Annotated in this window: 50 protein-coding genes and 4 tRNA genes (2 of these 54 running past the window's edge); 20 read left to right on the forward strand and 34 right to left on the reverse strand. The window is 45.1% G+C overall.

Translation table 11 applies throughout. The features are described from left to right. The 12 genes from argS to ACWQAU_RS05785 all read right to left on the reverse strand — a co-directional run. Window positions 1–1,224 carry the 5' portion of an arginine--tRNA ligase gene (gene argS / locus ACWQAU_RS05730; protein ID WP_003643128.1) on the reverse strand. 465 nt of this gene lie to the left of the window's left edge, so the window shows 1,224 of its 1,689 coding nt (coding positions 1–1,224); the start codon lies at window positions 1,222–1,224; its stop codon lies beyond the left edge, outside the window. A 271-nt stretch (window positions 1,225–1,495) separates the two neighbouring features. Continuing rightward, entirely contained in the window at window positions 1,496–1,942 is a 447-nt protein-coding gene (locus tag ACWQAU_RS05735; protein ID WP_013355456.1) for a GNAT family N-acetyltransferase, read from the reverse strand. A gap of 124 nt (window positions 1,943–2,066) precedes the next feature. Beyond that, window positions 2,067–2,141 (reverse strand) — tRNA-Asp (locus tag ACWQAU_RS05740). Between the two features lie 56 nt (window positions 2,142–2,197). Then, window positions 2,198–2,268 (reverse strand) — tRNA-Gly (locus tag ACWQAU_RS05745). A 62-nt stretch (window positions 2,269–2,330) separates the two neighbouring features. Next, window positions 2,331–2,576 (reverse strand): hypothetical protein, encoded by a 246-nt coding sequence (locus tag ACWQAU_RS05750; protein WP_003643130.1) that lies wholly within the window; start codon window positions 2,574–2,576, stop codon window positions 2,331–2,333. 126 nt (window positions 2,577–2,702) lie between these two features. Next, entirely contained in the window at window positions 2,703–4,094 is a 1,392-nt protein-coding gene (locus tag ACWQAU_RS05755; RefSeq protein ID WP_003643131.1) for an MATE family efflux transporter, read from the reverse strand. Between the two features lie 275 nt (window positions 4,095–4,369). Next, window positions 4,370–6,145 (reverse strand): SLC13 family permease, encoded by a 1,776-nt coding sequence (locus tag ACWQAU_RS05760; protein WP_013355455.1) that lies wholly within the window; start codon window positions 6,143–6,145, stop codon window positions 4,370–4,372. A 505-nt stretch (window positions 6,146–6,650) separates the two neighbouring features. Next, window positions 6,651–8,390, reverse strand: a complete 1,740-nt coding sequence (locus tag ACWQAU_RS05765) for an aryl-sulfate sulfotransferase (RefSeq protein ID WP_013355454.1) — start codon at window positions 8,388–8,390, stop codon at window positions 6,651–6,653. Window positions 8,391–8,610: 220 nt separating this feature from the next. After that, window positions 8,611–9,567, reverse strand: coding sequence for a DHH family phosphoesterase (locus tag ACWQAU_RS05770; protein ID WP_027822072.1), 957 nt, complete (start codon window positions 9,565–9,567; stop codon window positions 8,611–8,613). After that, window positions 9,557–10,180 (reverse strand): adenylyl-sulfate kinase, encoded by a 624-nt coding sequence (gene cysC, locus ACWQAU_RS05775; protein WP_013355452.1) that lies wholly within the window; start codon window positions 10,178–10,180, stop codon window positions 9,557–9,559. The genes ACWQAU_RS05770 and cysC overlap by 11 nt, the downstream gene beginning before the upstream one ends. A gap of 2 nt (window positions 10,181–10,182) precedes the next feature. Further along, window positions 10,183–11,358: a sulfate adenylyltransferase gene (sat, locus tag ACWQAU_RS05780; RefSeq protein ID WP_013355451.1), complete on the reverse strand. Its 1,176-nt coding sequence runs from the start codon at window positions 11,356–11,358 to the stop codon at window positions 10,183–10,185. Beyond that, on the reverse strand, window positions 11,336–12,973 hold the full coding sequence (locus tag ACWQAU_RS05785; protein ID WP_003643138.1) for a sulfotransferase family protein: 1,638 nt from the start codon (window positions 12,971–12,973) through the stop codon (window positions 11,336–11,338). The genes sat and ACWQAU_RS05785 overlap by 23 nt, the downstream gene beginning before the upstream one ends. An 888-nt stretch (window positions 12,974–13,861) precedes the next feature. On the opposite strand from ACWQAU_RS05785, the gene metE reads away from it, so the two are divergent. From metE to ACWQAU_RS05800, 3 genes are all read left to right on the forward strand, one after another. Further along, window positions 13,862–16,168: a 5-methyltetrahydropteroyltriglutamate--homocysteine S-methyltransferase gene (gene metE, locus ACWQAU_RS05790; protein WP_027822074.1), complete on the forward strand. Its 2,307-nt coding sequence runs from the start codon at window positions 13,862–13,864 to the stop codon at window positions 16,166–16,168. Between the two features lie 13 nt (window positions 16,169–16,181). Continuing rightward, entirely contained in the window at window positions 16,182–18,038 is a 1,857-nt protein-coding gene (locus ACWQAU_RS05795) for a bifunctional homocysteine S-methyltransferase/methylenetetrahydrofolate reductase (protein WP_021356308.1), read from the forward strand. 72 nt (window positions 18,039–18,110) lie between these two features. Beyond that, window positions 18,111–18,470 (forward strand): YisL family protein, encoded by a 360-nt coding sequence (locus ACWQAU_RS05800; RefSeq protein ID WP_003645248.1) that lies wholly within the window; start codon window positions 18,111–18,113, stop codon window positions 18,468–18,470. Window positions 18,471–18,569: 99 nt separating this feature from the next. Here the strand turns inward: ACWQAU_RS05800 and ACWQAU_RS05805 are convergent, their stop codons facing one another. Beyond that, window positions 18,570–19,091: a GtrA family protein gene (locus ACWQAU_RS05805; RefSeq protein ID WP_003643142.1), complete on the reverse strand. Its 522-nt coding sequence runs from the start codon at window positions 19,089–19,091 to the stop codon at window positions 18,570–18,572. Window positions 19,092–19,196: 105 nt separating this feature from the next. On the opposite strand from ACWQAU_RS05805, the gene ACWQAU_RS05810 reads away from it, so the two are divergent. The 4 genes from ACWQAU_RS05810 to ACWQAU_RS05825 all read left to right on the forward strand — a co-directional run bounded on the left by ACWQAU_RS05810 (window position 19,197) and on the right by ACWQAU_RS05825 (window position 21,594). Beyond that, window positions 19,197–20,210 (forward strand): hypothetical protein, encoded by a 1,014-nt coding sequence (locus tag ACWQAU_RS05810; RefSeq protein ID WP_003643143.1) that lies wholly within the window; start codon window positions 19,197–19,199, stop codon window positions 20,208–20,210. Window positions 20,211–20,374: 164 nt separating this feature from the next. Further along, entirely contained in the window at window positions 20,375–20,800 is a 426-nt protein-coding gene (locus tag ACWQAU_RS05815) for a hypothetical protein (protein WP_003643145.1), read from the forward strand. Window positions 20,801–21,049: 249 nt separating this feature from the next. Further along, window positions 21,050–21,133: transfer RNA gene (locus ACWQAU_RS05820), tRNA-Leu, on the forward strand. A 388-nt stretch (window positions 21,134–21,521) separates the two neighbouring features. Further along, window positions 21,522–21,594, forward strand: a tRNA-His gene (locus ACWQAU_RS05825). 55 nt (window positions 21,595–21,649) lie between these two features. On the opposite strand, the gene ACWQAU_RS05830 is transcribed toward ACWQAU_RS05825, so the two are convergent. Both ACWQAU_RS05830 and ACWQAU_RS05835 read right to left on the reverse strand, forming a co-directional pair. Further along, the gene (locus tag ACWQAU_RS05830; RefSeq protein WP_031275309.1) at window positions 21,650–23,917 is read right to left on the reverse strand and encodes an ATP-binding cassette domain-containing protein; all 2,268 of its coding nucleotides are present in this window, start codon (window positions 23,915–23,917) and stop codon (window positions 21,650–21,652) included. Between the two features lie 64 nt (window positions 23,918–23,981). Further along, entirely contained in the window at window positions 23,982–24,269 is a 288-nt protein-coding gene (locus ACWQAU_RS05835; protein ID WP_003643147.1) for a hypothetical protein, read from the reverse strand. Between the two features lie 114 nt (window positions 24,270–24,383). Between ACWQAU_RS05835 and ACWQAU_RS05840 the strand changes: the two genes are divergently transcribed. The 3 genes from ACWQAU_RS05840 (at window position 24,384) to ACWQAU_RS05850 (ending at window position 26,847) form a co-directional block, all read left to right on the forward strand. Continuing rightward, a complete protein-coding gene (locus ACWQAU_RS05840; RefSeq protein WP_003643148.1) occupies window positions 24,384–24,896 on the forward strand; it encodes a hypothetical protein in 513 nt (170 codons plus the stop codon). Window positions 24,897–25,012: 116 nt separating this feature from the next. Continuing rightward, window positions 25,013–25,489, forward strand: a complete 477-nt coding sequence (locus ACWQAU_RS05845) for a MarR family winged helix-turn-helix transcriptional regulator (RefSeq protein ID WP_162551026.1) — start codon at window positions 25,013–25,015, stop codon at window positions 25,487–25,489. 671 nt (window positions 25,490–26,160) lie between these two features. Further along, window positions 26,161–26,847 carry a CPBP family intramembrane glutamic endopeptidase gene (locus tag ACWQAU_RS05850; protein ID WP_033608140.1) on the forward strand — a complete coding sequence of 229 codons (687 nt, stop codon included), beginning with the start codon at window positions 26,161–26,163 and terminating at the stop codon, window positions 26,845–26,847. Between the two features lie 38 nt (window positions 26,848–26,885). On the opposite strand, the gene ACWQAU_RS05855 is transcribed toward ACWQAU_RS05850, so the two are convergent. From ACWQAU_RS05855 to ACWQAU_RS05895, 9 genes are all read right to left on the reverse strand, one after another. Next, window positions 26,886–27,257, reverse strand: coding sequence for a hypothetical protein (locus ACWQAU_RS05855; RefSeq protein ID WP_003643152.1), 372 nt, complete (start codon window positions 27,255–27,257; stop codon window positions 26,886–26,888). Window positions 27,258–27,467: 210 nt separating this feature from the next. Then, window positions 27,468–27,806 (reverse strand): membrane protein, encoded by a 339-nt coding sequence (locus tag ACWQAU_RS05860; RefSeq protein ID WP_003644251.1) that lies wholly within the window; start codon window positions 27,804–27,806, stop codon window positions 27,468–27,470. A gap of 167 nt (window positions 27,807–27,973) precedes the next feature. Next, window positions 27,974–28,741 carry a LytR/AlgR family response regulator transcription factor gene (locus ACWQAU_RS05865; RefSeq protein WP_003645252.1) on the reverse strand — a complete coding sequence of 256 codons (768 nt, stop codon included), beginning with the start codon at window positions 28,739–28,741 and terminating at the stop codon, window positions 27,974–27,976. A gap of 5 nt (window positions 28,742–28,746) precedes the next feature. After that, window positions 28,747–29,961: a sensor histidine kinase gene (locus tag ACWQAU_RS05870; protein WP_226661846.1), complete on the reverse strand. Its 1,215-nt coding sequence runs from the start codon at window positions 29,959–29,961 to the stop codon at window positions 28,747–28,749. A gap of 336 nt (window positions 29,962–30,297) precedes the next feature. Continuing rightward, entirely contained in the window at window positions 30,298–30,906 is a 609-nt protein-coding gene (locus ACWQAU_RS05875) for a hypothetical protein (protein WP_003643156.1), read from the reverse strand. A gap of 129 nt (window positions 30,907–31,035) precedes the next feature. Beyond that, the gene (locus ACWQAU_RS05880; protein WP_027822076.1) at window positions 31,036–31,857 is read right to left on the reverse strand and encodes a Cof-type HAD-IIB family hydrolase; all 822 of its coding nucleotides are present in this window, start codon (window positions 31,855–31,857) and stop codon (window positions 31,036–31,038) included. A gap of 413 nt (window positions 31,858–32,270) precedes the next feature. Beyond that, window positions 32,271–33,209, reverse strand: coding sequence for an EamA family transporter (locus ACWQAU_RS05885; protein ID WP_021356303.1), 939 nt, complete (start codon window positions 33,207–33,209; stop codon window positions 32,271–32,273). 15 nt (window positions 33,210–33,224) lie between these two features. Then, window positions 33,225–33,866, reverse strand: coding sequence for an NAD(P)-dependent oxidoreductase (locus ACWQAU_RS05890; protein WP_027822077.1), 642 nt, complete (start codon window positions 33,864–33,866; stop codon window positions 33,225–33,227). After that, window positions 33,863–34,255, reverse strand: a complete 393-nt coding sequence (locus ACWQAU_RS05895; RefSeq protein ID WP_021356301.1) for a MerR family transcriptional regulator — start codon at window positions 34,253–34,255, stop codon at window positions 33,863–33,865. Before ACWQAU_RS05895 ends, ACWQAU_RS05890 begins: the two co-directional genes overlap by 4 nt. A gap of 330 nt (window positions 34,256–34,585) precedes the next feature. On the opposite strand from ACWQAU_RS05895, the gene msrA reads away from it, so the two are divergent. From msrA to ACWQAU_RS05940, 9 genes are all read left to right on the forward strand, one after another. Further along, a complete protein-coding gene (gene msrA / locus ACWQAU_RS05900; protein WP_027822078.1) occupies window positions 34,586–35,389 on the forward strand; it encodes a peptide-methionine (S)-S-oxide reductase MsrA in 804 nt (267 codons plus the stop codon). Window positions 35,390–35,491: 102 nt separating this feature from the next. Continuing rightward, window positions 35,492–35,707, forward strand: a complete 216-nt coding sequence (locus ACWQAU_RS05905; RefSeq protein WP_003644243.1) for a hypothetical protein — start codon at window positions 35,492–35,494, stop codon at window positions 35,705–35,707. Window positions 35,708–35,952: 245 nt separating this feature from the next. Continuing rightward, window positions 35,953–36,939 (forward strand): LytTR family transcriptional regulator DNA-binding domain-containing protein, encoded by a 987-nt coding sequence (locus ACWQAU_RS05910; RefSeq protein ID WP_021356300.1) that lies wholly within the window; start codon window positions 35,953–35,955, stop codon window positions 36,937–36,939. 150 nt (window positions 36,940–37,089) lie between these two features. Next, entirely contained in the window at window positions 37,090–37,947 is an 858-nt protein-coding gene (locus ACWQAU_RS05915) for an ABC transporter ATP-binding protein (protein ID WP_027822079.1), read from the forward strand. Next, the gene (locus ACWQAU_RS05920) at window positions 37,944–38,681 is read left to right on the forward strand and encodes an ABC transporter permease (RefSeq protein ID WP_027822080.1); all 738 of its coding nucleotides are present in this window, start codon (window positions 37,944–37,946) and stop codon (window positions 38,679–38,681) included. Before ACWQAU_RS05915 ends, ACWQAU_RS05920 begins: the two co-directional genes overlap by 4 nt. 20 nt (window positions 38,682–38,701) lie before the next feature. Next, a complete protein-coding gene (locus ACWQAU_RS05925; protein ID WP_003643166.1) occupies window positions 38,702–38,869 on the forward strand; it encodes a hypothetical protein in 168 nt (55 codons plus the stop codon). 398 nt (window positions 38,870–39,267) lie between these two features. Next, on the forward strand, window positions 39,268–42,219 hold the full coding sequence (locus tag ACWQAU_RS05930) for a YhgE/Pip domain-containing protein (RefSeq protein WP_015380142.1): 2,952 nt from the start codon (window positions 39,268–39,270) through the stop codon (window positions 42,217–42,219). A 503-nt stretch (window positions 42,220–42,722) separates the two neighbouring features. Next, complete coding sequence (gene mscL, locus ACWQAU_RS05935) at window positions 42,723–43,103, forward strand: large-conductance mechanosensitive channel protein MscL (protein WP_003643168.1); 381 nt, start codon at window positions 42,723–42,725, stop codon at window positions 43,101–43,103. A gap of 104 nt (window positions 43,104–43,207) precedes the next feature. Next, window positions 43,208–43,855, forward strand: a complete 648-nt coding sequence (locus ACWQAU_RS05940; protein WP_003643169.1) for a deoxynucleoside kinase — start codon at window positions 43,208–43,210, stop codon at window positions 43,853–43,855. Window positions 43,856–44,036: 181 nt separating this feature from the next. Here the strand turns inward: ACWQAU_RS05940 and ACWQAU_RS05945 are convergent, their stop codons facing one another. The 7 genes from ACWQAU_RS05945 to pepV all read right to left on the reverse strand — a co-directional run bounded on the left by ACWQAU_RS05945 (window position 44,037) and on the right by pepV (window position 51,250). Beyond that, window positions 44,037–44,723: a glycerophosphodiester phosphodiesterase gene (locus ACWQAU_RS05945; protein WP_011101356.1), complete on the reverse strand. Its 687-nt coding sequence runs from the start codon at window positions 44,721–44,723 to the stop codon at window positions 44,037–44,039. A 20-nt stretch (window positions 44,724–44,743) separates the two neighbouring features. Beyond that, the gene (locus ACWQAU_RS05950) at window positions 44,744–46,096 is read right to left on the reverse strand and encodes an ABC transporter substrate-binding protein (RefSeq protein WP_021355926.1); all 1,353 of its coding nucleotides are present in this window, start codon (window positions 46,094–46,096) and stop codon (window positions 44,744–44,746) included. After that, entirely contained in the window at window positions 46,093–46,935 is an 843-nt protein-coding gene (locus ACWQAU_RS05955) for a carbohydrate ABC transporter permease (protein WP_003643172.1), read from the reverse strand. Before ACWQAU_RS05955 ends, ACWQAU_RS05950 begins: the two co-directional genes overlap by 4 nt. Then, a complete protein-coding gene (locus tag ACWQAU_RS05960) occupies window positions 46,935–47,900 on the reverse strand; it encodes a carbohydrate ABC transporter permease (protein WP_021356523.1) in 966 nt (321 codons plus the stop codon). Before ACWQAU_RS05960 ends, ACWQAU_RS05955 begins: the two co-directional genes overlap by 1 nt. Further along, window positions 47,875–48,975: an ABC transporter ATP-binding protein gene (locus ACWQAU_RS05965; protein ID WP_011101354.1), complete on the reverse strand. Its 1,101-nt coding sequence runs from the start codon at window positions 48,973–48,975 to the stop codon at window positions 47,875–47,877. Before ACWQAU_RS05965 ends, ACWQAU_RS05960 begins: the two co-directional genes overlap by 26 nt. A 338-nt stretch (window positions 48,976–49,313) precedes the next feature. Continuing rightward, window positions 49,314–49,820: a universal stress protein gene (locus tag ACWQAU_RS05970; RefSeq protein WP_003644234.1), complete on the reverse strand. Its 507-nt coding sequence runs from the start codon at window positions 49,818–49,820 to the stop codon at window positions 49,314–49,316. Between the two features lie 26 nt (window positions 49,821–49,846). Continuing rightward, window positions 49,847–51,250, reverse strand: a complete 1,404-nt coding sequence (gene pepV / locus ACWQAU_RS05975) for a dipeptidase PepV (RefSeq protein WP_013355438.1) — start codon at window positions 51,248–51,250, stop codon at window positions 49,847–49,849. A gap of 126 nt (window positions 51,251–51,376) precedes the next feature. On the opposite strand from pepV, the gene ACWQAU_RS05980 reads away from it, so the two are divergent. Further along, a complete protein-coding gene (locus ACWQAU_RS05980) occupies window positions 51,377–52,213 on the forward strand; it encodes an NAD(P)H-hydrate dehydratase (RefSeq protein WP_021356522.1) in 837 nt (278 codons plus the stop codon). A gap of 136 nt (window positions 52,214–52,349) precedes the next feature. Here the strand turns inward: ACWQAU_RS05980 and ACWQAU_RS05985 are convergent, their stop codons facing one another. From ACWQAU_RS05985 to leuS, 3 genes are all read right to left on the reverse strand, one after another. Beyond that, entirely contained in the window at window positions 52,350–53,090 is a 741-nt protein-coding gene (locus tag ACWQAU_RS05985) for a 16S rRNA pseudouridine(516) synthase (protein ID WP_003643178.1), read from the reverse strand. A 7-nt stretch (window positions 53,091–53,097) separates the two neighbouring features. Continuing rightward, window positions 53,098–54,768 (reverse strand): putative polysaccharide biosynthesis protein, encoded by a 1,671-nt coding sequence (locus tag ACWQAU_RS05990; protein WP_011101352.1) that lies wholly within the window; start codon window positions 54,766–54,768, stop codon window positions 53,098–53,100. Window positions 54,769–55,291: 523 nt separating this feature from the next. Beyond that, on the reverse strand, window positions 55,292–57,671 hold the 3' portion of the coding sequence (gene leuS / locus ACWQAU_RS05995; protein WP_003643180.1) for a leucine--tRNA ligase. 47 nt of this gene lie beyond the right edge of the window; 2,380 of the gene's 2,427 nt are visible here — the last part of the coding sequence; its start codon lies off the right edge, out of view; it ends in the stop codon at window positions 55,292–55,294.

The following is a 57,671-nucleotide window of genomic DNA, read 5'->3' on the forward strand; positions in this document are numbered from 1 at the left end:
TTCATCCTTGTTAGGCAAGTCCGGATTCTTGGCTTCGATTTGTTCATGAGCTAACGCAACCGCATCGTCCAAGACCTTATCAAGCAGGATGACCCGGCCACTCCGAGTTGACAACTTCTTACCACCAGAAGTAATCAAACCAAATGGAATGTGGTGGATCTGGTCAGCCCAGTCAAAGCCCATCTCGGTCAACACAGCCTTTAATTGCTTAAAGTGGTTGGTCTGTTCATTCCCAACGACGTAGAGGGACTGCACGAAATCATAAGTCCGTTTCCGGTAGATCGCAGCGGCCAAGTCCCGCGTGATGTATAAAGTCGCGCCATCTGATTTCTTAATCAATGCCGGATTCAAGTCATATTTGCTTAAGTCCACCACTTCGGCGCCTTGACTTTCTTGCAAGAGGTGCTTGTCTTCCAAGATGTCGACAACTTCTTGCATCTTATCATTGTAGAAGGCCTCACCCTTGAAGGAATCAAAGTCGATATCCAAGCGTTGGTAAATCTTCTTGAACGCTTTCAATGATTCTGAGCGGAACCATGACCACAGATGGGTGGCTTCTTCATCACCATTTTCCAATTTCTTGAACCATTCACGCGCCTCGTCATCCATTTCAGGATGATCGACGTCTTCTTTATGGAAACGTACATAGTATTTTAATAAGTTATTGATTGGATCAGCTTTGACCTCAGCTTCGCTTCCCCACATTTTGTAGGCCGTGATCAACTTACCGAACTGCGTGCCCCAGTCACCTAAGTGGTTGATCTTAACGGGTTGGTAATCCAACTTACTTAAAATATTTGCCAAAGAATTCCCAATCACTGTTGACCGCAAATGCCCCATTGAGATTGGTTTGGCAATATTTGGCGATGACATATCGATGGGAACTTGACCCGCTTCACCGAGCTTAGCATCACCAAAATGGCCACCATTCGACAATACTTGATTTAAAATATCGGCTGCAAACGCATCTTTCTTGAAGAAGAAGTTAACGTACGGGCCCATTGCAACAACTTTTTCAAAGTCACTGCCATCGACTTTTTCGACGATGTCGCTGGCAATCATTTGAGGTGCCTTGTGTAACGTTTTTGCTAAGGTGAAGGTCGGAAAGGCCAAGTCCCCCTGCTTAGACGTCTTTGGTTGTTCGATCTTATCTAGAATCGCTTCCTGCGTTAAATCTGGTAGTGCTGGCGCTAAGGCCGCTGCGACGAGTTGTTTATAATCCATATTGTCCTCCTTGACTGTCTTACGGGACAAAAAAAGTCCCTCACATATTTAAAAACATGTAAGAGACGAGACGTGCCCGCGGTACCACTCTAATTGATATGACATCCACTTATTATCGAATTGTCGTCTTCAAAAGCGCGCTTCCAATAATGTTTAGATTCGGCTCCCATCATCCCGAACTCGCTGGTCTAAACGTTCATCGTACTATTCTTTCTCATTAGACGTATATATTTTTACCATGCGTTAGTATAACAGAATTCAGCCGTTTTGACTAGTTCAACGTTAAAATCATATTCTGATGCGGAATCCCATCTTCTAAATAAACGCCAGAGACTGGTTGAAAACCAAATCCACGGTAGAAGCGATCTAAGTAATGCTGGGCCTGAATATTGATTTGCGTCGTGGAAGGCCACAACGCTTGAATCTGCACAATCGCCTGTTGGAGCAACTGCTGCCCGTAGCCGTGCCCCCGTACTATCGGATTAGTGATCACCCGGCCGATACGGGCCTGCTGGTTGGCTTCACGCATTAATCGCGCATATACTAGCAGCTGTCCCGTTGAATCCAGCCCCCGTAAATGCCAAGCCATCAAGTCCGTATCGTCGACTTCTTGATACGGACAGGCCTGTTCGACGACAAAAACCGCCACTCGTAACTTGTAAATCTGTTGTAACTGCCGAACAGTTAACTCATCGAAAGATGTTGTTATAAATTGCATTTGCGCTCCTTAACGATTACTGTTGATCACCCATTCGGTCAACTATTTAGTCATCTTGATTTTTACTCAATAAAAAAGAACGGGTCATTGCTGACTAACGTTCTTGATTATCATCATCTATTGACGGTCCGTACGAGACTCGAACTCGTGATCTCCTGCGTGACAGGCAGGCGTCCTAAACCAACTAGACCAACGGACCATGCGCTCAAGGAGCTTGAGAATACAATGACTACTAACCGAAATGATTAATAGCAAAGCGGGTGACGGGAATCGGACCCGCGACGCAAGCTTGGGAAGCTTGAATTTTACCACTAAACTACACCCGCATTTGACAACAGAAATTAGTATAGCATACATTTTTTCTGTTGTCATGGTTATTTATAAATTTTTAGTCTTCTTTTTCTGGGACGACTTTCGGCTTTGGCGCCGCTTTAATGAGCTTAGCATCATCCTTACGAACAACTGCGCGGTGGTTATACTCGTTAACAATTGGTTCGTCAGCTTTTTGAAATTCCTTAATTAAGATCAAGACTGAATTTTCATACACTTTTTCAATTTCACCCTTGAAATCATGTTCCAATGAAGCAAACTTCTTACCAGCGACGTAATCGCCAATTTTTAATTCTACGGCCATTTGTAAACTCCTTAACGTTTTTCAATTCATGCCCCGTCCACAGGTGTCCGGGAGATTATATGAGTGACTTTAAAATAAAATTGATAACAAATACTATCAAATAATCCACTTGGTTGCAAGCCTTAATTACAATTTTTCCGAATCGTTTAATATCGGTTCGGCCCCTTCTGCGACCGTGTTTGTCATGCGGGCCTGTTGTCGTAAATCGTGGACTGATTTAATATAAGCAGGCAAAAGCACGGCACACGACCCTAACCAAGCTAACGGTTCCGAACTACAAGCACCGGCGTAATCGAAGATCCGAACTAAGATCAGCGCTGCAAACACCCGCATAAAGAGTTCCGCCGCGCCTGCCAAAGTTGGAATTGCGCTGCGTCCAAGCCCTTGCAAGGTATTACGCATAATAAATAACATTGATAATAGGATATACGTGCTCCCGATGACGTTAAAATACGTCTGGGATAAGTTCAATACCGCCATGTCCTGATGACCGACGAAGAACCCCACAAGCTGTTTACCCCAAATAATTTCAATCAAACCAGCAGCCACACTAAAGCTCCCCGACAGCCACATGGTCTGTTTGACTCCCGTGATAATCCGTTCATACTGATGAGCACCATAATTCTGAGCCGCGAAAGTCGCCATGGTGACCCCAAAAGACATTAATGGCTGAGTTGCGACTTGGTCGATTTTCTGAGCGGCAGTCGTCGCCGCCACTGAATTAGTACCAAGACTATTCAGTGCTGCTTGTAACACAATCGTTCCAATCGCGATGATCGACATCTGAAAGGCCATGGGTAACCCAACATTCAGGTGAGCCTTCACTTCCGACCAAACTAACTTGAAGTGGCGCCGTCCAATGTGCAAGATGGGTACTTTGACGATGATGTAAACGACACACATGAGCGTTGCAATGGTTTGTGCTAAAATGGTTGCCCAGCTCGCCCCGGCAATGCCCCATTTGAAAACCAAAATGAATAACAATTCCAAGCCAATATTAATTAACGCGCTGATAATCAAAAACCATAAAGGCGTGCGACTATCACCGAGTGCGCGAATGATGTTTGACAACAGGTTGAACGCAATTGGTGCCAGCATCCCGCCAAGCATAATTTGTAAGAATGTTCGCGCATCCGCAATGATATCCGTTGGCGTTTGCATTAACAACAAGATATGGTCAACGAAGATCAACGACAGAATCGTCAAAATGATCCCAACAATTAGACTAACTACGATACTAATCGCAAAGCTGCGCCGCACCGCTTTAAAATCACGTGCCCCAAAATGTTGGGCTGTTAATATGGATAAGCCAGCGGTTAACCCCTGCGCAAAGCCAATGATCAAAAACTGAACACTCCCAGTTGATCCAACTGCCGCTAGGGCTTTAACCCCTAACGTCTGACCAACGATCAACGTGTCCGATAAACTATAAAATTGCTGAAAAATGTTACCGATTAGTAACGGAATCGTAAACCAAAAAATTAATTTTAGCGGTTTTCCCTTTGTTAAATCGTTCATTTTCGCACTCCTTTCATTAATTAAGATGACGTACTTGTAATCGTTTTCTTGGTGCTTTGCCAGACAAGCAAACTTTGCTAGTATATCAACTTTAGATTTATAATACTAGTCCTTTGTTCGCAAATATTAAATATTTTATTTTAATTAGTGAATTGGCCGTCTTGATTTACTTTTTAAGGTTATTTCACTGTGCTAAGCTGTCACCGATTTACTAACCAACACAAAAAAACTTGTCAGCAGCCACTCACAAGTCTTTTAGATTCGATTAAGTCACATCACAGCACCATATAATAGTAATAGGACACAAACACACAAACGACCATACAAATCAAATTTAACGGAATTCCGACTTTAAAGTAGTCCGTGAACTTATAATGTCCAGGGCCGTAAACAATCAAGTTTGTTTGATACCCGATTGGCGTTGAAAAGTCCGCCGTCGCAGCAATCGTAATCAACATAACAAGCATCATCACGGGTAGATTTTCCAACTTCGCTGCGGAAACGACCACTGGAAACATCAGTGATAACGCCGCCGCATTGGACAAGATGGCCGTTAAGAAATTGGTCACGAAATAAATCAGGAACATATAGATGATTGGTGACGCATTCCCGGTAATTGCTACCAATGACTTCGCGATAAACTTATCAGCACCCACGTTCGACATCGCAAGCCCAAGTCCATAACTACTAGCCACTAAAAACAACACGTTCATATCGACAGCCTTCACAATATCGCTGATTGAAACGCATTTCGTCAAGAAAAGTACCACGCACGAGGCCGCCAGACCAACGAACAAATCAATCACGCCCATAGTCGACACGATGATCGTTGCAACCAATAAAACAATCGGTAAAACATCCTTATAAGTATGTTTCCGGGACTTCACTGGTTGTGAATTAAAGACGTGTAAGTCTTTGAGACTTGCCAGCTCGTCTGGTTCACCAGTGGTAATCATGACCAAGTTGTCCCCGCCTTTTAAGCGAATACTTCCGAGATGCCCTTCGAGGTTGACATCGTTGCGTCGAATTGCGACGACGACACTCCCAAAGACATTGCGAAAACGCGCTGATTTGACCGTTTGGTTCACCAAACTGGACGTTTCCGGAATGGAGACTTCGACGAGCCGAACCCGTTCATTGGTGATATCAGTCATATTGATTTTCTGAGTGCTTGGTATTAGACCTTTAATATTCATAAGATCATTAATACAATCAAAATTTCCAGTGAAGTAAAGACGGTCACCTAACTGTAGAATCGTCTCATCCGTCACCGGCACGATCGACTGACCACTCCGATTAATCGCCACTAAGAAAGAGCGCGGTAAATTACGAAGTTTGGCGGCGACCACCGTTTGATTGAGGTGTTCAAACTCATCGCCGATCGTCATTTCAATCAAGTAATCATTCGGTTCAGCAACAACATCGTCAACACTACTCCCATAATAGGTCGGTAACATGCGGTACCCGATCGTCAGTAAGTAAATCAACCCAATAATCGTGATGGGAACCCCGATGACGGCCAAGTCAAAGGTACCAAATTGTGCTAATTTGTACTTAGACAATAATCCTTGTGCCACTAGATTGGTCGAAGTCCCTAGAACGGTCAACAACCCACTCAGAATCGTGGCGTAGGATAGTGGGATCAAGAACTTTGAGATTGCCATCCCTTTCTGCTTCGTCCAACGCTGGACCATCGGTGTCAAAGTGGACACAATCGGGGTATTATTCATAAACGGTGAAATCACACTCACGCTCGCTAACAACCGTAATAAGGAACGCTTTTCGCTGTGACCATCGCCGAGAATCCGGTCAAATAAGCGGGTAATAATATTACTTTTGGCAATGGCATAGGCAATAATATACATCAGGGCAATTGTCGCTAACCCGTCGTTAGCAAAACCTGACAGTGCGTCCGTTGGCGACAAGATGCCGACAAACATCAAGAACGCTAAGGCACACAAGATTACGGCGTTCGGGGTCGTAACTTCCATGGCCATTAATATAAATGATACTAATAACGTGATTAAAACAATTGCAATATTTAAGGTCATCGTCATCGCTCCGCTTCAACTAATTTTCATCTTGCTGAGTCTTGCGCCACTGCTCATAATCAGCCTATATCCGTCGCGCCGTTCAACATAAGAACCATTGTAGACTTGGAATGTGAACATAAATGCGACACGGTATGAAATTATTCTAGCTTTGCGGATGATTTTGCGACCAAATTGTGACTTTTTCATTAACGTTCAGTCACAACTTTGAAAACGACCTTTTCGGGCCGACAACTGGTTTAAGAACGGACGCGCTTGAAGTCGTGTGGATGACGAAATATTGATTATCAAGCATTCAAAAGTGACGCCTAGCTAGTCAACCGGCAATCATTATCCGCAGTTATTGATCAACCGATATTATGACTAGTCCGCCATTGAGCCATATTTTCATACCGGGCTACTAACGACCATCGCGCCATCAGTATCTTGGTTAGCGCAACACGCAAATAGGCGCCCCCGACCAGATGAGCCATCTAGTCAGGGGCGCCCGTTTTACATTCAATTCTTATTCATTAATACCATACGTGTGCTTCGTCGGATACAACGAGAAGCGTTCGGCCCGGTAGACATAACCACCGCTTGGAAGACCCGTTAATTCAACGTTAAACACCTGTTGCTTGCTCTTCAAATCGTATTCAATAATATTAGCTGATTTACCATTATTCAACCAACCAAAATCAATTAGCCGATTCGAAGCACTCAAGTAACGATTAGAACCAATAATATTGGCAAAGTTCTTCTTACCTAATGACTTGCCGTAACTGCCAACTTGAGAAATCGTCTTCGTCTTTTCATTAATATGATATTCGACACCTTCTGAATATTTACCAGAAGAGTCCGCCAACGATTTCTTGGTCGTACCAACTGCCACGTTATTGTTGAAGATCATCACGTTGAGCGAGTTCTTCTTGCCCAAGGTGCTTGGATCAACGATGGCGGCATGTTGCCCACCCGGCCAAGCAATCTTACCACTAGCCTTCAGCAAGTACTTGCGGTACGATTTCGGCCAAGCTGAAGTCTTCTTACCAGACAAGATCCACTTGATCTTTTCAGTCTTGTAATCGATCTTCATCACTAAGTTCTGGTTGCGACTTGAAATAATCAAGCTCTTATCCGTCTTATCATAATAGACGGAGTTCTGATGGAACCAGTCCTTCTTACCCATATATTTACTGGACTTCGTCGCGTTGTACTTCGTATAGAACTTCGCAGGTAGGATATTCTTCATGTTGATGACCTTGGTGATCTTACCCGTCTTATGCGATATAACGATCATCGTGTCTTCGACATAGGTCCGGCCGCCATCGGAAACGGTCGCAATCAGATCACCGTTTGGCAATTCCGTTACGTCATGGTGGACCTGATTATGGTTCTGCTTCTTAGAACCCTTAGCCTTACCCCAGGCCTTATGATTAAATTTATAAGTCTTATAAACTTTACCCGTATAATCCATTTCAACTAACTCATCAAAATATGAATTCTTAGCATTCGATTTGGTCCAAATCAATAAATGCCCATTGTTAAGTTGTTTGAAAATGTGGGAAGTTGGCCGCGTTGTATACCACCGAATATTACCATCCGCATCCATCCCGAACGATAAGTTTTTAGACTGCTTGCTCCCAGAGATCGTCGTCCGAACCATAAATGTCAGCTTCGAATTACCAGTCCCTAAGACCATTTTTTGTTTGTTAGCCTTCTTAACGTTGATCTTAAAATCGGTCAACGCCAATGGTAACTTCGCCGTTTTCAGTCGGATCGTCTTGGTCGTCGACGTGCCATCCTTATAAGTCACCTTAATCTTGACCTGGTTATTCGTGTTGGCGTATAACCCCAGCACGGTCAAATCATGACTCGTTGTGTACTTATTGACCGTATTAGAAATTGAAGTCTTACTACTCTTGCCGACCACCGTATAACTGACCTTGGCCGCCTTGCTCGTCTGGAAAATCACCTTGGCGGATAACGGAGACACCCCGTATGGGTTAACCTTCGTGTACATGTTATTAACGGTATAATTCTTATTGGCGACCGCCTTCTTCAGCGTCGCCGTCTCACTCGACTGGGTCTTAATCTCAGTCTTGACTAGCCGCGTGTTGATGTCCTTCTTCGTTGCACTCGCCGAACGTACTTTACTAGTGGTCGTTGTCGTTGCAGTTGACTGATGATATTTGTAATACCCAAAACCACCGCCAATCGCGACAATCACAACGACAATTAGTGCAATCAACCAATTTCGCTTTTTCATTTACCTTTCACCGACCCTATCTCACTATTTTTTCTGACGCCAATCAATTCCTCACGACTGCTACTCCAACGACATACCCGTTTTGTCAGCCAGAATATTAGGCTCATACGCTGATACTGGCGGTCTAACCTTCCCGTGGCAACCCACGTGACCGACACAGAATGACTAACAATTGCCATGTCAAACCGAATCAGTGCAGTTTATATTAAATTTATTATACTCAATCTATGGCCGTCGCAGCCAATACTTGCGCCTGCATTTGCTCAATGACTTGTCCAACTGTCACTAGATCCGGGACAAATGCCCCACTTGCTAACGGATGACCGCCGCCATTGAACGCTTTTGCGACCGCATTGACATTGATTGCTTTCGACCGAAAATGTACGCGGTATTGCCCCTGTGGGGTTTCAATGAAGAACAACCAAACTTTGACCGTCGTCAGGTTACCGGGCAACGGGACAAGCGCATCCTCATCGCCATATTCCAGACTCAAGTCACTAAATATCCGTTGTGGTAAGACAACGTGTGCCAGACCACTTGGCTCAATAGTTTGTTCACTCAGGACGTACCCATACAACTTGCTGAGTGCTGGCGTTAAATCCATTTCGTGGTGACTAATAGTGGCAATATCAATGTCCGTTGCCGCGAGTGCACTAGCAATCTTCAGAGTTCGAGTGGACGTCTCAGGAGTTGAAAAGCGAACCGTATCGCCGATAATGCCGGCATATAGCTTGGTTGCAACGGCCGCCGTCACTGTAAAGCACCCCGCTTGCGCCAACTCATAAATCATCTCCGAGCAACTGCTATAAGTTTCATCGACCCAGTTCAGTTGCCCATAGGGATCGTGATTCGGGTGATGGTCGATTTTAATCACAAAGGCACCTGTTGGCAACTCCTCAGCTAGGCGCTCATGGTTAGCACAATCTACGGCAATGACTAAGTCCGTTGCTTGGGGGGTCACTAACTGCTCATCGGTTGTATCGATCCACGCCAAATGGCCCGGAACTGGGGCCATCGCCACAACGAGTTTCTCCGGGTAAGCCGCTTTGAGCAAGGCGACTAGTCCAAATTGTGCCCCGATTGCATCGGGATCCGGATTCGTATGACGATAGACCAAGATTCGGTCCATTTTCACAATCGATTTTGTGATGGCAGTAATGATTGCACTAGTTTTCATTTGCAGTAGCCAAACTGACGTAATGATGTTCCGCCAAGTAATTCAATACTTGTTGGACGGAAGCGGTCAGTGGTTGTTTGGACGTGTCAATCGTAATCTCAGGATCGATAGGTGCTTCGTATGGTGCATCGATGCCTGTAAAGCCCGTGATTTCACCACGACGCGCCTTCGCGTACAATTGTTTCACATCTCGTTGTTCGCAAACTTCAAGCGGCGTGTCGACGAACACTTCAATAAACTCATCGACCTCAAGGTTCGCCCGCACTTTATCACGGTCGGCCCGATATGGTGAAATGAAAGCTGTCAACGTAATCACGCCAGCATCGACAAATAGTTTGGCAACTTCGCCGATTCGGCGAATATTTTCTTCACGGTCTTCAGCTGAGAAGCCTAAATTCTTATTCAAGCCAAAGCGCATATTATCGCCGTCTAAAACGTAACTACCAACTTGTTGGTCAAATAATGCTTTTTCAACGGCATTCGCAATCGTCGACTTACCGGAACCGGACAGGCCAGTAAACCATAAAACCACACTCTTATGATGGTTCAGCGCTTGCCGTTCGGCCTTGCTAACTTGCGATTGATGCCAAGTAATATTATCTGATTTTACCATGCTTAGACCTCCTGTTGCTGTTCACGTTTACGCTTCAACCCATCAATGAGAACCCGGGCAACTTCGGGACGTGAAACTTCCTTTGGTGGTACAACACCATCAGCCAGCATCTTACGCACCTTCGTCCCGCTTAATGAGATGTGATCTTCGGCACCGTGTGGACAAGTCTTCTGCGTTGCCATTGAACCACACTTTTTGCAGTAGAAGGAATTATCGAATTTGAAGAAGTGCATGCCCATCTCATCTTCGACCGAAGTGATTAATTCTTGGGCTTCATAGGTTCCGTAATAGTCACCCACACCAGCATGGTCACGACCGACGATAAAGTCAGTACAACCATAGTTTTTACGAACGATTGCGTGTAGGATGGCTTCCTTAGGACCAGCATACCGCATCGCGGCTGGATAAATGACCAACCGAACACGGTCTTCTGGATAGTAATACTTCAGAATCGTCTTATAACTTTCCATCCGAACATCTGCTGGAATATCATCCGCCTTGGTCTCACCAACCAATGGATTTAAGAATAACCCATCGACGTTTTCCAAAGCTAATTTTTGAATATATTCATGCGCCCGATGAATTGGATTCCGTGTCTGGAACCCAACGATCCGCTTCCAGCCGAGGTCATGGAACATCTTCCGAGTTTCTAATGGTTCCATATAATAATCACTAAAAGCACCATGATCTGGCTTATGCAACAATTTAATTGCGCCACCCAAGTAGACGTCACCATTGGCATACAAGCGTTTAACACCTGGATGGGCTTCGTCGGTGGTCTTGTAGACGTTTTGGGCTTCCAATTGCTTGTCTGGAACAAACTTATCTTCAACTTGCATCGTGCCATAAATGACGCCGTCAGCGCCCTTCAAAGCAATCTTAGTATTCAATTCAATCTTATCAGCATCCGCTTGGGACACACCCAGCGTAATTGGTACACTCCAGATAACGCCACTCTTCAAGTGCATCGTGTTGACCACTGAATGGTAATCATCACTGATCATGAAGCCAGTCAGGGGGCTAAAACCACCAATCCCAATTAATTCCAAGTCGGAGATATTCCAATTATTGATGGTTAAACTTGGCAGCTGCTCAGCAGCCTGACGCGCTGCTTCACTAAAATCTTCTAAATTAACTAACTTACCACCATGAGCTTTAATTCCGTACACTGTTTGCATATTGATCACCTTTCACGTTTAAAATTTCATCATAATTAAGACTTACAAAATGGTTCAATGCGGCTTGCTGTTGTTCATCCTGACTCGCACGTCGACACAACGCTGTTAAAGTTGCCGCCACCTCATCCATGTCTAGCGGGGTCCGCAGCTTGAACGTTTCGTCCGGTTGTTCATCTCGTAATGGTGCTGCCTTAGTCGGTTCAGCAGCAATAAAAGCCGTCACCGCACTTTGCGACGCAGGGGTTCCCAGTTCGTCAGCCATCAGGACCAAGTATGGTGGCTGTTCAACCGCGTGCAACGTCCGTACTAAATGTTGAATCGCTAATCGGCGCTCACGTTCATCAATGATGGCTGTTAAGTCATCTGCAATCACCACGTTGTGCGTATCCGCACCTAACTCGGCACTGACCGTCGTTAACATTTCAACGATTTCATTGTTTTTAGCATCCCCAATCCCCCATAACGTCTCGCGTTTCGCGTTTTTACGGAGATAATTATTCAGGGCTTCCTTTTGCTCGACCACTAAATAGTCCAAGGGGTACGTCTGAATGGCAATCGTATTATTATTCAACCGTTCGCTCAAATCTTCAGCAACCTCATGACTGTCAGCTTCTGTGCCGACCATCTTGACTTGACCATTTCGTAAAGTCGTGTTGACCTGATCAACTTGGGCCTGATCTTCGCCGAATACAAAGAACGTTTTACTATTGATCTTGACGTTAAAGTCCCGATATAAAGCGCCATACTTGGCTAAATACTCGTCAGTCATCTCGTCGATGCGCTGTTGAAATTCAGCCGAGGCAAAGTAATCCGGGTCAGCCGCAGCTTGACGGCCTAGTAAGTAAAGTGCCTTAACATCGGGTTCCACGTCCGTTCGAGCTTCAAAATCAGCTAAATTTTCACCGCTATCACTCTTTTGGAGTGCTGGATCGATGAAGTCATCGATTTGCGCTTGGAGGGCCGCCTCGTCGCTCGTCCACGGTAAGTTAAATTGGGTCGCGATTCGTTTCAACGTCGTCAACGTCTGACCAAACAAATCTTCGTACGTGACTAAAATGCGGTGCTCACGGTCGGTATCACGTAATGAAAGCAACGTCCGGACTTGCCACTGACGCATTGCGAGCGTGGTATCGCGGTGCCAGGCGCGCTCATTCGAATTGACCACGTCCATCGGATTACGTAGCAAGACGATTTCAGCCGGCTGAACCTCAACGTCAGCCAAAACACGTTGCCACAATTCGATATAATCATTCATCCGTGGGTCTTTTATCGCCAGATACTGTTCATTCTCAAAAAAATTTCGTAGATACGTGGTTAACGCCGCCCGGTCCTTTTTAATCTTCGGGCTATCATAGTAACCCTTGAAGGCTGGCCGGTACCGGATGCGACTTCCAAGTGACTTGTGAATATTGATGACATCTTTATTTTCAAAATAGCCTTTCGGATTGATCCGCTTACTAGGTGCCAACAGGTTATCAGTCCCGAGAGAAATGCCCATCAAATTAACACACTTAGTCATTACCGATGTTCCGGAACGGCCACTCCCAAGAATTAATACGGCCTGCTTCGTTTGTTGACGGTGATTAAACAATCGTTGCCATAAGCTTTGACTCATTCTTCATCATCCTAATCATTATTATTTATTTGATCTTTGGTACTTCGCTAGTGGGCTCACCAAATATACTAGCAAGTTAATTGTGAAAATAAGTACCCTTAACTCGAAAAAAATATGATGATTTCATGAAATTTAGTGCTTTTAGCAAGTACGCACCCGGTAATCTGCTGGGTGTAGATTAGGACATTCCCCCACAGTTTCGAAGAAATATTCAAATTTTAGGACTATTAAAATCCCTTTATACCAGTGCATTGATTACCAAAGCACCTGATTTCACTCAATATCGTCAGCACCCTTAACCAACTTAATCCTTAATTGAATGCTTAGCGCAACGCCCCTGTTATGAAGACCTAAAATGTCAACCCAACCATGTGGGAGCTGCGTTTCAACCCTATTCACCAGCTCAAGTGGTCGAAATCCGACAACGGTTGCTGGCAAAGACTAGTGGCTGTTCACACTACGTTTCCTACTTGCCTGGCTCCAAATAGCGTGTGCGTCACATTACGCTTTGAATATGTCCAAAAGATTAAAAAATAATTTGACTAAATTAGAAATTGGTGGTATTTTCTAATCAATCATAAAACATGTAAACGTCCTGAAGAGGAAAGTAATCATCGCTACCCGTGCAGTGAGTTTGGAATAGTGCAAACCAAACCGGAAGACGATTGATGAAAAATGGCCTCCAAACGGCACCACTGAGCTTTTGCCAGGTGATGACAGTTAGCTACTGTTAATAAGCTTCCGTATGAAACGTACGGATTGAGGCCAATATCGTGAGGTGTTGACAAATTAAGGTGGTACCGCGAACGGCAACTTCGTCCTTTAATCAGGATGAGGTTGCCGTTTTTTCGTTTAAAATAATTTGCTAAATATAAGGAGTGGGTTTTAATGACAATTATTAATAGTAACTTGGGGTATCCACGTTTAGGTGAACATCGTGAATGGAAGCACTTATTGGAACACTTTTGGAAAGGACAATTAGACAACGTGACCTTTCACGCCACTGCTAAAAAATTACGCCTAGCTAACTTGAAAAAGCAACGCGACTTGGGAGTGGACTATATTCCGGTCGCAGACAATTCGGATTACGATCACGTTTTAGATACACTAGTCGCATTCAACGCGATTCCAAGTCGCTTTGGTCACTTCGATCACCAGTTGGACTTGCCCGACTACTATGCAATTGCCCGTGGAACTGATACCGCCGTGGCGGCCGAAATGACAAAGTGGTTCAATATCAACTATCACTACATTGTTCCTGAATTCGATGACGTGTCCTTTAAGTTATTAGATAATCGCTGGCTACGCTACTACCAAGAAGCTAAGCAAGAACTAGGCATTGATGGTAAACCAGTCATTCTGGGTCCCATCTCTTTCCTTAAACTGGGTAAACGTCACGGACAGTACTTGGATGACGCCGCCGTCAACGAACTATTACCGCAGTTATTACCGCTTTACCAACAAGTGTTTGAAGAATTAGCGACAGCTGGCGCAAAATGGATTCAATTGGATGAACCGACCCTAGTCAAAACAACGACGGTTGCGGAACTCGCACCTTATCAAACTGCACTTGAACATTTGCATGCGGCTGTCCCATCCTTAAAAATCGAACTCCAAACTTATTTTGACAGCCTTGATCAGTACGACCAAATCGTGACCTGGCCAATCCAAGCACTTGGACTGGACCTAGTACACGACCATGGTGAAAACCTGGCGCACTTGGTCGACCACGGCTTCCCAACCGACAAAATTCTCGCAGCTGGCATTATTGATGGACATAACGTCTGGGCTAGTGATCTACAAGTAAAACTTGCATTAATTCAGCAGTTACGGCAAATCATGACCGATGATCAGTTATGGCTCCAACCCGCCAACTCATTATTACACGTTCCCATTACCACCAAAAATGAAACCAAGGCTGACCCCGTCTTACTGGGCGGCCTGGCCTTTGCGGACCAGAAATTGGCAGAACTGCATACCTTAACCGTGGCAGCCAATCAGGGGGTTGCCGCTGTTCAAGCAGTGTTCGACCATAATCAGGCCAACTTGACTGCCCTCAACCAGTCCAGTCACCGCAACAACCAGTCGGTTCGCGCCGCTGAAGCGCAACTGAGTAATCAAAAATTCGAACGCCAGGCACCATTTTCGACCCGGATTAAGTTACAACACGACCGGTTACACCTACCCCTCCTGCCAACAACAACGATTGGGAGCTTTCCGCAAAGTGCGCAAGTCCGAGCAAAACGAGCAGCATGGCGCAAGGGTAATTTAACCGATGCCGATTACCAGGCATTCCTGCATGCTGAAACCAAACGATGGATCAAGCTGCAAGAAGACCTCGGCCTCGACGTCCTGGTTCACGGTGAATTTGAACGCACTGACATGGTCGAATACTTTGGTCAAAAACTGACTGGCTTCTATGCGACCCAAAATGGTTGGGTCCAATCATACGGTTCACGAGGCGTCCGGCCACCCGTTATCTTTGGGGATGTCGCTTACACGGAACCAATCACCGTTGCTGAGTCCGTTTACGCGCAAAGTCTAACCGACCAGCCGGTTAAAGGCATGTTGACAGCACCACTGACCATTATCAACTGGAGTTTTGTTCGCGACGATATCCCTAGGGCGCAGGTTCAAAATCAGATTGCTTTGGCCCTCCGGCAAGAAGTTCAAAACTTGGAAAAAGCTGGTATTAAGATTATTCAAGTTGATGAACCAGCACTTAGGGAAGGTTTGCCACTCAAGCAGCGCCATTGGCAAACCTATTTGGATGAAGCAGTGTACTCATTTAAGATCACCACGACCGGCGTGCAAAACGACACTCAGATTCATACCCATATGTGCTACTCTAACTTTGCCGATATCATCGATACCATCAAAGCCCTTGACGCAGATGTCATTTCGATTGAAACGTCCCGTAGCCATGGGGAGATTATCAGTGCTTTTGAACAAACCGGGTACGATCAAGAAATCGGTCTGGGGGTCTATGACATTCACAGTCCACGCGTACCGAGTGTTGCGGAAATTGAAGCCAACATCCAACGCGCATTACGCGTTATCGACGCCCGGCAATTCTGGATCAATCCTGACTGTGGTCTCAAAACCCGGCAAGAATCAGAAACCCTAGCAGCCTTAAAGAACATGATTGCTGCGCGCAACGCAATCCAGGCCCAACTGACCACTAGCATCCACTAAGGAGGTGGCTTGAATGAAGTTTAAACAAGCACTCCAGCAACGGGTCCTCGTTGCCGATGGCGCAATGGGCACCCTTTTATATGGTAATTATGGCATCAATTCGGCTTTTGAAAACCTGAATTTGACGCATCCCGACACGATTTTACGCGTTCACCGATCGTACATTCGGGCTGGTGCCGATATTATTCAAACCAACACCTACGCTGCGAACCGCCTAAAGTTGACCCGGTATGATTTACAAGACCAAGTCACCACCATCAATCAGGCCGCTGTGAAAATTGCAGCGACCGCACGGGAACACGCGGATCACCCCGTTTACATTCTGGGAACGATCGGTGGACTAGCCGGCGATACCGATGCAACTGTTCAACGGGCGACACCAGCAACGATTGCTGCCAACGTGACTGAACAACTTACCGCCCTTCTAGCCACCAACCAGTTAGATGGCATCTTGCTCGAAACATATTATGATTTGCCAGAACTACTCGCCGCGTTAAAAATCGTGAAGGCCCATACTGACTTGCCCGTCATCACGAATGTTTCAATGTTAGCCCCCGGCGTCTTACGAAACGGTACGAGCTTCACTGATGCCATCGTCCAACTCAACGCTGCCGGCGCCGACGTAATCGGCACGAACTGTCGCCTGGGACCTTACTATTTAGCTCAGTCATTTGAAAACTTGGCGATTCCAGCTAACGTCAAACTAGCCGTTTACCCAAACGCTGGCTTGCCTGGCACTGATCAGGACGGTGCGGTGGTCTACGATGGTGAACCAAGCTATTTCGAAGAATATGCCGAACGCTTTCGTCAGCTCGGTCTGAACATTATTGGTGGTTGTTGTGGGACCACACCTTTGCATACCAGCGCAACCGTCCGCGGTCTAAGCAATCGCAGCATCGTTGCTCATGACCAGCCGGCTACAAAACCACAGCCACCAACGCTCGTCACGACAAAGAGTCAGCACCGGTTTCTGCAAAAAGTTGCGACCCAAAAAACGGCGTTAGTCGAACTCGATCCACCCCGCGATTTTGATACGACTAAATTTTTCCGGGGTGCTGAACGATTAAAAGCCGCTGGTGTCGATGGCATTACACTGTCTGACAATTCGTTAGCAACGGTCCGGATTGCTAATACGACGATTGCGGCGCAGCTCAAGTTGAACTACGGCATCACGCCGATCGTGCACTTGACGACCCGCGACCACAATCTAATCGGCTTACAATCAGAGATCATGGGTCTACACAGCCTGGGTATTGAGGACATCTTAGCTATCACTGGCGATCCGGCCAAACTCGGTGATTTTCCGGGAGCCACTTCGGTCAGCGATGTGCGCTCCGTTGAACTGATGAAGTTGATCAAGCAATTCAATAGCGGCATCGGACCAACGGGTAAGTCGCTTAAAGAAGCCAGTGACTTTCGGGTCGCAGGCGCCTTTAATCCTAACGCTTATCGCACTTCCATATCGACCAAGTCAATCAGTCGGAAGTTAAGTTATGGTTGTGACTACATTATCACCCAACCCGTGTATGATCTTGCAAACGTTGACGCTTTGGCGGATGCTCTAGCGGCTAATCACGTGAATGTGCCAGTGTTCGTTGGTGTTATGCCACTCGTCTCACGGCGTAATGCTGAATTCCTACACCATGAAGTCCATGGCATTCGGATTCCAGAACCTATCTTGACACGCATGGCAGAAGCCGAACAGACCGGAAACGAACGGGCAGTGGGCATTGCTATTGCCAAGGAATTGATTGATGGTATCTGTGCGCGCTTCAACGGCGTTCACATCGTCACACCGTTTAACCGCTTTAAAACGGTCATTGAATTAGTCGATTACATCCAACAGAAAAACTTAATTAAAGTACAATAAAAGAAACCGCCGCCAACACCTACTTTCATGCTAAAATTAGACATGAATTGTAAATGTGGAGGCGGTTTTGTCATGTACTTATTAGGGCACATTATTGGTTGGCTATGGCTCATGCTGACGGTTGCGATTGGTCTCAGTCGTCACTCAGTCAAATCAGCCAATCGCTTTTTGATTCTTAGTCGCATCGGGTACCTGCTAATTATCATCACTGGGGTGGCCTTGGCAATCAGAACCTTATCAGGCAACTGGTGGTTGACCTTGCTAAAAGTGATACTCGGTCTTGGCACGATTGGCCTCATTGAAGTGGCCTTTGCCCGCAAGCAGGAAAGTCATTTGAACTCTGGACTTGTCACCCTACTCGTCTGCGGCACCTTACTAACGATTATTTGTGGCATCGGCTTGCACTGGCAATTGACGGGAAACTTGATTTAAACCATCAATGTCGTTGAAATTACTGCCTAACGATCCAAAGTGATGCTATCAAAAAAAACAAGTCGTCCGTTAGGGGACGACTTGCTTGCCTGATGCCAATTAATTGTTACGATCACTCAAACGTTTCATGATTTGCTGGCGCATTCGCATTTTCTGGTTGCTTTCCATAAAAATCAGCCGCGACGTCCCATAGTTAAAGAGTCCCACGAGAACCTGGTCGATGATTTTAACAAGTAGGGGTGCCCAGAACAACAACGAAATGCCGACGAACATGAGGAAAGTATCGAAAAAATATGATAAGCCTCGTGTCAACATGAAACTAATGAACTCGCGACACCAGTGCCAAAAGTCCTGCGATTTGGACTGAAAGACCACCGCTTTGTTGGTAAAAAAACTAAACAAAGTTGCTAGCACCCATGCGATTGTGTTGGAAAATAAATAGTGTTCCGCCAAGACTGAGTGTAGCACCCAGAATACCAAGACGTTCACCAGCGCGGCCATAAAGCCAAACAGTGCGTATTTCCAAAAATATTGATATTGATGGTAGATTTTAATCAACCACTGCACGCCGTTCGCCACCGTTTCTTCTAGCTCAAAAATATTATACAATAGCAATATCATACCTTGTTATCGGCCCCCTGACAAGCTCAGCCGTTAAATTGGCGCTTAGTGGGCTGGTCGCTTATACTTAAACTAATCTGCAATTCTTTTTGGAGTGAATTATTTATGAGAACTTATTTATTTATTGCCGGGCTGATCTTAGCCTGTCTAATTTTAATCATTATCTTAATTGCGGTGTTAGTCCATCTCCACCATGTCAATCAGGCGGCGGATAAACAGGCCGCGTTGCTTAAATCAATTCGGCAGCGCCTCGTTCATCAAACTTTGACCAATCAGGAACAAGACCGTCAAATTACCAAGTTGCAGACTCAAAATAACGGTTTTCGGAATCGCTTGAATCAAGCCGTTCCCCATCCGGTGGCGGTTCCTCAGACGCGCCGGATCAACGCTAATTCGCGTGCAATTTTCCGCTCATACGTCATTGGTTTAGATTACTACCAAAAAGAATTCGAAGCCGCGCTGGCCGATGCGAGTGCCCGAGGTTACTTTAAACCTTATGGTGGCTATAATGATTCTGGTCTGAAAGCAGATTATCTCTATGCCAAGAAGTACCGTGTCGACGCTAACGCTAACATCGGTGAAATTCAGTTAGTTGAAGAAGTTGATGGTGCTGAGCGATCCGTACGGGTTGAACTAAAAGTTGCGGAGCATGGCTATACCATCGGCTATCTGCCGAAAAAGCAGGTCGACGAAGCCTTCAACGTGATCGACATTTACGCTAACTCGGTCATGACCCTCTCCTCCAAAACTAATTTAACTGGTGGTGAATGGAAGATGGCGATCGATGCTGTCGATGAAATGCAGTACCTGAATGATCCCAACGCTCAAAATCGGGCCCTTCCCGATTACGGTGCCATTGACACCCCCTTAAAAATCAAGACCGGTAAAAAGTCCTACTTCCTCCAATTCACCTTATATGAAATGGAAATCAGCAATGATGAGATTCCATTGTATAGTTTAGTCGACACCGTCGACGGTCAACGTGGCTCAATTGTTGAAGTTGATGCTGGTCCGATCTCATATGTGATCGACGTCCAAGCTGGGCCACAGACTGGGTCCAAGATTACGGTCATTCCTGAACAAATCGACCGCGTCATTTGGGTCCCTAACTGGAAATAGGTCAATCACCGTTATCAAGTGAGGTTATTTTAATGAAAAAATTAATCTTAGTGATCCTGTTACTTCTGTCAATCGGTGTGATGACCATCGTTGATTCGAACATCATCCGACAAGCCCCTTATCCGAGCTTGTCCCAAGAACAAACGAAATAAGGAGGTCCGAACGTGACCCGGGCAATTTTAATCAGTTTCTGCGCCCTATTCCTTTTAACGGGCTGCACTTCCCAAGCTGAGCCAAGTATTTCCACTAAGCAAGCGAACTCAGTTGCAGCCGCTAACCGCGCGGAGCAAACTAGTCGTGCCAATGCGGCGGCTGATGCTAGTGCTAAGAAGCAATCTGGTGACCATTATCAAGCTGCTGACGACCATATCACTAGCGCAACTAGTGCAGTGGCCGCCGTCGGGCAAGTGCTCAACGATCCCAAGCAACAAACCTTTGGTGTCGTACCAACTGCCAATCAAGATGCACACGGCCACCACTATTATCAGGTCGATGCTTATCAGAAAACGGCTAATGGCGGCCGGGGGCATTATCTGAATAGTTACTTTGTTTATTTAGATGGTAGTATCACGACCAAACAAGCAAATTAATAAACAGACAAGTTGTCACCCATTCAAGCAGTGTCGTTGAACCTGCTGGGATGGGTGACTTTTTGGATGCATTTTTTGCCGGTAGTAATTTCAGTATTTCGGCGTACAGTTATTCCATGCTAATTAAGGCCAGCCCCAGTAACTAAGCAACCAATTTACAATTACAATTAATATCAACTGCATAAATATAGAAAAAGGTTTATTTTTTTGTTACTTTTCGCTATAATGGATATTGTTGTTAAAGCAACTGCCCCAGTGGCGGAACTGGCAGACGCGCAGCGTTCAGGTCGCTGTATTGGAAACAATGTACAGGTTCGAATCCTGCCTGGGGCATAATTAGTCTATGAGCAATAAAAGAGCCACGGTAAACACTTATTTACTGGGCTCTTTTATTTTGTGAATTTTAACAAAGTAGTGCCTTTGCAAAGATTTTTACGCATTTCTTCAATAAGGATGAATTCATAATAATTTTGCTCAACCGATAAGTGCTGATCCACCTCACCTATCCGTTAGACACACTAACCACGGCAAACGGGCCGTAGCTCCCATTGTTAGGGGAACTATGGCCTTTTACTAACGGTTAAGTAATTGTTGGTCACAGTAGAACCTTCACCAACACTTCAGAAACTGAGGCGATTAATTTCTGAAAATCCACAAAAAGTCCTATGCAACCCACGATTTTAGTGTATACTAGATATGTTGACGAAAAGTTAACGTGATGGCGGTAGTGGCGAAGTGGTTAACGCACCGGATTGTGGCTCCGGCACGCGTGGGTTCGATTCCCACCTACCGCCCTTCTAAAAAAGCACGTGCAATTGCACGTGCTTTTTATTTAATCAAATTTTCTAATCACGCCGTCAGCCAAGCCTTCAAAGCGGCTCCAGTGCGTGAAGTGGGCACGTCAACTGCTGCTCGTGGGGTTCCGCTATACTGAATTCGGCCGCCATACTGACCAGCATCCGGCCCCACATCGATCAACCAATCGGCCTGGCTAATTACCGCCAGATTATGTTCGATAATAATCAACGAGTTACCAGCGGCCACTAAGGCATCGAATAATTTTAATAAGCGTTGTGTGTCTTGCAAATGCAGACCGGCAGTCGGTTCATCTAACAAGTACACCGTTCCCTGCTTGCCTAGCTCAACCGCCAGCTTCAACCGTTGCAGTTCACCACCCGACAAAGTGGTGAGCGGTTGCGCCAATGTTAGGTAACCCAAACCGACCCGGTCTAAATTCTTCAATGGCTGAGCCACTTTGTCCATCGTGGCAAAAAAAGCTAACGCCGCTGTGACTGACATCTGGAGCACGTCGGCAATCGTCTTACCCTGGTAAGCATAGCTGAGCGCCGTTTCATTATACCGCAGCCCATGACACAATTCACATGTCTGCACAACGGGATCCATAAAGGCCATATTCGTGATGGTCACGCCTTTACCCTTACACCGCGGACAAGCACCCTTACCATTATAGCTGAACCAACTAGTTGCCACGCCATTGGCTTTCGCGAATAGTTGTCGGATTTGGTCGAGCACTCCTAAGTAAGTCGCCGGTGTTGAGCGAATATTCAGGCCCACTGGTGTCTGGGCTAAATCAATATAAGCCGTCTTTAATTGCCGTTTTAGCGCGGTAACCAGCGAACTCTTCCCTGAACCGGCCACCCCCGAGACGACCGTCATCACACCGAGGGGCATGTCGACACTGACATCGTGCAGGTTATTTTCATTAATATGGTGTAATGCCAAGTGGGCCTGGACTGGTCGTTCTTGACCCCATTTATGCGGTTGTCGCAACCACCGGCCCGTCAACGTATCAGAAGCCAGTAACTCGTCATAAGTCCCGGTAAAGGTCACGTTTCCACCAGTGCGACCAGCTGCAGGCCCCATCTCGACAACATAGTCGGCTAACGTAAACATGGCTGGATTGTGTTCAACAATCAGAATTGTGTTACCCTTATCCTTCAGCTTCGTTAACGCTTGCTTGATTAACTGAATATCATGTGGGTGCAGCCCAACGCTTGGCTCGTCCAAAATGTAGACCATATCTACTAAGGCGCTGGTCAAGTATTTGGCAATCTTAATCCGTTGCGCTTCACCACCAGATAAAGAACTGGTCCCACGATCCAATGTCAGATAGCCCAGGCCAATATCGACCAACGATTGGATCTTGGTCGTCAGCTCCCGCACAATATCTTGGGCTAACGGCGCATCAATCGCTTGTAAAAATGCCAGAACATGCTTTAAATCCATAGCCGTCACCTGAGCAATGTTGACTCCGTTAATATGATTGGTCAACACGACCGGTTTGAGTCGTGTGCCATCACACGTTGGGCACGGTTTGCGCGTGACGATCGCCGCAATCGCATCGCGATGGTGTTCAGCTTCCTTCTTACCAATAATCGAGCGCTTGATCCGCGGAACAACACCTTCATACAGGGCCGTTCTAGGAAAACCTTCTCCAGGATGGGCTAATTTCTGTTGCGGTGCGTGCATCAGTAAATCGTATTCCGCAGCACTATAATCCTTGATGGGTTTATCATTGTCAAACAAACCACTCGTCGCATAACGGCGCCAACGCCACGTATCCGGTGCAAAACTCACAAACGTGATGGCCCCCTCATTTAATGATTTCTCAGGATCAATCAATTGCTGCTCATCAATATCGTCAACATAACCTAAACCTTGGCAGGTTGGGCACATGCCTTGGGGTAAGTTAAACGAAAAACTGTCCGAATACCCGATAAACGGTTCCCCAACCCGTGAAAACAAGAGCCGCAGTAACGAATAAATCCCAGTATAGGTTGCCAAGGTTGAACGCGCATTCTTGCCGAGGCGTTGTTGAGCAATCACAATCGCAACGGGCAAGTGCTCGATATGCCCGACGTGTGGTTGACCATACTTCGGTAAATATTGTTGCGTAAAACTGGGAAACGTTTCATTCAGTTCGCGCCGTGACGCCGCTGCAATCGTATCAAAAACGAGTGACGACTTACCGGAACCTGACAAGCCCACGAACACCGTGGTTGCATATTTAGGAACGCGAAGACTAACGTGCTTTAAATTGTTTTGGGTAGCGTCGTATACGTCAATGGCGCCATGTGGAAATGAATAACTGGTCATCAAACCTTCCTTTCTATCACTTGTTTGCTATCAAAAAAGGACCTGAAAATTCAGATCCTAAGTATCAGACTGATTCATCAACGAGCTTGACGACCGTCCCATAGCCGGTTACGATCAAAAACCGTGGTGCAACACTCATCTGAGCGACTTCAGTATTGAAGTTCACATAAATTAACCCGTCGCCACCTTGATCCTCTGCCTTTTGTAGCAGTAGTGGCTTGACTTGCTCGATTAAATCGTCAAACCGTTCAAACTGATCAACACCATCAGATTCAAACATCAGGTGTTTTGTGACGGAGACGACGCCCTTAATCATATGGGAGCGCTGTAAATCACCAGTTGTCATAAACATTTTTCCAACCCCCTATCACTTTAATTTTACTTGAAAACGACGTCACTCGCAAACGTAACCAATTATTTGACCACAAGTTTTTAAAGGACTAAATTAATCGTAGGGAGTGATAGTTTGAAAACAGCAACACAACTTTTACAACAATATACCTTTGAGCCCGTTAAGGATAAAATGCGGGTCGAACAACACGCCTTAGCCGTCCAACATCAGGATCGCGCCATTCCATTCGGACACTTCAAGATCCGGTTGAAAAATATTGATAATCAACAAACTTATTTATTGGAATTAAAGCAAGCGTTACAGTTGACCACCACGTCTGGGTTCCAGTTACGTTCCCGACTACACGGGGTGCATGTCAAACATGCACAACACATGATGCCGACCGGTTATCACGTATTGGCATCACTGACGATTAAGGCCGCCCCACGTGACGCTCATGAATTTGTACATGACAAAACAAAAATCGCCTGCCTGATTCCAGTTGGTGATCACGCGGCCAAAACATTGCCAGCACAAGTTCCACTTTATGCGTTCACGGACAACCATCAACTTGCCATCAATCAGCAGGCCATGGCCCAGTTATTCCTGACATGCATTAAGTCCCAACAACGCCAACAGGTCAATTAATTAACCCGCTTTTATAAATAAATCATTCGAAAACAATGTATTTGCGCAATATTAATTGCATTTGGCGAATTAATTGCGTACAATGTACTAAAATAGATAGTAAAGGAGGCGGTTTGATGGCAACCCCAACAAAAAACATTTTGCTCGACGAACAGCTCTGTTTTGCGCTCTACACCGCCAGCAAACGATATAATCATTTTTATTCCGAAGCTTTAGCACCTTTCAAGCTGATTTATCCGCAGTACATCACTTTATTGGCACTCTGGGAAAAGAGTCCGATGACGGTCCGGGAACTTGGTTCACACGTTAACCTTGATAGCGGGACTCTGACCCCGTTATTGAAACGGATGCAAACCCAAGGCTGGGTCGAACGCAAGCGCGATACGGACGATGAACGCCAAGTCAACATCTCGTTGTCGCAAAAAGCCATCGATGCTAAACCAGAGATTTTTGCCCACGTTAATTCTTGCATGGATTTACTTGGTTTAGATGAAGCAACCTATAACCAGATTCGCGAAACGGTTAACTTTGCTTCCGAACACATCAAAAATGCCGATCCTAAAAAGGTCGACTATTCTGGTGAAGCATTCTAACTGACTGCTTAACTAGGTCGAGGTTTTTCTAACCTCGGCCTTTTTTGTTGCGATTAAACCAATTGATTTTTGACACTAGCGTCACTTTGTTTTGAGACTAGCCCGTTCAAGGCTAATATGAACAATCGTTAGCTAGCACCAATCAAATAATTATGGGTGTTTGCAGCCACATTAATTCCGCAAAAAATAAATCAAATGATAAAACCCAGTTGAATTTGATAGTTTAGACCGCTAAAAATAATTTAAGTATGTATTAAGGGACGATTTTTTGCAGGTACTGTATTCGGTGACTTTGGGGACGTGCAACAAAAAAATGACTCTACCGCTTAGTAGCAGTAGGGCCAAAGAGTTAGGTTTAAGTACAATATGGGGGATTGTACTTGCTCGTCCATCCACTTTGGGGGAGTAAAATGAACAAGTGTATAACTATTAGGTACAAGTATATACTATTACATAATTGTGAAGAAAGTGTGAAGATTTGTCCGAATTATGCTTTTTTATTCTTTATTTTTATAGAGCATCAACCATTATTTCTACAATTATTATATTTTTAGCATTCAACCAGATTAATATCATCCGCTTGTGCCTGGCATCGATGCCTTTCTCAGATTTGCAAATCCGTGTCGAAACCTGAACACTGCGGTAAAATCAACCATGGGAGGTGAAGTCCGATGGAAATTATTGACCGCGGCTTGGGGTGGCTCGGACGCGTGTTGCTCACTGCTGGCCTAATTGTTGGGGTCGTGATCCCACCAATGTTACTTAAATTAATTAACCAATTATATCGCCAGCATCAGCTCACAGCCTGGCAGATCACCTTGGCAGGTGTCTATCTGTTAATTTTTGTGATCCTAGCACTGGCGGCAACCGCCCTAATGCGGCACTATACCGGCAACTATCAATCAGAAAACTTACAACACCATGACTGGCAAATTATTGGAATGGCCTATCTCACCATCTTAATTTTTGAGGGCGGCTTTCAATTTATAAACCAGCTTCTGTATCACCAGAATCAAACACAAAATAACGCCGCCATTAAAAATTTAATGGCCGGCAGTCCTCTGTCGCTTTGGCTTATGGCGTTGAGCGCCGTTTTTTTGACTCCAATTGTTGAAGAGTTAATTTTTCGTGGCGTTCTGACTAACCTTTTCTTTCAACAAGAATGGCTCAAGGTCGGGCTCAGCGGGATTGTTTTCGGTAGCCTCCACAGTAGTTCAACCTTACCGAGCTTCCTCATATACGTCACCATGGGACTCGTGCTAGCTATTGTTTATCGGCTGACCCGTAAAATTCGCGCGGCCATTGCGCTCCACTTTGTGATCAATAGCCTAGCAATTACCATCATGTTACTGCATTGACGACCTTCACGCACAACTTCGTCACGGCACTGGCCACCCTAACTTTTATAACTCCCCTGCCAGACTAATAACACGTCAAAAATCAAAAATAGCACATTAAAATGTAATAGCCACCAATTCATCAGGCCTTTCTCACGCACCATTCCCAGAATTGCCAAGCCAATGCCAATAACGGGAATCAAACCTCCTTGTAACAACCGATAAATCGGCAAGTAGGCCCATTCTGATAGCAGGATTGGTCCCGTTAACTGACCCAATAAAATAAACAACAAAAATACCCCGATATTCAACAATGAGCAGGCAAACGCCGTCTCGGTAATGGTGCCCATCGCGAGGCGAAAGTGAAATTGAAATCGTAAAACCAGTGTCCCGATGATTCCAATCACCAAAATAATGCCAACCACTAACATACAGCCACGACTCCTTTTCTTGTCATTGTTACTGTACGCTAAAATCAACAATGCGCCTAGCGCAAAACTAGAAGCTTAATGATTTTTTAGCAACCCCGTAACGCGACTAACAACTAAATAAATTCGAGTAGTTCACCGTAGCTTTTATATGGCACGCTGTCCTAGTCATTAACCATCAAAAAAGAGCCGGCAACTTGCCCGCTCACCCATCTAACTCTTTGTCCCGGTTGGTACTGTTAGTACTTTGGCTTTTAGCCCCACGACTTTAATTGTAATTCGCTTATGAACTGGCATTTTAACATAGAATTGACCACTCTGCTTATTCGAAATAACCTGACGGACATGTTTCCCACTCTTTAAGGTGACAATGACACCGTGCTTGGTACGGCCACTGATTGTTGCAGAGGTAGCATTTTGATGGTAAACCACCTTTGACACAGTGAGCCGATGAATTCGTCGATGATAATCACCTTGCAAGCTGTATTCCGAACCAAATATTAACAAACAACCGGCCAAAATCATTAAGATTAGTGACCAGAACTGCTTCATGACGCCACCTCCAGACCAGCTCCCACAGCTGGCATTTAATAGTCTAAGCATACATGCAAATTAATCTAAAAAGCCAAAAAAGGTGCAAAGCTCATAATAGCCTGCACCAACGTCATTAAAATTCACTTTTGATTAACGATTTTGTTACATTAGAGTCTTAAGCGAAGCTAGCTAAACGTGACTGCCAGTTCGGAACGCTTGATTAATGCGATTAAATCATGCATTTTACGAATCGCAATATCGACCGACTCGCCATTTTCAAAGTAGCCAAGCTGATGTTGCTTATCAATTCGTACTAGCATTTGCGGGTTCACCAAGAAACTCTTATGAACCCGGAATAACTCTGGGTGGGCCACGGTTTCATCACTAATCTTACCATTGTATTGAACAATTCGATCTGTTAAATGGAGAACCAGCTTATTACGAACTGCTCCAGTCTCGATAAATAACACCTGATCTAATGGAACATTGAAGAGCTGACCACCCTTAGAGTAAGAAAACATGGCCTTGCTGGTGACTGCTTGCTTGGTATAACGTTCATAAGCAACCCGAATATCTGTCTCCACTTTGGCTTTGACCGTTTCTTGACCCAAATCTTTCACAATAAAGTCCAGTGGTTCGATTCGTCGTTCAAAGGTCAAAAAGGCCATTTCAGAATGGGTCGACACGAAGACAATCCGCGCATTAACATCCGCCTCGCGAATTCGAGTCGCCAGTGCTAGGCCATTTAAGTCTTGCCCAGGATATTCAATATCTAAAAAGTAGAGTCCCTCAAGATCGGAATTGGTCTCGACATAGTCCAACAACGTTTGTGCTTGTCCGGTTGCTAAGGTCAGTTCCATATCAAAATCATTAATCATAATATGATTCTTAATGATTTGCTTTAAGGTTGCTAATTGTTCAGGATCGTCTTCCACAACAAAGGTCTTTAACACGCTGCTCACTCACTTTCAATACTAATAATAAATTCGAATCGTTGATGGGAGCTCACTTCATAAGTCACGTTAGCTAATGGATCTAACAACTCACGAACGGTTGCTAACCCTTGCCCATGACCAGCACCTTTCGAAGTATGCCCAGCAACCATCAGCTCATCCAGGCGCTCAATCGGATGATTCAATGAATTGGCAAAAATCAACTCCACCATGCGGGGATACTTAACAAGTGCGACCGCAATCTGACCACCACTCTGACCCTTCACCGCTTCGATGGCATTGTCTAACAAGATGCCACTCACCCGTGATAACGTCACTGAATCAATTGCAATTGCCGCAATCGGGTCGTTGGCTTCCAAGCGTACTTGAATTCCAGCTTGGCGCGCAACGGAAAACTTACTCTGAATAATGGCTTTCAATGGTTTGTCCTTGATTTGTTCTAAATTGTCAAAGTGTCCAAAATCACGATTTAGACTTTGCTTAGACTTGGTCACAACTTGACGAAAATATTGTTGTAATTCAGGATCATCAGCTGTCTGAATATACTCACCCAAGGACAGTAAGATGTTTTGATAATCATGGCGAAACTTACGTAAATTTTGATAACTATTTTCCAAATTTTTGACATAAATATCATATTGTTGCCGTTCCAAAGCTTGCCGGTTATTTTGAACCCGCAATGTATAACTATAGAACAGGTAAAGAAACGTTCCGGCGTTGATCAGCAAGATAGCCACTAGAATCAACATTAGAATCCCCAAAAATCCTGAGCCAATATTATAATTATCCGCCGCAGTCGTGATGGTAAAAAACGCGACCGCAACTACAGCCAAAGCACTGACAATCACGTTCAACGTTAGCCCGTCTACAAATTGCCGCGGATAACGCTTCTTTAAGACCTTGAAACTAGCGGCGACTGCCAACATACAAGCTGTGACAATTGTTTCACCGATGGCTTCAAATAGCCAGCCACTCCAGTCATTCAAACCCAAGTTGAATAAGTGAAAAATCGACTCCGTCGCATAATTGCCAAAGAAACTAAAAAGAATGTAGGCGAGTGTGGCCGTTAGACTCGTCACAATAAAGTACTTTTTGCGACGTACAAACGCCAGTAACCCCATGTTCACAATGAACGTGATGATATCCGAATAGTCGTCATACAACATGTAGATCACAGTTAGAAGTACGGTCATAACCGCAACAGTCGCATAGACTCGCATCTGTCGAAGCTCACGATTGATTAATATCTGCAGTAAAAAAACCAGCATGACCGAGTACCAATGGTCAAAAGCTGCAATATACCAATAGACGTAAACGATAACTGCTCCCCTCCCCGCATGATGCTCAATACTACCATTGTAGCGAAATACGGCCAGTTTGTATATTTGTGCGATAAAAACTTAACAATCTTTACCAAATCGCTGACTGACCAATTAATACCCGTAACCGTCTTCAAAACTTGCTATACTCGCCTTTATTATCTTAAAAGACACACATGATCGACGGTATAAAAAAAGCGACCCCCGTTCATTAACGGTGCCGCTCACAGATCATTATTAGTGAAAATCACCCGGCATAAAACTCTCGATAACCGCGGTTGTATTAAAGGTTTCAAAACTATGGAAACTGGCCTCATCAATTTCAGCGTAGCGAATGGCAATTTGTGGGCGCTTGGCAAGATCGAACATATCAACATAATTAAATTCAATATATTTCTTATGTTCACTATGAATAAAGCCAGCATAGCTGTCACCATGTTTTTTGATTCGACCAGATAGTTGAATCACTTGATCGTGGTGAAAAGCTTGCTTCAACAATGTTTTTAAGAGCGAATGTTTAGTCTTATTCTGCTTCTTCAGCAGCTTATTCATCAATCGTTCAGTGTTCCAAACATCATAATAGCCCCGTTGCTTAGCCAGCGCAATGATCGTCGCCATGCTCTTCAAATAATCAGTGTCACTAATTACGCGGGCTAACGATGCCTTACGAAAGACCACTAACCCATCTAGTTCACCATCGACATTAACGGCTTGGACCAGCACAAACTTCTCATCCTGCTGAATCACATAGCCAACACTAAATTGCTCATTGGTTCCCTTGGAATAGATTTCAACGAGGTTGGTATTCTTAATCGCTTTAGCTAAATCGTCGCGAATCGCACTCATGCGTGTTCCCCCATTCAGTAATTTGTAACAAATAATTTATTTCATACTACCACATTTTCAATTATCATGATACCACTTGTAAAAGTTGAACGCCAAATGGCAACTTTCATTTTCTAAATAAAATTTGTACTATAAAATAAACTTGTTAATAACCTCTGCTAACGCGTCATGGTTGTTATCAGCGACCGTCACGTACTTAGCTGCGGCCTTGACTGCATCGATACCATTGGCGACACTCACAGGCAATCCGACCGCCTTCAGCATGGGGAGATCATTGCTGTTATCGCCAGCTGCAATAATTTCATCCGTCGTAATTCCCAGTAGCTTTCCTAATTGAACCGCTGCGGTCCCCTTGTCAACGCCAGCCGGATTAAACTCAACGTAACGGTCGGACGAATAAGTGACGGCTAATTTGCTTGGATCAACAATAGCTTCAACGTCTGCGCGCATTTGCTTGCGGTCAGTCATCGTTGGCAAGGCCATAATAATCTTCATGACGTTCATCGTTTTGAATTGTTCAAAGTCCGGCGTCGTCATAGTTGTGAACGTCACGCCCCGGTTTTGTAGATAATCTGAATCACTTGGAACCGGATTGTAAATATATAACGTATCCTGCGTGTACACATGCGTCGCCGCCTGCTGATTCGCAATTCCCGCTTCAAACACCCCTTTAGCAACCTCATATGGCATGGCATTCACCGCCAATGGCCGATTATCCTTATTCTCTAAAATCAAACCACCATTATAAGAAATCGAATATTGATGTGGTTGGTCCCGCAATCCCATCGTCTCCAAATCGTTCTGAAACGAGGTATAACTACGACCAGAATTCGGCACAAAATAAACACCCTTAGCCGCCGCAGCTTGAATTGCCGCCGCATTCTTTTCTGACAACGTACCATTGTCATTCATCAGGGTCTCATCCAAGTCACAAACAATCATTTTATACATATTAAAGTTCCCTCTCATCCGCTTGACCATCTGAAACTTGGTCATTTTAGGTTTACTATTCCACTCTAGCGAAAGACGTGCGGAAATGCAACCGCTTTATTTTTGCGTTGAAATCTCAATGTTTATCCATACATACGCGCAGTTTTTAGCACAGCGTGCAATTATAGGTGCTACAGCCATTTGTGAAATTTAACTTAGTCGTTTGTTAAGACATTTCAAAAATGCGACCTGCTAAGAATCAATTTCTAAAACTGAAACAGTCAATTACTGTGCTCAATGACCCAACTTTCAAAAAACAATAGCTTTATATGATTACGAAAAGGTAATCGCAGTACCGATGTTTTAATTGGCAGTATTTCTTCAATATGTTGTTAAAGCCAGTACTTTTGATATTATTGATTGCTTATCATTCCCTACTGATTAGGCATCGTACATTGACAGGGTTTGCTGGGAACAGGTGCCGTGATATGGTGAGGTAAATTCAGTATCATAATTGCACCCACAACCAATATAATACCAACCAAGGCCTGAGGAACCAAGATTTGTTGCAAGAATAACATGCCAAAAAGTACGGAACTGATTGGTTCAAATAGTCCAGTCATAGTTGCCAGAAATCCGTCTATTAGCTTTAAACTTTCTAAATAAAGATCATACGCAACAACGGTGGCTAGAATAACAATGATAAGAACCGCTAAAAGCTGCGTTTTTGAAAATCTAACTAAATTTGGTAACGGTGTGTGAATCAACGCTATCACACCGCCAATAACTAGTGCCCATCCCAAAATATCCACTGCGGCAATTTGGTTTAACAATGGAACAGGTAGTTTGGTGTATAAGATAACCCCGATAGCCGCAATCAGGCCAAAAATAATTGCTTCCGGTTTTATTAATCCGGTCTTAAATCCGGATTCAACAATAAGCCAGATTCCCATCAATGCGCTTATTAAGCTCATTCCTGCTAATAAACTGGGAAGTCTTTTCGCTTTCAGCGCGGTAAATACAAGCAGAATAAACGGACTAGTGGACTGAAAGACAGTTGCAACTGCTGCATTACTGTAATTAATCGCAGAAAAAAAGGCAATTTGTGCCGTGCACAAGCCGGCGATGCCGTATATCATAATTCGTGTTAAAATTCGCCAATGTGTCCAAATCTTTTTCGTGCTTTTTCTAGCCTGCTTGAAAAACAAGTTACGATATAGCAACAACATTGCCCCACCGATTAACAGCCGTAACAATACAATCTGTTGCGGAGTCAGAACTTGCTCACTTAACAAAGGCTGTGCTAGTATTCCACCTAGCCCAAATAAAGCGGCACTAATAATACCGCACAGAGTTCCAACTAAACGCTTCATACAAAAGTTTCTCCTCTATAATAGTTCACCATTAGAAATAGCAACACTTTGATTGTGGTAGTCATCATTAAATAAGGCATTGGCTGCTGCCCTAGCAAACGTATCTCGATTAATTGCAAATTCAGACTCCGGTATCGCTCTAAATTCAGGACCGTGCGTAATAATTTTTGTTTCGGGTCCATTCTGAATTAGTCCTGGTCTAAAGATTGTAAAGGGAATACCACTATTTGCAAATAACAACGGTTTGTCTAACTGATCATGGGTATACTGAGGATGTTGCGTGCGAACAGCCGATAAATAGAGTAAATTACCAGACAAATATTCACCGTAAATACCGCCTGCCGAAATATCGACTATTCGTTTAATTGTTGCCTGTGTTTCCTTAATTGCACGTAACAATAACTTAACGTACGGACCAGTGCTCAGCCCACCAACGGAATCATAAATATAATCGACATCCTCGAGTGCCGCTACATAATCAGTATATTTCGCTGCATCTCCCAGAAAAATAACATGTTCTCGTTTCTGATAGGCCGGGACCTTTTTGCGATTACGAACAAATAATTTTAAAGTCATTTCTGGATAATCACGTTCCATTAATTTAATGAAGGCCTGGGCAGTTGGCGAAGTTGCACCAATAACTAAAACTGTATTCATCGTTCATCGGACTCCTTTTCCATTTGCTGATATGTTTTAATAAACCCGTTCATGAATGCGACCTGTTTCTTAAGTTCAGCCTGTTTTTTCTCTAATTCTTTCAGATGATGTTCAACAATCGCTTGACGCTTTTCCGCTGTTGCTTGCTTGCCTTGAACAACTAAATCAGTTAGTTGACGAATATCCTTCAACGGCATTTCGGAATCAATAAAAATCTTCAAATTTTTCATCCAAATCAGATTCTTTTCCGTAAAAACACGATACCCATTCTCAGATCGTCTTAGATTAGGAATTAGGCCCAGGCGATCATAGTAATGGACCTGAGAGACACTCATCCCAACTAATACTGAAATCTCTTGGGTTGTATATTTGGCGACTTTATCATCCAATTTTAGTTCCTCCTTTTTTCGCATGCGATTCATTATAAACTATCAACCATACTTCATAGCAAGCTTTTCCAATCAAATTGGACTTGGGTGAATAATACCCACAATAATAGCCGCCATTTTTGACGTCGGCCAAACGGTGCTTATAACTAAGATGCAACTAACGATCACATCAATATCATCTGGTTGCATTTCTTGTTAGAGTAGCTTACGACAGGGTGATAGAAAACAAATCATAACATTATGTGCTACCAAAGCACCGTGCTAAAATCAAATCAGTCAAAATGCAAGTACGTGCTAATACTCGGCAAATAAGCCAGTTAAGGAGACACCATGAAAGCAAAACCTGAAGCCTTAATGCGCGACTTATACAATTTAATCATCAACCCGGCGACGCGTGACTGGGAACGCCATTTACTAGTCCAGGCCAAGAATAATCGGCAACAGCTATCGCCGACTGGGCAACTAAAACAGCTCGAAGCTGATTTGCGACCATTAGCTATGCGGAATAACTTGACCCCGGATGTTATGGACTTTTATCTTGCCATCACTGGCAACGCACCCATGCCGACTAAAAACAATGTATCGGCTTACCCACCCCTTAGTTCGCCTTATGAAGAACGGGCAGTCTTTGCTGGTGGGTGCTTTTGGTGCATGGTTGAGCCCTTTGATCAGCGTCCCGGTATTAATAATGTGATTTCTGGTTATACCGGTGGTTCGTGGGCCCAACCGACCTATGAACAAGTTAGTGGTCAATATACGGGGCACGTTGAAGCCGTGGAAATCAGATACGATTCCCGTAAAATCTCGTATCAAAATCTTGTCGATATTTATTGGCAACTAATTGATCCGACCGACCGCTTTGGACAAATCAATGATCGCGGTAGCCAATACCGGCCAGTCATTTTTTATGCTAATCAACATCAATTGACCATTGCACAAGCATCCAAACAAGCGCTTGTGGACTCGCAACGTTATCAAAAACCAATTGTCGTGGCCATTGAGCCCTTACAGCAATTTTGGCCAGCAGAAAATTATCATCAGGATTTTTACCGCAAACAGCCCCGGCGCTACCGACAACTGAAAAAAGCCCATGATCACTATCTAATTTGGTTGAAATTCAAAAACAAATTCTAACTTGGCGGTTCAGTCACAACTTATGACTTTGCCTGCTTCTGGAATCAATTGGTTAAGCACTAATCGCTGTGCCATACTTAATTGTTATGGAGGCGCATAAACATGCGGCAAAAATCGCAATGGGCCCTAATCAGCTTGTGGCTGATTTTATTAGGAAGTTTCATCCACATGGGCTTAACAGTGATGCCAGTAATTGCTTATAATCACCCACAGAGACCGTTTGGTTGGCCATTTCTGATATTGCTATTATTATCAATTGACCAAGTGTTTTATGACCACTTGATCAATCTCGTTAGTCATTCAATCATCAAACATTAATTTTAAAAAACAGGATATTGACCCGCCATACGAATGCCGGCCGTCCATTGTCCTGTTTTTATTGCGGTATTTTGCATCATGTCAGCTGTCATTTTGACATAACGGTCTTAATCAGGACAAACCACAACTGCCTACTTCGATATGGTATATTGTTACTGTCTACATCAGATTTGCCAATCTGTCTGAGTGATATGGCCTTTTTCTAACCACCTCACTCAGACACTAAAAACAACGAGGTTCTCACCATGCAAACAATTCAGTTAAGCAACATCTTTAAACAACAAGCACACCAAACGATTTTAAAAGATTTCACACTCACCATTCCAGCGAAAAGTAACATCGGCATTCAGATGAGCCACGTTGAGGCAACAACCCTATTCAACTTATTACGCCAAACGACGCCCCAAACTAGTGGCGTCATGACTGGCCTCACTCCCGCACGTATCCAAGCCATCTTTCATGATGACGGCTTTTATCCGCAATTAACAGTCTCGACTTATTTGAAGACCTTTCAACGCATCAGCACCTTTGAGACGGATCTGGATGACATTTTGCAGTATTTCGCACTCAAAGACGTCGCCCATACTAAGATCAAGCACTTATCCTTTGATCAACAACAACGTCTGGCCTTACTGCGGGCGTTCATCCTACAACCGGACTTGTTACTAATTGAAAGTCCCCTGACCAACTTGACCAACGCTGGCATTGAGCTGTACTTAGCAGCCTTAGCCTATACTCGCGAACACGGCGTCACCGTACTGCTGACCTCCTACTCATTAGAAGAACTTGTCCTAACCAGTACGACTATCTTCCGCTATCGACCAAACCAGGGCCTCGAGTTGACTGATTTGGCGACCGAAAGCAGTTCCGATTCCGCACACACTTCAGAAGATACACCTAGACCAATTTTTAAAATTGCAAGTAAGGTTGAAGATAAAACAGTCTTTTTCAGCCCCAACGAGATCGATTTTATTGAAAGTGTCAACGGGGTCAGTCAACTGAACGTCAGTGGCGAACAATTCACGTCATCGCAAACAATGAGCGAATTAGAACAACAATTGACGACGCTCGGCTTCTTCCGCTGTCATCGTTCTTACTTGGTTAATTTACAACAAATCGCGGAACTAATCAGTTACTCCCGAAATAGTTACACGTTAATCTTGAAAAACAAAAGTAAACTGCCCCTCTCTCGCGGTAAACTCACTGATTTAAAAGCTTTGATCAATTTTTAGGACACCATTCAGCCTAAATAATGCACCATTCGGCCCCAATATGCCCCATTACACCTTGATTTAATCACATTCGACGATTGTTCCAGTAAACTAGATTTTGTAGAAGCCACTACGCTTCCAAATCAAATTTAAAGGAGTCAGCGATCAACGATGACAATAAAAAATGCAATCGAAGTGATTAACATTGCCAAATCATTTCAAAATACGACCGCGCTGGACCAAGTTAGTTTTACCGTTCAGCCAGGTGAAATTTTTGGTTTTTTAGGTCCCTCGGGATCGGGAAAAACAACCACCATTAAAATTCTAACCGGACAATTATTACCAACAAACGGTGAAGCCTACGTCCTGGGTCAGTCTGTCCAAGCATACGACGAACACCGCTATGAAAAAATCGGCATCGTCACGCATCAAAGTGGGCTTTACGACAAATTATCGGTATACCAAAACCTACTATTCTTCGCGAAAATGTTTGGTGTCCCGGTTGCACGTGTTGATAAGTTACTTGAACGAGTTGGTCTCAGTCAACATAAGAAAAAACTCGCTGGTAAGTTATCTCAAGGTATGCGTCAACGGCTAGTTCTGGCCCGAGCAATTCTTCACCAACCGCAAGTCTTGTTCCTCGATGATCCAACCAGTGGTTTAGATCCCCGCACGACCCAAGCAATTCACGCACTGATTAGAGAATTACGCGACCAGGGTACAGCGATTCTGCTAACGACTCATGATATGCTGGAAGCCACTCGTCTCTGCAATCGTGTCGCCTTACTCAACGCTGGCCGCATCGCAGAATGTGCAGCCCCACAAGCATTGCAATTAAAATATAATCGCGACCAGCAGTATCGCGTCCACATTGCATCGGCAGCGCAAGATTTGTTACTCCCCGCATCTCCTGAGACGACCTATCAGATTAATCAGTGGATGCTTTCTGGGCAACTTGAGACGATTCACTCGTGCGAGCCGACCCTTGAAGATGTCTTTTTAGCCGTAACTGGAAGGAGCCTAAAATGAGTTTATCAGTAACCAAAATAAAAGCCTTATTCGGTCTTAAATTAAGACTGATCATTTCAAATATGAGTCTAATGACTGCCCCAATCATGGCCATTTTGTACGTCGTTTTCATGAAGAGTATTATGCAAAGTAAAGCACCATCACACGTCGCCCTGATTTCCCTATTACTGGGAATGGGACTATGCTTTAATATCGTTATGGGTGGCATCATGATGACAAGTTATCCCTTAGCCGAAGAAAAAGAACACCATACGTTACGTGTCCTAATGACCTCTTCCATTACCGGGCCCGAATTTTTTATCGGTAGTTTATTGCCACCACTAGCTATTATGACTGTAACCAATTTGATACTGGTCCCCCTAAGCGGCGCCAGTTGGTCGCAAATTCACTTAGGAAACTTTTTATTGATTACTATTATCACTAGTTTAACGAGTCTCGTGCTCGGATACATTATTGGTCTGATTGCTAATGGTCAAACTCAAGCAGGCGTCTACAGTATTCCAATGATGCTGATTTTAAGCCTGATACCGAATTTCGAACAGTTCAATACCACCCTTAAATCCTTTAGCAGTTATCTGTATAGCAGCACGATTAATCACTATATTACCGCCTCATATGCCACTAATGGTTTTTCATGGACGCTTCGTGAGGTACTGACGCAACTCGGATGGCTCGTGATTACCTGTGGCATCTTCTTCTATGCCTACCGTCGTCACGGCCTTGATAATGACTAAAATTTAGGAGGTTTTCAATCATGTCAACTTTAAAAATCGGAACGACCGTCAAGTTACCAAAACCATATTTGGGAATTGTGGGAACGATCATTGCCTACTACGCAGCTAAAGATCAATACTTAGTTCGGTTTGGTGTTAGCCAACAACTCTACTTCAAACCAGATGAACTAATTGTCTGGAAATCTTAACTGCTTATCTCATACCAAGCCCCTTACTTTGAAATATCATGGTAAGGGGCTTCTTTTCCACGTTCGGACAATCCCGCAGCCGAATCGACGTTGGCTATGTTATAGCAATTGCCGCTCAGCCTAGAAGGTGTATGTAGGACGCACATTTACTGATGACCAGTAACCTAACTAACACATTTTTATCATAATTGATGACAGCTCAATTCATGCTATGTATACCCATAATATTTTTAAAATCATAACTTACCCTTAATTTTAAACCCCACTTGCACTCAAAATGGGGTTTAAACCCCACATGCTGTCTTGATGATGTGGTGCTATTTCTGAAACCTGTTATCCTCTTTAATGCACACACGGGGTTTCATACAAAATAGACAATTAAGGGAGCGCAAGTAAAGATGATTAAAGCAGAATGGGCGTATATGCGCAAACACAAACTAATGATTATCGTCATGGCAATCATTATGTTCATTCCATCAATTTATGCCGTGACATTTTTACGATCAATGTGGGATCCATACGGTCGGTTAAATAATTTACCTGTAGCCGTCGTCAATCATGATCAGCCAGTCACGTACCAAGGGAAGCATCTCAGTGTTGGGCGCAATTTAACAACGAATTTAAAAAAATCTAGCGCTTTGAAGTTTCAACAAGTCAACGCGAGTCAGGCACAAGCTGGCTTGAAAAATGGCCGCTATTATATGGTGCTCACGATTCCAACCAATTTTTCGCGCCACGCGACTACCTTACTCAATCACCAACCACAAGCCATGGTGCTACATTATGATACAAGTGCTGGACATAACTTCGTCGCTAGCAAGATGGCCGATTCGGCGGTCACCTCGATTCGGTCATCCGTCGCCCAAACGATTACAACGAGCTATGCCAAAACGATGTTTGCCGCTATCAAACAACTTGACAGTGGCCTCAAAACAGCTGCTACTAATAATCAAAAGCTAGCCACCGGTGGTCAGCAGCTCCAAACTGCCAACCAAAAAATCGCCACCAACCTGGACACCCTCGCAACTAGTTCGCTGAAACTAAAACAAGGGAGTCAAACACTGACGGTCGGTTTAAACCAATATCTTAATGGCATTTCACAACTACAGGTGGGTAACCAAAAAGTAGTTGCCGGTCTAACACAACTGCTCGTCAAAAGTAATCAGTTAGTTGCTGGCATGGCTCAACTCAACACCGGTGTTCAAACTTTAAATCAAGGTGTTGATCAATACGTTGCTGGCGCCCAGCGAGTGAATACTGGGACTGTCAAAGTCAATACTGGTGCCCATCAGGTGGCCAGTGGCACGCAACAATTCAGTAGTGGTACCGCTCAACTGGCGACTGGTACGCAACAACTTAGTTCCGGTTTAAACGCTTATGCGGCCGGTGTCGGCAAGGTCAACACTGGTGCCAACAAGCTTAGTCAAGGTGCTAATCAACTACAAGCACAGACCGCTCAGTTAACGGCTAAAACGACGGCCCTAACGAGCGGCTCAAGTCAGCTAACTACTGGCATCCAGACACTAGGTCAGAACAGTCAGTCCCTCACCATCGACTTGCAAAAATTGCAGACGCAACTTAAGCAACCAACCAACAATCAAGCCACGATTAGCGCAACCGTGGCAGCGCTGAAAAAGCAGGCTGCTGGTACCGACTTATCGTCCGTTAAAACCGCGCTAAGTGCGCTGACATCGGCTATTAAAACTAGTGCGGCGCTTCACGACAATGTCGCCGCAACCGCTAACAGTCAAAATTTGACTGCGGCACAAAAATCAGCCATTTTGGCAACGGTTGATCAATCCGCTAACCGTGACGCCATCAACGCCGCCCTTGCGAGTTTAACCACGGCCATCGCCCAGTCGACGCAACCGGCTCTAGATACGACTGCTTTGACTAGGGCCCTCAGCGCCACGACTCAACAGCAGGCTGACCTTGTCACCACGGTCACCCAACTCACTACCGGTGCGCAATCACTGACGACCGGTATTCAATCTGCTGGTAACGCGGCTAACAAACTGAGTACTAGTCTAACCCAGCTGAACACGGTCCTACCTAATCTCACTAATGGCATTGGGGCCGTCACTACTGGTGCGACAAACTTGGCTAGCGGAACAACAACGCTCACAACTAATAGCCAGCAGCTCACCCAAGGCTTTAAAACACTGGATGCTAACACCAACTTGCTCAATCAGAGAAGTCACCAACTGGCTACGGGTGCGGGGCAAGTTGCCGCGGGTTCTCAACAGCTGACCGCGGGCACGCGTCAACTCAGCACCCAGGGCAACCAGCTAACACAAGGTGCCAGCCGCGTGGCTACGGGTCTTCAATCTGCACAGACCAACCTACCCAGCTTAACAACTGGCATCTCACAGTTAGTTACGGGCAGTCAACAAGTCACCACTGGCTTACATCGACTCGGCACAACGGGTATTGCACTCGCTAATGGCAGTCAGCAACTCACTAGTGGCAATGGGCAATTAGCCACCGGAGCTCAGCAACTAGCCGTGGGTGCTAACCAAGTTACAACCGCTGGTAATAAGATTCAAACTGGTAACCAAGCATTAGCGACCAAATTAGGAACGGCCGCAAGCAAGGGGAATCTCAATCCATCAAAACTGACGTATCAACAAGTTGCCAAACCCGTCACTACAACTCACCAGGACCGTGATGATGTACCAAACAACGGTACTGGTATGGCGCCGTATATGTTAAGTGTCTCGTTATTTGTCGGCGCGCTCGCCCTCAATATGATGTTTGATATGTATACCCCACGCAAACACCCGCAATCGGCACTGGATTGGTGGAGTAGCAAGGCCAGCATCATGCTCGTCTTTTCAATCATGGAAAGTACGATTATGCTCGGCTTGATGATGTTAATCAACGGACTCAGCCCGATTCATCCGTTTGCCACTTGGTTGTTACTCACGCTAACGGCGCTACTCTTCATGACGATCGTCGCTTGGCTTAACCTTGTCTTCGGCAAAGCTGGCGCCTTCTTCAGTATGGTACTACTAGTCTTACAGCTCGGTGGTTCAGCCGGAACGTATCCAATTCAGCTGTCAGGTCACTTTTTCCAAACAATCCACCCGTGGTTACCAATGAGTTACAGCGTCAACGGCTTGCGGCAGACCTTAATGACTGGTAATTCTGCTCTTCCTGAGATGGGCGTCTTAGCACTGATTCTAATGCTGTTTATTGCTCTGACCTGGTTGTTCTTTATCCGTCGTTACCCTCGGCTGGCTCAAATTGACTTTGAAGACCCCGTCGCCGTCAAAGCCACTCAGAGTAAGTTAGCCACGTTGGTTCGGCGAAAGGCCCAAGCTAAAGCATCTGACAATAAGACGAATTAGTTATTTGGATTTATGATCTCGAAACACTGCCAAAACGACTTTCTCTATATCAGAGAGAGTCGTTTTTAGCAGCTAACTAAGTTGACGACTTTACCCAAATGGTGCTGTTAATTCTGATTCGCTGGTCAACACCTTAACCTACTACTATATTATTAGTATTCGTGAAAATCCCTACTAATATTGAAACGACTTCCCCATTACTTGAGACTGCTTTTCACAGACTCATTTTGACCGGATGTCACACACGCTAAGTCATCTAGCTTGTCAGTCAACAGCCCAACTAACTAAAACCATTAACTAGTCTCAAATGCACCACAACAATCATTCAGAACAACATTAAGTCACTATCCAAACAAAACTAATCATGATACCACCTCAAATTAGTATGGGTATGCTTTAGTTAGGGACAAGCTTACGGTTAAATTAGATTGGTATATTGATTGAGTCCGCGTTTGATTTTGGCTATACTGTTAACAGTCAATTAATAAAGGAGTGCGAGTCGCATGATCAAAGAATTCAAGGAATTTATTGCCCGCGGTAACGTGATTGATTTGGCCGTTGGGGTTATTATTGGGTCCGCTTTTACGGCCATTGTTAAATCGTTGACAGACAACTTAATTAATCCACTGATTGGGATTTTCTTAGGCAAAGTTGATTTATCCAATCTAAAGTTCAGTATCGGTGATGCTACCTTTAAGTACGGGTCCTTTCTAAATGCCATCATTAATTTCTTCATCGTCGCCATCGTCGTTTTCATTCTGGTGAAAATTATTAATAAAGTGGTTAAAAATGAACCAGAAGAACCCGAGGAAGAAGAAGTCGATGTTTCCGCGCAATATCTAGAAGAAATTCGTGATTTATTAAAGGAACAGGCTAAAAAATAAGTGAAAATAGCTCCCAAGCAAATTTTTCATTAAAAGTCTATATGGTATTAAAACTTTTTTTGAGATACAATATATTGTGCAATTTTTTATAAAGAGGGGCTATCATGGTGATAATAACAGCAGGAATGATTGGGGTCGGCAAAACCACGTTAACGGGGTTAATTGCTGACCACCTTGGAACTAAGGCATTTTACGAACCGGTTGGCGACAACCCCGTATTGCCACTTTATTATTCGGATCCTAAGAATTACGGGTTCCTATTACAAATCTATTTCCTCAACAAACGTTTTGCAATGATCAAGAAGGCATTGGCCGACGATAACAACGTCCTCGACCGCTCCATCTATGAAGATGCCCTCTTCACCAAAGAAAACAACGCTGAAGGAAACATCTCTGACACTGAATTGAATGTTTACTTGCAACTACTAGACAATATGATGACCGAATTGACTGAACTGCCTAAGAAGGCACCAGACTTGATGGTCTACTCTGAAACTGACTTCGATACGATTCTTTACCGGATCAAGAAGCGTGGTCGCGACTACGAACAGTTCGACCACAACCCTGAACTGGAATCTTATTACTATAAGATGTGGACCGCTTATCGGAAATGGTACGATGAATACGATGCTAGCCCTAAAATGAAGATTGATTTACAACAGTACGACTTGGAAAAACCTGCTAACCAACAAGCAGTGCTGGCTCAAATCGATTCTGAATTAGGCAAGATTCGCAATCCAACCACAGTTTAATTAATCATGCTAAAAGCGCCAGTCCCGATAATGGGGACTGGCGCTTTTATTGCGCACAATCTAGCGAGCAAACAATACAGAAACTTCTTAATGACTCGCGACCAGCTAGCTAGGTAGCGCGGGTAGTGTCGCATTACCAAACGACAATCTTTGAATGCCGCACTAGCACAATTGCGCTCGATTACATGGCTGCCCGGACTTGTTGGGCTAACTCAAAGTTATTGGTAATCACCGCATTGACCGAGGCTGCGAACAATTGTTGCATTACGATTGGCTCATCCACTGTCCAAACCCGTTCAGCAACATGGTGTACAGGTTGATAGTGTTCAAGATGCACCCCTTCTAAGTGTTCGTGAGTCGCAAACTCATCCGGATTACCCAGACGCGCTGAAGTCAAAAAAGCATATTTCTGGCTGGCATCAATGGCGTAGGCCCGCTGTAAACTCTTCAGATTAAACGACGAAAAAACGACCGGATAAATTAAGTCAGTCTGCCGGACCATCCGTAGCACAATCCGCTCGATATCAAGATAATAGTGTCGATCAGTCTTCAACTCAAGGTTCAAGTGAACGGGCTCCCCACTCACTAAGTTTAAAAATTCTTGTAAGGATGGGACGGGCTCTCCATTTGCTAATTCAAATCTACGCAACTGTTCGAAGGTCAGATCCGCAATGGCCCCTTGCCCATTAGTAGTTCGATCGATTCGTTCGTCATGCATAATCACTGGTATTTGATCCTGGGTAAGATGGACGTCAAACTCTAAGCCATCGATATGATGACTGATGGCATACGCAAACCCAGCTAGCGAATTCTCAGGAAACTTAACGGGAACGCCCCGATGACCATAAATCAACGACATATTTGGCACAATTCTTCAACTCTTTCCAATTAATGACGACCGTTTGCACGGTTATTTGATTCTAACACTTTATTGTACGTATTTTCAGCCGTTTGCAACGATTGTCGAATATCTTGGCCTGCAAAAATCTGTTGCATCGCCGTTTGAATCGCCGTCCGTGCGGGAACCCAACCATCGACAAAGACACCTGAGTTCGTATTATTAGGCTTCGTTCGTAGCATCTGATTACCAGAAACTTCTAGGACCGGCGACTTCTTGAATAGTTTTTTCAGCGTTGGCTCGTCCTTAGCCCCCTTATTAACGGCTAAATAACCAGTCTTAGCTTGCCAATCGGCTTGCGTCTGTGCGCTAGCGAGAAACTTAGTGAATTCCCACGCGCCATCTTGGACCGCGCTTGGTTTATCGTTCGCAATCCAAAGTGCCGCCCCACCAACTGCGATTCCGTTGGCTCTCTGACCATTCGGCCGTGGGAAATATGTGACACCTAGATCATTTTTGAGCACTTGATACAACTGACCCGTGTTCGCGGACGATTGCATGAAGATACCCAAATGGCCTGCCAAGAAAGAAGCTGCTTCATTTGCAGCAGCATTACCACCCGAACCAAAGTTCATAAAGTCACCATAGTCAATATTTTCTTTAACCCACTTCATCGCATTGATCGCCGCGGGACTCGTAAAGTCGACCTTAGTCGCATTGCCAGTATGACCATTATCACGATTGGCAACGGGAACACCTGCGTTAGCGACCAGCTGCTCGAATAGCCACGAATAGGCCTCCATTGTCATTCCCTTGACTTTGCCGTGGGATTTGTCGTGGATGGCCTTAGCGACTCGCGTGATATCATCGTAAGTCGGATCCACTGGTGGCGGCGTAATCCCGTACTGACGCAAGACCCTCTTATTATAATAAAGCGCCGTTTGCGATGCATTAAACGGCATTGCTAGCAATTGATTGTCGCGCATCACGATCGCCTTGGCGCCCGGAATGATTTGATCAGCATCGTAATGGTCACGGTCAATAAATTTCTGCATCGGTGTCGTGAAACCACTGTGATACATCTGACTGGTGGAAATATCCATCGATTGAAATAGCGCTGGTGACGCGGCCGTCCCATGCGTATTCAAGATTTTTTGAATGACGCCATTATAGCCACCCTCAAACTCGGCTACAACTTCATATTTGGACTGTTGGTGATTAAACGCTTTAACGTAGGCGTCAATCGCTTGTTGACCAGGACCTTTCATCTCATGCCAAAACACCACTTTAATGCGACTACTATCCGCATGGACACGGGTCCGACTATAAGCGACCCCACCCACTACCAAGAGGACAACCATCATACCGGCTAGCCACTGCCACTTTCGCGTTATCTTCATCATTTCACCGAACCTTCATTCAATCCAGATTTAAAGTAGTGTTGCCCCCAGAAAAGGACAATCAATGTTGGAATCACCACGATGGCGGCACTCGCCTGAACGAGTCCCCAATTCGTAGCGGTTTCCTCCGAATGCAATTGCCGCAATCCATCTTGGACCGGACGTAGCCGATTTGAAAACGTGGTTAGCATTGGCCATAAATATTGGTTCCAGCTTCCTAAAAAGCTGTAAGCAGCTAGCGTCAATAAACTAATCCGTGAGTATGGTAAGGCAACGCGACAGTAAAATTGCCAGTGTGAGAGACCATCAACATCAGCGGCTTCCTTTAAGTCTCGTGGAATTTGCAGAAAGGCTTGGCGTAACATGAAGATACCAAAGGCCGAAGTTAAGAACGGGATAACCATCACCGCATAGTGATTCAACAAGTGCATCGCACGGACCGTGTGAAAGTTCGGAATCACTTCAGCTTCAAATGGTAGCATCATAGTTGCCAAGACCAAGTAGAACAACGCATCCCGATACTTAAATTCTAAAAACACAAAGGCGTAGGCGGCAATTGATGCAAAAAACAGATGAGCAATCATCTGAATGATTGAGATCACTAAACTGTTAAATAAGTAGCGAAGAATGGGTGTTTTGGTGAACGCATCCTGATAGTTCTGCCAAGAAAGGGTTCCGCTCAGTGATCCTTTCGCAATAGTCGTCGTTGGTAAAAAGCTGGTCCACAACCCTAAAACAAACGGTAAAATAATGACTAACGTTAATGTAATTAATAACAAGTACCGGAATCCGATACCGATTCGATGTCGAATCAGGGCTTGAGTAGCCATTGTATTTTCCATTAGTAATGCACCCGCTTTGCTAAAAGTTTGAATTGGATTACCGTAATCGCTGCAATAATGATTGCTAGTATGATCGATTCCGTGCTAGCAAGCGCATAGTTACCATCAACGAAGGCATCCCGATAAATACGGTAAACTAATAAGTTGGTGGCGTTCGTAGGCCCACCCGCAGTCATCAAGTCAATCAATCCGAAACTCTTGAACGCTGAGATCAACGTAATCACCGCCGCAAAGAAGAGTGTGGGGGAAATCATTGGCAACGTGATATGGATGAACTGATAACGCCGACTGGTCCCCGCCACATCGGCCGCATCATATAAGGTTTTAGGCACAACTTGCAATGCCCCAAAAAAGATCAGAAAAGTAAATCCGAGGTGCATCCAAACGCTCGTCATAATAATCGCCACCATGGCCCAGTGTGGCTCCGTTAACCAATTAATTGCCGGTAAGTGCATCCAGATGGCCACCTTATTCAACAAGCCCACGGATGGATTAAACATGAATAACCAGAAAATTGCGGAGACCGAGACAGACACTCCCATAGTCGAGGTAAACATAGTTCGAAATAGCTCGATACCCCGAACCCTTTGATTGGCAGCGGCCGCTAACAGTAACCCCCCAATTAACGTGAACACTGTCACACCCACGACATAGATTCCAGTGGCTTGCAGGCTAGCAAGATAACTCTTAGTCGTCAGCAAATTAAGGTAATTTTGCAAACCAACAAAGACGGTTGGTTCACCAAGACTATTAGTCAAGAAAAAGCTTAGATACAAGGTGCGTAACATTGGATAGAAAACAAAAACACTGAGGGCGAGTATTGAGGGCCCAAGAAATAGCCAAGCATAATATTTATCATTACGCTTTAATTCAAAACTGCCGGTCTGCACATTTGCTTGGTCATGCGCATCTGGCGATTGTTTCGGCTTAAGGCGTCGCTTAATCGACGGAAACGAGTTGATCACTAGTAACACCCTCCTCTTCAGCAATCAGTTGTTCGTGCTCATCAAAAATGAAGATCTTACCATTAACGGTTACATTCACCCGTTGTTCAAGTGGTAATTGGACCTGACCAGATTGTGCAACTCGCAATGCCGTCCCGTTATCAGCCTGCACTTCGATAATCGTCATCTCGCCCAGTGTCTCGACATTCGTGACCTTGCCATTACCGCGCTCATCAGTAACTGGTACTACGTTTAGCTGATTAGGTCGGATACCAATCGTATAGCTCCCCGCGTTTAATGGTTGGTTAAGCGCGATCTGAAACCCCTCCGCGACGTGTAAATTACGAGCGGTTTTCGTCACCACTGGCAGTAAATTAATCTGTGGCGTACCGAAGAATTCAGCGACGAAATGATTAGCAGGATGATTATAAATATCTAACGGTGTATCAATCTGTTGCACGTGACGCTCATTTAACACCATTACGTGATCGGCCATGGTCATCGCTTCAGTTTGGTCATGGGTGACATAAATCAATGTCAATCCGAGCTTACGTTGCAGTTCGCGAATTTCGGTCCGCATTCGCACGCGTAGTTGCGCATCAAGGTTTGATAACGGTTCGTCCATCAGGCAAACCTTAGCATCACTGGCAATCGCCCGAGCCAAAGCCACTCGTTGCCGTTGACCACCAGATAGTTCGCGCGGCTTGCGGTCACGATAAGCCGTCAAATTGACCATCTTCAACGCGGCATTGACCCGACGCTCGACTTCCGCGGCCGGCATTTTTCGTGCTTGTAAACCAAACGCAACGTTGGCAGCCACGTCCAAAAAAGGGTACAAGGCATAACTTTGAAAAACCATTGACAGCTTTCGATCTTTTGGTGGGACTGCATTCATGATCTGACCATTGATGGCCAGCTTTCCACTAGTAATTGGAATAATACCGGCAATCATCCGCAGCAGCGTACTTTTACCACAACCGGATGGCCCAACAATCACGAATAACTCTCCGTCTTGAATCTCGGCATTTACATCGTTTAAAACTGGCTGTTTCGCCTTATCATACGTCTTTGTGATGTTCTGCAAGGTAATTCCCATATTCATATCCCCTCGACCTTTTATTTGTAATTTATTAGATTACTCTTTAATCATGCCAGACCAACGTATCGGGAATGTTGGCATAATGTAAAAATAACGTATGGGTTATGTATTTTTTTCATAAACAGCGCCCACCAACAAATTCGGAGTGAATAAAAAATAGTTGTTTCAAGAATTTGTACATTCTCGAAACAACTATTTAGTCTGTGTCCTACCAGTTAATCTGTCATGGATGATAACGGTCCACCGTGAGTCGGTTTTCTCTGTGTCCGATATCGAGCTTGAAAAAGCCGCTCAAATGTTTATCCGGACACTATCGGATGTCCTAAAAATTTCAATTAAAGCCGACGAGTGGTATGCTTTGGCAGTTTGACTGGCTGTTGATCAGCATCTGTGCGCACCACCAACGTGTCACAGGTAGCATTGCGAATCACATAAGCAGCATTAGAGCCAATTAACACCCGTGCCACGTTGTTAAGACCTGTGGCCCCAACAACGATCAAGTCAGTGCCATAGCGGTCTGGTAAAGTCGTCGCTAACAATAACTTCGAATTACCTGAATGTAAGTGAACCCGCACATCGCTGACACCCGCGGCCATCGCTTGTTGGCGAGCCTTAGCGAGATTCGCTTTAAGACCGGCCGTCAATTCGTTCAATGCCTGCGGTGTCGTTGCGCCAAAACCCATCGGCCCTTGAGTCACACCAATAAATTTCTCAGTATTAATGACCGTCACAATATCCAAAGCGGCATTTTGCTCGACCGCGATCTTAATTGCTTTCGTTAAAGCTAATTGGGACTGAGGACTCGTATCGATGCCGACTAAAATGCGTTTAACCATCGTCATAACCATCACCCTCCATTAAAGGATCACTATTTGTCGGTTGCTAACACGGCAATTGATTCAGCGTAAATCGCCATTGCAGCCATTAATTCGTCAATTGGTTGGAATTCATTGGCTTGGTGCATCGTATCTTCGGTATCTGGGAAGAGTGCCCCAAAGGCAACCCCACGAGCCATCATCCGGCCATAAGTCCCACCGCCAACAATTTGTGGTTGTGAGGCCGTGTCACCAGTTTGACGCCGGTAAACGTCCATCAAATCCTTGACGATCGGGTCTTCAGGGTCAACGTAATGTGGCACCATGAAGTCACCCTGCGTGACCGTGGCACCAGCTGGTAACTGCGCTTGGACTTTCGCCGTTAAATCAGCAGGTTCGATTCCCTTCGGATAACGGAAGTTCAACGTTAACGCACCACCCTTTTGATGGTCGAAGCTGAGTAACCCGACATTCATCGTCAAATCACCCATAACGTCATCCTTGTAAGCTAAGCCTAACTGGTTCGCCCGTGAATCATCGTGTAGCTTATTAGCCACGAAGTCTAAGAAAGCAGCGGCATCATCAGCAAAGGCATAGTTAGTCAAGAACGTTGCAAGGTAGGTTCCGGCATTGATCCCGTTACGTGGTTCCATCCCATGGGCGGCCTTTCCAACAACTTCCAGCTTAACGCCTTCAGGAACGACCGTTAATTCACCAGTTACTGGTTGCTGGTCCAGGAACGCTGTGAAGTCGGCCGCCAACTGCTCGTTGTCATCCGTCGCGACCACGGCTTCGGCATCACGCGGCACCATATTTTCACGCAAGCCAGAATCAAAAGAAACAAGGTTAAAGTCGCCATTATCTTCATGATCGAAGTGTAATTGCAGACTCACATTTCCCTTTTCACCATTGATCAACGGGAACATGGCATCTGGAGAGAAGCCCAAGGTTGGCGCTGGTTCAACTTCAAAGTAGCGTTTCATTCCAGTCCAATTACTTTCCTCATCGGTCCCAACGATAAAGCGAATCTTCTTATTGAGCTTCAAGCCAAGTTCTTTGACAATCTTTAAGCCATAGTAGGCCGCCATTCCCGGGCCTTTATCGTCGGAAACGCCGCGGGCATACATCTTGCCATCCTTGATGGTTGGTTCGAAGGGGTCCGTATCCCAGCCGTTACCAGCAGGCATTTCATCCACATGGGCTAAAATTGCCAAGGTTTCATCCCCCTCACCAATTTCAGCATAACCGACCAAGTTATCAATGTTCTTGGTCTTAAAGCCATCGCGTTCCGCAATCGCTAAAAACGTGGTTAACGCTTGCTTAGGACCAGGGCCTAAGGGTGCATCATCCGTCGCCTGGCTATCGTCACGAAAGCTCGGTACGCGGAGCATGGTGGTTAAATCTGCTAAATAATCATCTTGATGCTTAGTTGCTTCATTTTTCCAATCAACTGACATGTTAAATTCCTCCCACATATTGTTACCTCAATTTTATCATAGCTGTCGTCAACTTAATAATCGTAAGTAACCGCTTTTGGAAAATGGTATACTCAAAGTAAATTAACTTAGAAAGCTGGTCATTTTATGCAACCTATTACAACCGAAATTGTTAGCCGAACGATTATCAAACGACCGGCTGATTCTCACAAAGGCAATTACGGTCGAATCATGCTGATTGGGGGTAATCAAAATTTTGGTGGTGCTATCATCATGGCCGCAACGGCCGCAACATATAGTGGTGCCGGTCTGGTGACGGTCGCTACCGACCCGTCTAATTTCACGAGTCTACATGCTCGGCTACCCGAAGCCATGGTCATTGACTATCACCAAACGGACACCTTATTAAACCTGCTGGCAGGAATGGACGTTATCGTCATCGGTCCAGGCCTTGGAACAGATACCGTCGCTGATCAGTTACTGACCGCCGTTCTCGCTGCGACGCACGTCCCACAACGATTGGTCATCGATGGTTCGGCGCTGACCTTGCTTGCACAGCAGGCCCGCCCCTTACCCGCCACGGACATCGTGGTCACGCCACACCAAATGGAATGGCAACGACTTAGCGGTATCGCGATCAAAGATCAAACCCCAACTGCCAATCATGACGCGCAACAACGGTTAGGTGTTACGGCCGTGGTCAAAGCTCATCGCACGACCGTCTACACTGACGAACGAGTCTGGTTCAACCCCGGCGGCACTCCGGCCATGGCGACCGGCGGCATGGGTGACACGTTGGCTGGTATGATTGGTGGCTTCGTAAGTCAATTTCATAATTTCACCGATGCCGTTCTCAGCGCGGTCTACTTGCACAGTGCCATTGCCGATGACCTCGCTGCAACGCGGTACGTCGTCTTGCCGCATCAAATCAGTACCCGCATTCCGACTTACATGCACCGCTTTAGTCAGATTGAACGCCCTTAGCTAGCTGGACCATAATGAACACGAACAAGCCAACGACATTATGCTAAAAAAGCCTCAACTAACCATGCTTGAATTCATAGTTAGTTGGGGCTTAATGATTTAGTTTAAACCAGAGTGGCCGAATTCGTAACACGCACTATTCGCCTACGGGTTGGTTCGCATCCGCCTTCAACGCTGTTAGTTCGTCATCAGTCAGCGCACGATAGTTCCCCGCTAATAAGCCAACGGGTAGCGTTAACGAACCAAACTTGATTCGCCGTAACCCGACGACCCGTTCACCTAACGTTCCGACCATCCGCTTAACTTGGTGATACTTGCCTTCATGGATCATGATTCGAATCGTGGTAAAGTTCTCGATTTCATGGAATTGAACAATCTCAGCCTGAGCCGGTTGCAGTTCAGTCCCGTCCTTTAACGTGATTCCATCATTAAAATTAGCCAATTGAGCTGCAGTGATTTCCCCCGTTACTTCAGCCTCATAGACCTTCGTAACATGGTGGTTCGGCGACAATAGGTCGTGTGATAGGGCCCCATCGTTCGTAATGACCAAGATTCCCTCAGTATCTTTATCGAGACGACCCACGGGAAATAGATCGTCACGAAAATCCGTCGTATTGAACAGGTCCATCACCGTTTTCGCAGCGGAATCCGTCGTTGCCGTGATGACCCCGACTGGCTTATTCATCACATAATAGAAGTATTGTTGGTAACGGACCTGCACGTCATCTAAAAAGACGGTGTCACTGCCAGGGTTGATCTGTTGTTTGCCAGAGATTACTGGCTCACCATTGGCAGTGATATGACCATCTTTAATCAGACGACGTACTTGAGTCCGCGTGCCAATTCGCATCGCATGTAAAAATTTATCTACTCGCATAATTCACCTATTTAATCCGTAATTTCCGTCGTAACCCAGCAGCTTTCGTTCCAATCATCAAATCAGCCATCCGTGAACGGAGTGCTAAGTAAACGTAAACCGCACCACCAGCGATAACTGCTAGGGCTACGATCAAGAACGATTGCGTCTTACTGTGCTCATTCAACACAAAGTTCAGCCCATAAACAACTAATCGTGCCGTGACGTACGTTAAAATCGAATAAACTAAAATTCGATTGATTTTTGGTAATAACTTCACGTACCGAATTCCAAAGTTGACTTCCAAATCATACATCGCCATCAGACTCGCAACCATCATCCCAATCGCGGTCGCAACCAGGGGCCCCGCCGTTGATAGGAAATAGATACATGGTAACTGAATCACGATTTTGACCAGTAAGCCGATCAAGTAATAGCGAATAATATCGCGGTTGCGTGATAGGCCTTGCATCAGCGCCGAAATCACCGTAAAAAAGCCTAAAGCAATCGCGGTAAATGCTGAGATCTGCAGAATCAAGGTCCCAATTTGATCATAACTATAAAAGAGCGTGTTAAGTGGTTGTGCCACTGCGGCCATCCCCAGCGCTCCGGGAATCATGATAAATAGGAATAAAATAATCGAATCTTCCAATTGTTTACGAATATTACGCATATTATGACTGGCCAATGATTCAGATAAAATCGGCACGACCGTCACGGCAATCGCAGACGCCAATGACACAATGATCATCACCAATTTGTTCGCATTAAATGCAAAGTAAGCATACAACGTATCGATCTGCTTAGTACCCAAATGGTAAACCAGCCGCATCATCGGTTGGAACGTTGCTTGATCCAACAGGTTGAAGACTGTCGTCGCGGTATCGATCACAATAAATGGAATCGCCTGAATAATAATATCGCGGAACAATTGCCAGACTGGAATAACTAGTTTGTTCTCACTCTGAGCAGCTAAGGCATTTAGCTCGGGCCGTTTGCGGAAATAATACCAACCGAGTAATAAGAAGCTGGCAGCCGCCCCGACGAATGCTGCGAATGTCGATTGGGTCACGGCATTCACCCAATCGCCGTGAGCGACGCGCATGATGAAATACGTCGCACCCAACATATAGATGACCCGAAAAACTTGTTCCACGAACTGTGAGATTGCGGACGGCGCCATCTGTTGATACCCTTGGAAGAATCCCCGGGTCAAAGACATCGATGGCAGAATCACCAAGGCAATAGCCAACGCATGCAAGACGGGAATCAGATTGGCATCATAGCCCCCAAAAGCTGTTGAAATCAAGCCAGCACCAAACCATAAAATAATGGCACCAATAATCCCAAAGGCTGACGTCAACAACAAGCCCCGCTTGAATAAGCGCTGTCCAACGGCATATTCATTCATCGCATTATATTCGGAAAGTTGTTTAGAAATTGCGGACGGAATTCCCCCGATCGCAATTAGCAGGAAAAAACTATAAATATTATATCCCTTGGCATAAAGCGCGTTACCTTGCGTATAATCAGCGCCCATCCAGATAACCCACGGGATAATATAAATCGCCCCGAGCACCCGTGAAAAGAGACTCCCAGCCGTCATCCAAGCCGACCCGCGCACCATCTTCTGGTGCGCTTCGGCTTCAGAATTCACGTGTGCATTCTGGGGCTGATTAGCTTTTGATTCCTCAGACATGTTCGTAACCCACTTTCTTAATTCAATCCTAATCATTTTAGATGAAAAACAAACAAGTTGCAATTCAATTCCGGCCTTATGCGTGAGTTTAACCGAACTTTAATGATAAGGTCTTGACAACTGCACCATCTATTGGCGAACCGTACCGCCATCCGATACCCTATGGCTGATACAGAAAAAAGACCAATCCGTACGCTTTACCAGCGGCCACGATGCGGTCTCAAATTCGATTACAGCAGAGTGCCGCCATGATAACCATTTCCGCTGATTAAACCACGTTACTGCTAGTTTTAAGTTAAGCATAGGCGGTTGCACACGCCCTGCCCACCAAAAACACGTGTGATTTGTCTCCCAAACCGAACCAGAACGTCCTCAGAATCTTTATTCACTTAACCAAATCAATCGTAACCGCACTAATTAGTTCTGTGAGTAGTTAAAAAATCGTGATAGCAACCAACAATTGTCAGTCACCATCACGATTAATTTAAGCGATATTCATTTAAGTTGATACTGGTCGTGGTACTTAGTTGGCAACCACGTTAACCAGTTTACCAGGAATGGCAATCACTTTACGAACTGTCTTGCCGGCCGTAAATTCCTGGATTTTTTCATCCGCCAGGGCTAGTTTTTCAAGTTCATCCTTGCCCATATCCTTAGCGACTTCGGCGTGCGAGCGAACCTTACCATTAACTTGAAGCACGATTTGGACCGTGTCTTCTACTAACTTAGATTCGTCATACGTTGGCCAAGTGGCGTAGGTGATCGTGTCATCATGGCCTAATAATGACCATAGTTCTTCCGACAAATGTGGTGCAATCGGTGACAGTAACTTCACAAAGCCTTCGATATAAATGATTGGTAAATCGTCGACCTTGTATGCTTCGTTTACGAAGACCATCATTTGTGAAATCGCAATGTTAAAGCGCATAGCTTCATAGTCTTCCGTGACTTTCTTAACGGTTTCGTTGTAGATTTTCGTCAACTTACCATCATTGATAGTCGTGATTCGGTCGCGAACACGATTGTTTTCATCGATCATTAAGCGCCAAACCCGTTCGATCCACTTATTGGCACCATGTAACCCATCGGTACTCCACGGAATCGAAGCTTCCAATGGTCCCATGAACATTTCGTATAACCGCAACGTATCGGCACCATATTGGTCAACAATATCATCGGGGTTAACCACGTTCCCCCGCGACTTAGACATCTTTTCGTGATTATCACCCAAAATCATCCCTTGGTTAACTAACTTCTGGAATGGTTCCTTGGTTGGCACAACGCCTAAGTCATATAAGAACTTGTGCCAAAAACGTGCGTAAAGCAGATGTAAGACCGCGTGTTCTGCACCGCCCACGTATAAGTCAACGGGTGACCAGTACTTCAACTTGTCATAATCGGCCAAAGCTTCACGGTTGTGCGGATCAACGTAACGCAAGAAGTACCATGAACTCCCGGCCCATTGTGGCATCGTGTTGGTTTCACGCTTCCCCTTACGACCGTTTTCATCGACGACATTTACCCAGTCGTCGATATTCGCTAACGGGCTTTCACCAGTTCCTGATGGTTCCAGGTTCTTAGTTGCTGGTAACCGCAATGGTAGTTCATCTTCAGGAACCAGCGTCGTTTCGCCGTCTTCCCAGTGAATAACTGGAATCGGTTCGCCCCAGTACCGTTGCCGTGAGAAGATCCAATCACGTAACCGATAGTTGACCTTCTTTTCACCGGCATGGTGTTCACCTAACCAGTCAATCATCTTATCAATAGCTGGTTGCTTAGCTAAACCGTCAACAAAACCTGAGTTGATGTGTTCCCCGTCGCCAGTGTAAGCTTGTTGGTCATAATCATTATCACCCGCAATGACAGGTTTGATTGGCAAATCAAATTTTTGTGCAAATTCAAAGTCCCGATCATCATGAGCAGGCACTGCCATGATGGCCCCAGTTCCATATGAAGCCAGAACGTAATCGGCAATCCAGATTGGCAGTTTTTCACCATTAACCGGGTTGATGCCGTAGCTACCAGTGAAGACCCCGGTCTTGTCCTTATTCAAATCAGTCCGTTCAAGGTCTGACTTGCTGGCGATTTTAGCTTTGTATGCTTTGATAGCGTCCGCTTGTTCGGGTGTCGTCAATTGTTCAACTAAGTCGTGTTCAGGTGCCAAGACCATGTAACTTGCGCCAAACAGCGTGTCTGGCCGCGTTGAGAACACTTCAATCTCGGTATCGTCAGGTTGACCAGCAACCTTGAAACGAATGGATGCGCCAACTGAGCGGCCAATCCAGTTACGTTGTTGCTCTTTGATGTTTTCTGGCCAATCAATATCGTCCAGGTCATCAATCAACCGGTCCGCGTAGGCCGTGATTTTGAGGCTCCATTGCTTCATTGGCACCCGGTAAACATCATAGCCACCGCGTTCCGTCTTACCATCAACCACTTCTTCGTTAGAAACAACCGTTCCACCCATCATATCAGGAGCCCAGTTGACCAACGTTTCAGATTCGTAAGCCAAGCCCTTCTTATAGAGCTGTTCAAAGATCCACTGCGTCCACTTGTAGTAACTTGGATCAGTCGTATTCACTTCACGGTCCCAGTCATATGAAAAACCTAATGACCGAATCTGACGTTTGAAGTTTTTGATGTTCTTGGCCGTAAAGTCCTTCGGGTTATGCCCCGTCTTGAGCGCATATTGTTCAGCGGGTAAACCGAATGCGTCCCAACCCATTGGATGTAAGACATTGTACCCTTGCATCCGCTTGAACCGTGACATAATATCCGTGGCCGTATACCCTTCAGGATGTCCAACGTGTAATCCTTGGCCAGATGGGTATGGGAACATGTCTAAGGCGTAATACTTCTTCTTATCCGTCGTATCTAATGTTTTGAAGGTTTTGTTTTCCTTC

Source organism: Lactiplantibacillus sp. 3062, from assembly GCF_055413545.1.

What these genes read in the sequence shown, in the direction of transcription:
- ACWQAU_RS05735 (WP_013355456.1), bottom strand. Translation starts at nt 1,942, where the DNA reads ATGCAATTTATAACAACATCTTTCGATGAGTTAACTGTTCGGCAGTTA.
- ACWQAU_RS05750 (WP_003643130.1), bottom strand. Translation starts at nt 2,576, where the DNA reads ATGGCCGTAGAATTAAAAATTGGCGATTACGTCGCTGGTAAGAAGTTT.
- ACWQAU_RS05755 (WP_003643131.1), bottom strand. Translation starts at nt 4,094, where the DNA reads ATGAACGATTTAACAAAGGGAAAACCGCTAAAATTAATTTTTTGGTTT.
- ACWQAU_RS05760 (WP_013355455.1), bottom strand. Translation starts at nt 6,145, where the DNA reads ATGACCTTAAATATTGCAATTGTTTTAATCACGTTATTAGTATCATTT.
- ACWQAU_RS05765 (WP_013355454.1), bottom strand. Translation starts at nt 8,390, where the DNA reads ATGAAAAAGCGAAATTGGTTGATTGCACTAATTGTCGTTGTGATTGTC.
- ACWQAU_RS05770 (WP_027822072.1), bottom strand. Translation starts at nt 9,567, where the DNA reads ATGAAAACTAGTGCAATCATTACTGCCATCACAAAATCGATTGTGAAA.
- cysC (WP_013355452.1), bottom strand. Translation starts at nt 10,180, where the DNA reads ATGGTAAAATCAGATAATATTACTTGGCATCAATCGCAAGTTAGCAAG.
- sat (WP_013355451.1), bottom strand. Translation starts at nt 11,358, where the DNA reads ATGCAAACAGTGTACGGAATTAAAGCTCATGGTGGTAAGTTAGTTAAT.
- ACWQAU_RS05785 (WP_003643138.1), bottom strand. Translation starts at nt 12,973, where the DNA reads ATGAGTCAAAGCTTATGGCAACGATTGTTTAATCACCGTCAACAAACG.
- metE (WP_027822074.1), top strand. Translation starts at nt 13,862, where the DNA reads ATGACAATTATTAATAGTAACTTGGGGTATCCACGTTTAGGTGAACAT.
- ACWQAU_RS05795 (WP_021356308.1), top strand. Translation starts at nt 16,182, where the DNA reads ATGAAGTTTAAACAAGCACTCCAGCAACGGGTCCTCGTTGCCGATGGC.
- ACWQAU_RS05800 (WP_003645248.1), top strand. Translation starts at nt 18,111, where the DNA reads ATGTACTTATTAGGGCACATTATTGGTTGGCTATGGCTCATGCTGACG.
- ACWQAU_RS05805 (WP_003643142.1), bottom strand. Translation starts at nt 19,091, where the DNA reads ATGATATTGCTATTGTATAATATTTTTGAGCTAGAAGAAACGGTGGCG.
- ACWQAU_RS05810 (WP_003643143.1), top strand. Translation starts at nt 19,197, where the DNA reads ATGAGAACTTATTTATTTATTGCCGGGCTGATCTTAGCCTGTCTAATT.
- ACWQAU_RS05830 (WP_031275309.1), bottom strand. Translation starts at nt 23,917, where the DNA reads ATGACCAGTTATTCATTTCCACATGGCGCCATTGACGTATACGACGCT.
- ACWQAU_RS05835 (WP_003643147.1), bottom strand. Translation starts at nt 24,269, where the DNA reads ATGTTTATGACAACTGGTGATTTACAGCGCTCCCATATGATTAAGGGC.
- ACWQAU_RS05845 (WP_162551026.1), top strand. Translation starts at nt 25,013, where the DNA reads ATGGCAACCCCAACAAAAAACATTTTGCTCGACGAACAGCTCTGTTTT.
- ACWQAU_RS05850 (WP_033608140.1), top strand. Translation starts at nt 26,161, where the DNA reads ATGGAAATTATTGACCGCGGCTTGGGGTGGCTCGGACGCGTGTTGCTC.
- ACWQAU_RS05855 (WP_003643152.1), bottom strand. Translation starts at nt 27,257, where the DNA reads ATGTTAGTGGTTGGCATTATTTTGGTGATTGGAATCATCGGGACACTG.
- ACWQAU_RS05860 (WP_003644251.1), bottom strand. Translation starts at nt 27,806, where the DNA reads ATGAAGCAGTTCTGGTCACTAATCTTAATGATTTTGGCCGGTTGTTTG.
- ACWQAU_RS05870 (WP_226661846.1), bottom strand. Translation starts at nt 29,961, where the DNA reads ATGCGAGTCTATGCGACTGTTGCGGTTATGACCGTACTTCTAACTGTG.
- ACWQAU_RS05875 (WP_003643156.1), bottom strand. Translation starts at nt 30,906, where the DNA reads ATGAGTGCGATTCGCGACGATTTAGCTAAAGCGATTAAGAATACCAAC.
- ACWQAU_RS05880 (WP_027822076.1), bottom strand. Translation starts at nt 31,857, where the DNA reads ATGTATAAAATGATTGTTTGTGACTTGGATGAGACCCTGATGAATGAC.
- ACWQAU_RS05885 (WP_021356303.1), bottom strand. Translation starts at nt 33,209, where the DNA reads ATGAAGCGTTTAGTTGGAACTCTGTGCGGTATTATTAGTGCCGCTTTA.
- ACWQAU_RS05890 (WP_027822077.1), bottom strand. Translation starts at nt 33,866, where the DNA reads ATGAATACAGTTTTAGTTATTGGTGCAACTTCGCCAACTGCCCAGGCC.
- msrA (WP_027822078.1), top strand. Translation starts at nt 34,586, where the DNA reads ATGAAAGCAAAACCTGAAGCCTTAATGCGCGACTTATACAATTTAATC.
- ACWQAU_RS05905 (WP_003644243.1), top strand. Translation starts at nt 35,492, where the DNA reads ATGCGGCAAAAATCGCAATGGGCCCTAATCAGCTTGTGGCTGATTTTA.
- ACWQAU_RS05910 (WP_021356300.1), top strand. Translation starts at nt 35,953, where the DNA reads ATGCAAACAATTCAGTTAAGCAACATCTTTAAACAACAAGCACACCAA.
- ACWQAU_RS05915 (WP_027822079.1), top strand. Translation starts at nt 37,090, where the DNA reads ATGACAATAAAAAATGCAATCGAAGTGATTAACATTGCCAAATCATTT.
- ACWQAU_RS05920 (WP_027822080.1), top strand. Translation starts at nt 37,944, where the DNA reads ATGAGTTTATCAGTAACCAAAATAAAAGCCTTATTCGGTCTTAAATTA.
- ACWQAU_RS05925 (WP_003643166.1), top strand. Translation starts at nt 38,702, where the DNA reads ATGTCAACTTTAAAAATCGGAACGACCGTCAAGTTACCAAAACCATAT.
- ACWQAU_RS05930 (WP_015380142.1), top strand. Translation starts at nt 39,268, where the DNA reads ATGATTAAAGCAGAATGGGCGTATATGCGCAAACACAAACTAATGATT.
- mscL (WP_003643168.1), top strand. Translation starts at nt 42,723, where the DNA reads ATGATCAAAGAATTCAAGGAATTTATTGCCCGCGGTAACGTGATTGAT.
- ACWQAU_RS05940 (WP_003643169.1), top strand. Translation starts at nt 43,208, where the DNA reads ATGGTGATAATAACAGCAGGAATGATTGGGGTCGGCAAAACCACGTTA.
- ACWQAU_RS05950 (WP_021355926.1), bottom strand. Translation starts at nt 46,096, where the DNA reads ATGATGAAGATAACGCGAAAGTGGCAGTGGCTAGCCGGTATGATGGTT.
- ACWQAU_RS05955 (WP_003643172.1), bottom strand. Translation starts at nt 46,935, where the DNA reads ATGGAAAATACAATGGCTACTCAAGCCCTGATTCGACATCGAATCGGT.
- ACWQAU_RS05965 (WP_011101354.1), bottom strand. Translation starts at nt 48,975, where the DNA reads ATGGGAATTACCTTGCAGAACATCACAAAGACGTATGATAAGGCGAAA.
- ACWQAU_RS05970 (WP_003644234.1), bottom strand. Translation starts at nt 49,820, where the DNA reads ATGACGATGGTTAAACGCATTTTAGTCGGCATCGATACGAGTCCTCAG.
- pepV (WP_013355438.1), bottom strand. Translation starts at nt 51,250, where the DNA reads ATGTCAGTTGATTGGAAAAATGAAGCAACTAAGCATCAAGATGATTAT.
- ACWQAU_RS05980 (WP_021356522.1), top strand. Translation starts at nt 51,377, where the DNA reads ATGCAACCTATTACAACCGAAATTGTTAGCCGAACGATTATCAAACGA.
- ACWQAU_RS05985 (WP_003643178.1), bottom strand. Translation starts at nt 53,090, where the DNA reads ATGCGAGTAGATAAATTTTTACATGCGATGCGAATTGGCACGCGGACT.
- ACWQAU_RS05990 (WP_011101352.1), bottom strand. Translation starts at nt 54,768, where the DNA reads ATGTCTGAGGAATCAAAAGCTAATCAGCCCCAGAATGCACACGTGAAT.